The sequence below is a fragment of the Paracoccus sp. MBLB3053 genome (genome assembly GCF_031822435.1).
GTDB lineage: Bacteria > Pseudomonadota > Alphaproteobacteria > Rhodobacterales > Rhodobacteraceae > Paracoccus > Paracoccus aurantius.
In genome coordinates, this window is sequence record NZ_JAVQLW010000002.1 from 114,080 (window position 1) to 169,355 (window position 55,276).

55 protein-coding genes (2 of these 55 cut by a window edge) are annotated in these 55,276 nt (G+C 63.4%); 28 read left to right on the forward strand and 27 right to left on the reverse strand.

The window, feature by feature from the left end; translation table 11 throughout:
- From RGQ15_RS14735 to RGQ15_RS14750, 4 genes are all read left to right on the forward strand, one after another.
- Nucleotides 1-156, forward strand: partial view of an AbrB family transcriptional regulator gene (locus RGQ15_RS14735; protein ID WP_311161242.1) — the end only. Its footprint begins 936 nt before the window's first position; only the last 156 of its 1,092 coding nucleotides appear in the window; its start codon lies beyond the left edge, outside the window; it ends in the stop codon at nucleotides 154-156.
- A gap of 361 nt (nucleotides 157-517) precedes the next feature.
- Nucleotides 518-919, forward strand: a complete 402-nt coding sequence (locus tag RGQ15_RS14740; protein ID WP_311161243.1) for a VOC family protein — start codon at nucleotides 518-520, stop codon at nucleotides 917-919.
- A 1,032-nt stretch (nucleotides 920-1,951) separates the two neighbouring features.
- Nucleotides 1,952-3,211, forward strand: coding sequence for a hypothetical protein (locus RGQ15_RS14745; RefSeq protein WP_311161244.1), 1,260 nt, complete (start codon nucleotides 1,952-1,954; stop codon nucleotides 3,209-3,211).
- On the forward strand, nucleotides 3,212-3,940 hold the full coding sequence (locus RGQ15_RS14750; RefSeq protein ID WP_311161246.1) for a COG3904 family protein: 729 nt from the start codon (nucleotides 3,212-3,214) through the stop codon (nucleotides 3,938-3,940).
- A gap of 10 nt (nucleotides 3,941-3,950) precedes the next feature.
- Here the strand turns inward: RGQ15_RS14750 and RGQ15_RS14755 are convergent, their stop codons facing one another.
- The 10 genes from RGQ15_RS14755 to RGQ15_RS14800 all read right to left on the reverse strand — a co-directional run bounded on the left by RGQ15_RS14755 (nucleotide 3,951) and on the right by RGQ15_RS14800 (nucleotide 13,672).
- Complete coding sequence (locus tag RGQ15_RS14755) at nucleotides 3,951-4,868, reverse strand: hypothetical protein (RefSeq protein ID WP_311161247.1); 918 nt, start codon at nucleotides 4,866-4,868, stop codon at nucleotides 3,951-3,953.
- 175 nt (nucleotides 4,869-5,043) lie between these two features.
- Nucleotides 5,044-5,721, reverse strand: coding sequence for a glutathione S-transferase family protein (locus RGQ15_RS14760; protein ID WP_311161249.1), 678 nt, complete (start codon nucleotides 5,719-5,721; stop codon nucleotides 5,044-5,046).
- Between the two features lie 26 nt (nucleotides 5,722-5,747).
- The gene (gene yghU / locus RGQ15_RS14765; RefSeq protein ID WP_311161250.1) at nucleotides 5,748-6,608 is read right to left on the reverse strand and encodes a glutathione-dependent disulfide-bond oxidoreductase; all 861 of its coding nucleotides are present in this window, start codon (nucleotides 6,606-6,608) and stop codon (nucleotides 5,748-5,750) included.
- Between the two features lie 16 nt (nucleotides 6,609-6,624).
- A complete protein-coding gene (locus RGQ15_RS14770; protein WP_311161251.1) occupies nucleotides 6,625-7,251 on the reverse strand; it encodes a TetR/AcrR family transcriptional regulator in 627 nt (208 codons plus the stop codon).
- Nucleotides 7,252-7,416: 165 nt separating this feature from the next.
- Nucleotides 7,417-8,484 (reverse strand): DUF1513 domain-containing protein, encoded by a 1,068-nt coding sequence (locus tag RGQ15_RS14775; protein ID WP_311161253.1) that lies wholly within the window; start codon nucleotides 8,482-8,484, stop codon nucleotides 7,417-7,419.
- Nucleotides 8,484-9,476: an imelysin family protein gene (locus RGQ15_RS14780; protein ID WP_311161254.1), complete on the reverse strand. Its 993-nt coding sequence runs from the start codon at nucleotides 9,474-9,476 to the stop codon at nucleotides 8,484-8,486. Before RGQ15_RS14780 ends, RGQ15_RS14775 begins: the two co-directional genes overlap by 1 nt.
- Nucleotides 9,458-10,987, reverse strand: a complete 1,530-nt coding sequence (locus RGQ15_RS14785) for a di-heme oxidoreductase family protein (protein WP_409201344.1) — start codon at nucleotides 10,985-10,987, stop codon at nucleotides 9,458-9,460. The genes RGQ15_RS14780 and RGQ15_RS14785 overlap by 19 nt, the downstream gene beginning before the upstream one ends.
- Before the next feature lie 33 nt (nucleotides 10,988-11,020).
- Nucleotides 11,021-12,289 carry an imelysin family protein gene (locus RGQ15_RS14790; protein WP_311161255.1) on the reverse strand — a complete coding sequence of 423 codons (1,269 nt, stop codon included), beginning with the start codon at nucleotides 12,287-12,289 and terminating at the stop codon, nucleotides 11,021-11,023.
- Between the two features lie 638 nt (nucleotides 12,290-12,927).
- A complete protein-coding gene (locus tag RGQ15_RS14795) occupies nucleotides 12,928-13,383 on the reverse strand; it encodes an enterochelin esterase domain-containing protein (protein ID WP_311161257.1) in 456 nt (151 codons plus the stop codon).
- Nucleotides 13,384-13,450: 67 nt separating this feature from the next.
- The gene (locus RGQ15_RS14800; protein WP_311161258.1) at nucleotides 13,451-13,672 is read right to left on the reverse strand and encodes a hypothetical protein; all 222 of its coding nucleotides are present in this window, start codon (nucleotides 13,670-13,672) and stop codon (nucleotides 13,451-13,453) included.
- 167 nt (nucleotides 13,673-13,839) lie between these two features.
- On the opposite strand from RGQ15_RS14800, the gene RGQ15_RS14805 reads away from it, so the two are divergent.
- A complete protein-coding gene (locus RGQ15_RS14805; RefSeq protein ID WP_311161259.1) occupies nucleotides 13,840-13,992 on the forward strand; it encodes a hypothetical protein in 153 nt (50 codons plus the stop codon).
- A gap of 35 nt (nucleotides 13,993-14,027) precedes the next feature.
- Here the strand turns inward: RGQ15_RS14805 and RGQ15_RS14810 are convergent, their stop codons facing one another.
- Genes RGQ15_RS14810 through RGQ15_RS14820 form a run of 3 tightly spaced genes read right to left on the reverse strand, consistent with a single transcriptional unit; the run spans nucleotide 14,028 to nucleotide 16,980 of the window.
- On the reverse strand, nucleotides 14,028-14,819 hold the full coding sequence (locus tag RGQ15_RS14810) for an ABC transporter ATP-binding protein (protein WP_311161260.1): 792 nt from the start codon (nucleotides 14,817-14,819) through the stop codon (nucleotides 14,028-14,030).
- Nucleotides 14,816-15,859 carry a FecCD family ABC transporter permease gene (locus RGQ15_RS14815; protein ID WP_311161261.1) on the reverse strand — a complete coding sequence of 348 codons (1,044 nt, stop codon included), beginning with the start codon at nucleotides 15,857-15,859 and terminating at the stop codon, nucleotides 14,816-14,818. Before RGQ15_RS14815 ends, RGQ15_RS14810 begins: the two co-directional genes overlap by 4 nt.
- Nucleotides 15,856-16,980, reverse strand: a complete 1,125-nt coding sequence (locus RGQ15_RS14820; protein ID WP_311161262.1) for an ABC transporter substrate-binding protein — start codon at nucleotides 16,978-16,980, stop codon at nucleotides 15,856-15,858. Before RGQ15_RS14820 ends, RGQ15_RS14815 begins: the two co-directional genes overlap by 4 nt.
- A 109-nt stretch (nucleotides 16,981-17,089) precedes the next feature.
- Between RGQ15_RS14820 and RGQ15_RS14825 the strand changes: the two genes are divergently transcribed.
- Nucleotides 17,090-17,935: an alpha/beta hydrolase gene (locus tag RGQ15_RS14825; protein ID WP_311161264.1), complete on the forward strand. Its 846-nt coding sequence runs from the start codon at nucleotides 17,090-17,092 to the stop codon at nucleotides 17,933-17,935.
- Here RGQ15_RS14825 and RGQ15_RS14830 read toward each other — a convergent pair.
- Nucleotides 17,932-21,828 carry an amino acid adenylation domain-containing protein gene (locus RGQ15_RS14830; protein WP_311161265.1) on the reverse strand — a complete coding sequence of 1,299 codons (3,897 nt, stop codon included), beginning with the start codon at nucleotides 21,826-21,828 and terminating at the stop codon, nucleotides 17,932-17,934. The genes RGQ15_RS14825 and RGQ15_RS14830 overlap by 4 nt on opposite strands.
- 299 nt (nucleotides 21,829-22,127) lie before the next feature.
- On the opposite strand from RGQ15_RS14830, the gene RGQ15_RS14835 reads away from it, so the two are divergent.
- From RGQ15_RS14835 to RGQ15_RS14855, 5 genes are all read left to right on the forward strand, one after another.
- A complete protein-coding gene (locus RGQ15_RS14835) occupies nucleotides 22,128-23,531 on the forward strand; it encodes a YncE family protein (protein WP_311161267.1) in 1,404 nt (467 codons plus the stop codon).
- A gap of 195 nt (nucleotides 23,532-23,726) precedes the next feature.
- A complete protein-coding gene (locus RGQ15_RS14840; RefSeq protein WP_311161268.1) occupies nucleotides 23,727-25,985 on the forward strand; it encodes a FepA family TonB-dependent siderophore receptor in 2,259 nt (752 codons plus the stop codon).
- A gap of 91 nt (nucleotides 25,986-26,076) precedes the next feature.
- Nucleotides 26,077-26,796, forward strand: coding sequence for a response regulator transcription factor (locus tag RGQ15_RS14845; RefSeq protein WP_311161269.1), 720 nt, complete (start codon nucleotides 26,077-26,079; stop codon nucleotides 26,794-26,796).
- On the forward strand, nucleotides 26,793-28,166 hold the full coding sequence (locus RGQ15_RS14850) for an ATP-binding protein (protein WP_311161270.1): 1,374 nt from the start codon (nucleotides 26,793-26,795) through the stop codon (nucleotides 28,164-28,166). Before RGQ15_RS14845 ends, RGQ15_RS14850 begins: the two co-directional genes overlap by 4 nt.
- Nucleotides 28,167-28,198: 32 nt before the next feature.
- Nucleotides 28,199-28,759, forward strand: coding sequence for a cytochrome b (locus RGQ15_RS14855; RefSeq protein ID WP_311161271.1), 561 nt, complete (start codon nucleotides 28,199-28,201; stop codon nucleotides 28,757-28,759).
- A gap of 252 nt (nucleotides 28,760-29,011) precedes the next feature.
- Here the strand turns inward: RGQ15_RS14855 and RGQ15_RS14860 are convergent, their stop codons facing one another.
- From RGQ15_RS14860 to RGQ15_RS14870, 3 genes are all read right to left on the reverse strand, one after another.
- On the reverse strand, nucleotides 29,012-31,384 hold the full coding sequence (locus RGQ15_RS14860; RefSeq protein ID WP_311161273.1) for a glucose/quinate/shikimate family membrane-bound PQQ-dependent dehydrogenase: 2,373 nt from the start codon (nucleotides 31,382-31,384) through the stop codon (nucleotides 29,012-29,014).
- Nucleotides 31,385-31,792: 408 nt separating this feature from the next.
- Entirely contained in the window at nucleotides 31,793-32,902 is a 1,110-nt protein-coding gene (locus RGQ15_RS14865; protein WP_311161275.1) for an NAD(P)/FAD-dependent oxidoreductase, read from the reverse strand.
- A gap of 195 nt (nucleotides 32,903-33,097) precedes the next feature.
- Nucleotides 33,098-33,565, reverse strand: a complete 468-nt coding sequence (locus RGQ15_RS14870; RefSeq protein ID WP_311161276.1) for a pyridoxamine 5'-phosphate oxidase family protein — start codon at nucleotides 33,563-33,565, stop codon at nucleotides 33,098-33,100.
- A 311-nt stretch (nucleotides 33,566-33,876) separates the two neighbouring features.
- Between RGQ15_RS14870 and RGQ15_RS14875 the strand changes: the two genes are divergently transcribed.
- The 6 genes from RGQ15_RS14875 to ku (RGQ15_RS14900) all read left to right on the forward strand — a co-directional run bounded on the left by RGQ15_RS14875 (nucleotide 33,877) and on the right by ku (RGQ15_RS14900) (nucleotide 37,459).
- Nucleotides 33,877-34,734 carry an SDR family oxidoreductase gene (locus tag RGQ15_RS14875; RefSeq protein ID WP_311161277.1) on the forward strand — a complete coding sequence of 286 codons (858 nt, stop codon included), beginning with the start codon at nucleotides 33,877-33,879 and terminating at the stop codon, nucleotides 34,732-34,734.
- 13 nt (nucleotides 34,735-34,747) lie between these two features.
- Complete coding sequence (locus RGQ15_RS14880; RefSeq protein ID WP_311161278.1) at nucleotides 34,748-34,966, forward strand: hypothetical protein; 219 nt, start codon at nucleotides 34,748-34,750, stop codon at nucleotides 34,964-34,966.
- A 3-nt stretch (nucleotides 34,967-34,969) separates the two neighbouring features.
- The gene (locus RGQ15_RS14885) at nucleotides 34,970-35,965 is read left to right on the forward strand and encodes a DNA topoisomerase IB (RefSeq protein WP_311161280.1); all 996 of its coding nucleotides are present in this window, start codon (nucleotides 34,970-34,972) and stop codon (nucleotides 35,963-35,965) included.
- Between the two features lie 185 nt (nucleotides 35,966-36,150).
- On the forward strand, nucleotides 36,151-36,324 hold the full coding sequence (locus tag RGQ15_RS14890; protein ID WP_311161281.1) for a hypothetical protein: 174 nt from the start codon (nucleotides 36,151-36,153) through the stop codon (nucleotides 36,322-36,324).
- Nucleotides 36,325-36,420: 96 nt separating this feature from the next.
- Nucleotides 36,421-36,654 carry a hypothetical protein gene (locus tag RGQ15_RS14895; RefSeq protein ID WP_311161283.1) on the forward strand — a complete coding sequence of 78 codons (234 nt, stop codon included), beginning with the start codon at nucleotides 36,421-36,423 and terminating at the stop codon, nucleotides 36,652-36,654.
- Between the two features lie 4 nt (nucleotides 36,655-36,658).
- The gene (gene ku / locus RGQ15_RS14900) at nucleotides 36,659-37,459 is read left to right on the forward strand and encodes a non-homologous end joining protein Ku (protein ID WP_311161285.1); all 801 of its coding nucleotides are present in this window, start codon (nucleotides 36,659-36,661) and stop codon (nucleotides 37,457-37,459) included.
- A 452-nt stretch (nucleotides 37,460-37,911) separates the two neighbouring features.
- Here ku (RGQ15_RS14900) and RGQ15_RS14905 read toward each other — a convergent pair whose 3' ends face one another.
- From RGQ15_RS14905 to RGQ15_RS14925, 5 genes are all read right to left on the reverse strand, one after another.
- Nucleotides 37,912-38,385, reverse strand: a complete 474-nt coding sequence (locus RGQ15_RS14905; protein ID WP_311161286.1) for a sigma-70 family RNA polymerase sigma factor — start codon at nucleotides 38,383-38,385, stop codon at nucleotides 37,912-37,914.
- A 99-nt stretch (nucleotides 38,386-38,484) separates the two neighbouring features.
- Nucleotides 38,485-38,649 (reverse strand): hypothetical protein, encoded by a 165-nt coding sequence (locus RGQ15_RS14910; RefSeq protein ID WP_311161288.1) that lies wholly within the window; start codon nucleotides 38,647-38,649, stop codon nucleotides 38,485-38,487.
- A 542-nt stretch (nucleotides 38,650-39,191) separates the two neighbouring features.
- Nucleotides 39,192-39,440 carry a DUF6894 family protein gene (locus RGQ15_RS14915; protein WP_311161289.1) on the reverse strand — a complete coding sequence of 83 codons (249 nt, stop codon included), beginning with the start codon at nucleotides 39,438-39,440 and terminating at the stop codon, nucleotides 39,192-39,194.
- Between the two features lie 12 nt (nucleotides 39,441-39,452).
- The gene (locus RGQ15_RS14920) at nucleotides 39,453-40,172 is read right to left on the reverse strand and encodes a Crp/Fnr family transcriptional regulator (RefSeq protein WP_311161291.1); all 720 of its coding nucleotides are present in this window, start codon (nucleotides 40,170-40,172) and stop codon (nucleotides 39,453-39,455) included.
- Between the two features lie 341 nt (nucleotides 40,173-40,513).
- Nucleotides 40,514-40,993 (reverse strand): RNA polymerase sigma factor, encoded by a 480-nt coding sequence (locus RGQ15_RS14925; RefSeq protein ID WP_311161292.1) that lies wholly within the window; start codon nucleotides 40,991-40,993, stop codon nucleotides 40,514-40,516.
- A gap of 368 nt (nucleotides 40,994-41,361) precedes the next feature.
- On the opposite strand from RGQ15_RS14925, the gene RGQ15_RS14930 reads away from it, so the two are divergent.
- The 3 genes from RGQ15_RS14930 (at nucleotide 41,362) to RGQ15_RS14940 (ending at nucleotide 43,725) form a co-directional block, all read left to right on the forward strand.
- On the forward strand, nucleotides 41,362-41,712 hold the full coding sequence (locus tag RGQ15_RS14930; protein ID WP_311161294.1) for a PRC-barrel domain-containing protein: 351 nt from the start codon (nucleotides 41,362-41,364) through the stop codon (nucleotides 41,710-41,712).
- A 331-nt stretch (nucleotides 41,713-42,043) separates the two neighbouring features.
- A complete protein-coding gene (locus RGQ15_RS14935) occupies nucleotides 42,044-42,550 on the forward strand; it encodes a DUF305 domain-containing protein (protein ID WP_311161295.1) in 507 nt (168 codons plus the stop codon).
- A 479-nt stretch (nucleotides 42,551-43,029) separates the two neighbouring features.
- A complete protein-coding gene (locus tag RGQ15_RS14940) occupies nucleotides 43,030-43,725 on the forward strand; it encodes a photosystem reaction center protein H (protein WP_311161296.1) in 696 nt (231 codons plus the stop codon).
- A gap of 476 nt (nucleotides 43,726-44,201) precedes the next feature.
- Here RGQ15_RS14940 and RGQ15_RS14945 read toward each other — a convergent pair whose 3' ends face one another.
- Entirely contained in the window at nucleotides 44,202-44,702 is a 501-nt protein-coding gene (locus RGQ15_RS14945; protein WP_311161297.1) for a superoxide dismutase family protein, read from the reverse strand.
- Between the two features lie 165 nt (nucleotides 44,703-44,867).
- On the opposite strand from RGQ15_RS14945, the gene RGQ15_RS14950 reads away from it, so the two are divergent.
- A complete protein-coding gene (locus tag RGQ15_RS14950; RefSeq protein ID WP_311161298.1) occupies nucleotides 44,868-45,299 on the forward strand; it encodes a hypothetical protein in 432 nt (143 codons plus the stop codon).
- A 183-nt stretch (nucleotides 45,300-45,482) separates the two neighbouring features.
- Here RGQ15_RS14950 and RGQ15_RS14955 read toward each other — a convergent pair whose 3' ends face one another.
- The gene (locus tag RGQ15_RS14955; RefSeq protein WP_311161299.1) at nucleotides 45,483-46,025 is read right to left on the reverse strand and encodes a PRC-barrel domain-containing protein; all 543 of its coding nucleotides are present in this window, start codon (nucleotides 46,023-46,025) and stop codon (nucleotides 45,483-45,485) included.
- 330 nt (nucleotides 46,026-46,355) lie between these two features.
- On the opposite strand from RGQ15_RS14955, the gene ku (RGQ15_RS14960) reads away from it, so the two are divergent.
- The 3 genes from ku (RGQ15_RS14960) (at nucleotide 46,356) to RGQ15_RS14970 (ending at nucleotide 50,984) form a co-directional block, all read left to right on the forward strand.
- Complete coding sequence (gene ku, locus RGQ15_RS14960; protein WP_311161300.1) at nucleotides 46,356-47,162, forward strand: non-homologous end joining protein Ku; 807 nt, start codon at nucleotides 46,356-46,358, stop codon at nucleotides 47,160-47,162.
- 3 nt (nucleotides 47,163-47,165) lie between these two features.
- On the forward strand, nucleotides 47,166-49,568 hold the full coding sequence (gene ligD, locus RGQ15_RS14965; protein WP_311161302.1) for a DNA ligase D: 2,403 nt from the start codon (nucleotides 47,166-47,168) through the stop codon (nucleotides 49,566-49,568).
- A 282-nt stretch (nucleotides 49,569-49,850) separates the two neighbouring features.
- Nucleotides 49,851-50,984: a carboxylate-amine ligase gene (locus RGQ15_RS14970; RefSeq protein WP_311161303.1), complete on the forward strand. Its 1,134-nt coding sequence runs from the start codon at nucleotides 49,851-49,853 to the stop codon at nucleotides 50,982-50,984.
- Nucleotides 50,985-50,993: 9 nt separating this feature from the next.
- Here the strand turns inward: RGQ15_RS14970 and RGQ15_RS14975 are convergent, their stop codons facing one another.
- The 3 genes from RGQ15_RS14975 to RGQ15_RS14985 all read right to left on the reverse strand — a co-directional run bounded on the left by RGQ15_RS14975 (nucleotide 50,994) and on the right by RGQ15_RS14985 (nucleotide 52,215).
- On the reverse strand, nucleotides 50,994-51,179 hold the full coding sequence (locus tag RGQ15_RS14975) for a DUF3008 family protein (protein WP_311161305.1): 186 nt from the start codon (nucleotides 51,177-51,179) through the stop codon (nucleotides 50,994-50,996).
- 57 nt (nucleotides 51,180-51,236) lie between these two features.
- Nucleotides 51,237-51,533, reverse strand: coding sequence for a PRC-barrel domain-containing protein (locus tag RGQ15_RS14980; protein WP_311161307.1), 297 nt, complete (start codon nucleotides 51,531-51,533; stop codon nucleotides 51,237-51,239).
- Nucleotides 51,534-51,717: 184 nt separating this feature from the next.
- A complete protein-coding gene (locus tag RGQ15_RS14985) occupies nucleotides 51,718-52,215 on the reverse strand; it encodes a YciE/YciF ferroxidase family protein (RefSeq protein WP_311161309.1) in 498 nt (165 codons plus the stop codon).
- Nucleotides 52,216-52,351: 136 nt separating this feature from the next.
- Between RGQ15_RS14985 and RGQ15_RS14990 the strand changes: the two genes are divergently transcribed.
- The 4 genes from RGQ15_RS14990 to RGQ15_RS15005 all read left to right on the forward strand — a co-directional run.
- Entirely contained in the window at nucleotides 52,352-53,026 is a 675-nt protein-coding gene (locus tag RGQ15_RS14990; protein WP_311161311.1) for a hypothetical protein, read from the forward strand.
- Nucleotides 53,027-53,062: 36 nt separating this feature from the next.
- Entirely contained in the window at nucleotides 53,063-53,686 is a 624-nt protein-coding gene (locus tag RGQ15_RS14995) for a flavodoxin family protein (protein ID WP_311161312.1), read from the forward strand.
- A 234-nt stretch (nucleotides 53,687-53,920) separates the two neighbouring features.
- Complete coding sequence (locus RGQ15_RS15000; protein WP_311161313.1) at nucleotides 53,921-54,460, forward strand: 2Fe-2S iron-sulfur cluster-binding protein; 540 nt, start codon at nucleotides 53,921-53,923, stop codon at nucleotides 54,458-54,460.
- On the forward strand, nucleotides 54,457-55,276 hold the 5' portion of the coding sequence (locus RGQ15_RS15005) for an FAD binding domain-containing protein (RefSeq protein ID WP_311161315.1). It continues 167 nt past the right edge of the window; the window shows 820 of its 987 coding nt (coding positions 1-820); the start codon lies at nucleotides 54,457-54,459; the stop codon falls past the right edge of the window. The genes RGQ15_RS15000 and RGQ15_RS15005 overlap by 4 nt, the downstream gene beginning before the upstream one ends.

The window sequence follows — 55,276 nt, forward strand, 5'->3', positions numbered from 1 at the left end:
GGCGGCGTGACAGAGATGGCCTTGACCGCACAATATCTGCGCCAGGACGTGGCGCTGGTCACGGCGGCCCATGTCGTAAGGATCTTCTTGCTCATGCCGCTTGCCCGGCCCCTGATCCGGCTGCTGGATCGCCACGACCGCGCCGATGCGACCTGATCGGCAAGGCGAGCAGGGGCGCTTCGCTGGCCAGGGATGGGAAAGGCTCTGCCTGTCGGCAAATGCTCGTCCATCAGCCGCGAAATGACGAAAGGGGGCGAACCGGCACCCTTGGTTCCAGAACCCGGTGCGCCCCGAGCAAAGGCAATGCTTTGCTGCCCAGGTCGGGACCAGGGCGCTTGGGGTCGGGTGCGCGGGCGCGGCCAAGGGCGATTTCGGTGACTTCATCCTTCGTCTTCTGCCGGGTTTTCTCGGCTGTCAGAACAGCTACTGCCACCACCTACTGCCATTGTCGCAATTGACAGAGCATCTGCAGTGCCGTGAACTTTCAAAGCAGAACTGCAACGGGAGGAGTAACCAAATGGCAGTGATCTCTGGTGACGGTGTGTTCTCGCACGTCTTTCTGGGCGCGGCGGACATGGATGCGTCGGTCAAGTTCTATGACGCGACGCTGGGTGCGCTTGGCGTGAAAAACCTCGGTCCGTTCGGGAACGGCTGGATGCTTTACGGCAGGGACAAGCCTGCCTTCATCATCGCCCGCCCCGGCAGTGGCGATGCGCCGTCGAGCAATGGCGTGACGGTCGGTTTCGCCGCGGCGAGCACCGACGAGGTCGATGCGTTCCACGCCAGTGGCCTCGCGAATGGTGGGACGGATGAAGGTGCTCCCGGTGCGCGCAGCCACCTGCCTGGCGCCTACGCCGCCTATCTGCGCGATCCGGCGGGCAACAAGGTGTGCAGCTATACGTTTACGGACGGCAACTGAGGAAAGTCATTGCGGGACGGCTTTTCGACGGAGGCGTGCTTTTGCAGGCACGTCTCCGGTACCGGGTTGAAAACCATCCCATTCCTGATCTTGCTGACCGCGGCCGGGTTCATCATTTTCGGCATATCGTTGGGCGTGGTCCCAGGTGCAAAACGCATGGCGGTCTGGGTCGGCGGGACAGACGATGTCGGCGTCGCCCTCGACCGTCTATATCGGCCTGAAGCTTGCGCCCATGACGTTCCCCTGACGCGCGCCATGACCTGATAGCGAAGCCGGCATGCGGCCTGAAGCGACTTCGGGAACCGGATGATTGCGACCGGGCGTCCTCAACATGGGACATCGAACGGCGCGGGAATATGCACCATCCCATGCATTGCTTCAGCATGGGTCAAAGCGCTCGACCGTTTTCTCGAATGGATGGCTATCGGATGCCGGTCAGCAGCCGCGGGCCTAGCGTCGGACCCGCCGGTGTTCCGGCAGAGTCGGGTGCGCCGGAAACGTCCCTTGGGGCGATGCCAAGCTGACAGGTCGATCATAGCCGAAATGACAGCCGACAGATTACCTGTGATGGGGCACAAACCCCGCGCGGCAATTCGAACGCACAAGCGCCAAAGCAGTCGCGAACTTGCCGCAGCAGTCATTCGATCTGCGGACCGGCCAGACACCAGGGCTATCGGCTTTGTCTGTTGAAAGTAATGCTCCTTCAATCCCTGTTCGGCAGGGATGGATGAAAGCCCAGGTCAGGCCATCGTCGTCCACGCTCGGCCCCGGCCGGCCAATGCGCGAGGCGGAACGCGAATGCTTCCGAGCCCGGAGATGGAACACGGGAAATGCTGCTGCGTTCGATGTCACGCTCTGCCCGGCCCGTGGACCCGTCCCAGCGACGGGCGCATGCGGCAACGGGGGGCGTCGAACAATCATTCGGGCAGGCTCTGTCGCAAGCGTGACCGGCCAAATGCGGAAATGGCCTGCGAATTGCGCTATCCGTCACCTATCTGCTTACGCGATCACGATCATTGGCATGAGGACCGCATGAACGAGACTTCACGAAACAAGGGAAGCTCGGGCGATCGCTATGCCCGCGAGCTTGAACGACATCTGGACTGGCTCGATACGTTTTCCTCGACCGCGCTGGGGGTGCTGGCGGCGGCATCGGGGATCTATACCTATCTTGGGGTTCGAACTCTGTTGGACAGTCCCGGGATCTGGACGACTTTCGCCGCGCTGTCCTATTCGGTGGCCGTATCGGTCGGAATCTTCGTCTTCTGGTCGTACATGCTGCGGCTTCTGCCGGCGGTGCGCAGCGCGGCCTCACGCGTCGGGCTTCTGCTAGCCATGGGGCTGGGCAGCATCGCCATCGTCGCCATGTCATCTTGGCTGAACGCCGCGGCACTTGCGGGTGGTGCGGCGGTCGAGACCCATATGGCCACGACCGTGCAGCATTACCAGGCCTCGCTTGAGCGCGCCCACTCCAATGCCGTCGGCGGGCAGTCGCTGACCCGCGATGTCGCGCGGGTTCGGCAAAGCTTCACCGATCTTTCCGAACAAGAAGCGGGCGGCACGCTTTCTGGCTTTTCCGGGCGCGGTGCCGTGTTCCGCGTGCTGACCCAGAAGGGCGCCGAACTGCAGGCGCTCGAGGCGCAGCTTGCCTCGGTTGCCGAGCCGATCGAGGAGACCTTTGCCGAGGGCAACCGGATCCTTTCCCGGATGAGGGGCATTTCGGTCGAGCCCGGCGCGCTTGAAGGCCGGACGGTGCGCTTTTCGGAAGACGCGGTGGAACTCGCGGGTCTCATCACCCAGCTTCGGCAACTGAACCCGGCGCCTCTGGTCGCGCGCGCGGCAAAGGATTTGTCCGATGCGGTGGTCCTGCCCGAACTTGACGGCTCGACGCCGGAAATGCGCGCAGGGCAGTCCAGCACGATCAGCTCGGTCCTGACATTGGTCGAACAGCGCGCCAGTACCCTTGCCAGCGCGGCGGCCGAGGTCGAGACGCTGCCGCAACCCGATGAAACCGTCTATGCCCCGATGTCCGCCGCCGATGCGGTGATCGTCTACGCCCGGAATTTCGTGCCGGCCTGGGCGGGCGCGATCTCGATCGACCTGCTTCCTGCGGTTCTGGTCTTCATCATCATGGTGGTGCAGGCCGCGATTCGGACCGGGCGCGGCGATCATGATACCGACGACCGCATGACCGTCGGCGAGCTGCGCGCGGCCCTTGCCGCGGCCGAACAGTTGCGCCAGGCGGAGGTGGTCAGCGAACCACCCCGCGCGCTGCAAAGGCCGGAGGGCTAGATGCGCCTTTTTTCCTCGCCACAGGCCGCGATCCGGGCCGTGCTGGTGTCGCAGGTCGTGCTGGCCGCAGCGATCGTCGGGCTGGACCTGATGCAGTCCCCGGGCAAGGCGGCGCCGGGCCTGTTCACGCCGGCGCCCGGCGGACCCGCAACCCGGCCCTATCGTCCAGATATGCGCCCCGGCACGCCCGGAAGCCCCGCCATGCGGCCAATGGCCGACCGGCTGGAATTCAGCGCAGGTGACGAGGTTCTGCGGGTTTCGGGCCAGATCGCGCCGGGGGATGCCACCCGTTTCCTGGCCTGGCTCGAAGAAACCCGGCCCGAACCAGGTCTCGTGACGCTGGACAGTTCGGGCGGGTCGGTTTCGGACGCGCTGGCGATCGGAGATACCATTCGCTCGGCCGGATATCGCACGAAGGTCGAAGCCGGCGCGGTCTGCCTGTCGGCCTGTCCCTATATCCTGGCTGCCGGGGTCGAACGCAGCGCCGCGCCCGGTGCGGTTGTCGGCGTGCATCAAAGCTATTTCGGCAAGAACACCCTGCTTCCGGCCTTCATGGCGGTCAGCGACATGCAGCACGCGCAGGCCAATGTGATGGACTACCTGACCCGGATGGGCATCGACCTGCGCCTTGTCATGCATGCGCTGCGCACGCCGCCGGACGAGATCAGGGTTCTCGACGCCGAGGAGATGCGCGATCTGAAACTGACCACCGAAAGTTCCGAGAGCTAGGGCGCACCGTTCAGAAGGCGAGGCAGGGTGAAAGCGCCTGACGCAAAGCCTTGGTGGACCCGCTGAGCGACAGCACCCCCTGATCCTTGCCCGCGATGTGCAGGGTGACGCCGGCGGCGGCCCCCGAAAGCGCGGCGGCCAGCCCCTGGCTGCGCGGATCGAGGATATAGGTCTTTTGCGTAGCCGTTCCCGCGATGCCGGGAACCTCGATCTGGGACTCCGCGAATTGAAAGGTGAAACTGGTCGAAGGCGCGCCCGCCGCTTGCGACAACGCGGCCATGATGACCGGCCGGTCACGCAGGCAAAGTGCCGAAAGGGCGATCAGGATGCCGGTGCCCGGCCCTTCGGCGATCACCGGGCCGCTGCCCGCCTGGCGCGTCCGCCACGCCCTTGTGGCTCCGGTTGGGGCGACACGGGGGGCCGCCGCGACGGGCGCGGGCTTGGCGGTTGGTGGTTCGGCCTGATCGAAACGTTTCTCGATCTTGCAGCCATCAGCGCCGATCCGGGGTGGTTTGCAAAGCTGTCCGTGCAGGGACAAGATCACGGTCTTGCCGCGCAGCGTCCAGGCTTGTGCATTCCCGCCCCATGCCACGCGGTAGCGCTCGGGACCCGAAAGCCAGATCGTGACCGGGCATCCCGCCGAGCCGCAGAAGAAACTCCAGGCATTCGCGCATTCGAGCCCTGCAAGATCGGTGACGTAATCCGACCGTCCGTCGCCATCCAGATCGCCTGCCGCGGTCAGGTAGTTGTCGAGCAGTTTCGGGTTGCCACCGGCCCCCTTGCACGAGGCGAGGTTTTCGCGCGTGAAGGCGTCAATCTCTCTGGGCGTCTCGGCGCTCGCGGGGGGCGCCGAGATGACCGCGAGGGCAAGGGCCAACGGCCGCATGGATGGGGCGAGGCAGCGGCTGCGGAAGGATCGTGAGATCACGGGATTCCCTCTGACCTGGCCGGGTCGCGCTGGCGCGCGCTGCCCGTGATTGGCGTTTCCTGTCGAAGTGAGCCGATCCTACCGCAATCTACCTTCTATCCAAAGCGCTCCGTTCTGCCCTGTAGATCCTGACCCCGCGACCGGCGCGGCTGCTTATCGCGGGGGCAGGTCGCTGTCAGGCGGCGGCGAAATTGCTGGGATAAAGCGCGCGCATGGACGCCTCATCCCCAGGTGTCTTGAAGCTCACGCCTTCGGCGATCTTCTCGGCAACCTTGACCGCGGGGCGGCTGTTGATGCTGTCGAACCAGCGCGCGACTTCGGGGAAAGCCGCCAACGCGTCGGGGCCCAGGACACGCGGGGCGCGGGCGACCCAGCCCCAGGCCGAGATGTCGGCGATCGAATAGCTGTCGCCCACGATGAAGTCGCGCCCCTTCAGGTGGTCGTTCAGAACCTGATAGTGGCGCTCGATTTCGCGCATGTAGCGGTTCTTGGCATAAGGAACGTCTTCGGGGGCGGCATGGTGGAAATGGACCGATTGACCCGAAAAGGGCCCAAGCCCCGTCCCGATGAACATCAGCCAGGACAGAAGAGCGCCGCGATCCTGCGGTGCCACGCCGAACTGGCCGGTCTTCTCAGACAGATAGATCAGGATAGCGGTGCTATCGAAGACGGCTGCGCCATCGTCGACGATGGCGGGCAGCTTGCCATTGGGATTGACGGCCCGGAACTCGGGCAGATGCTGTTCGCCCTTGGCAGTATCGACTGGTACGAGTTCGAAGGGGATGCCGGTTTCGGCCAGAAACAGCGCGACCTTCATCGGATTGGGGGTCGGGTGGTAATAGAACTTGAGCATGTGCTGTCCTTTGGAAAACGATTCGATCACGCGGTGGGGGCGAGCTTGTCCTGCGTCTTCAGCTCGAAATCCGATGCGTCATGGCGTTCGTGAAGCTGCTCTTCCAGCGGCCCTGACGTGCGGTTGACGATCCGGCCACGCTGGACCGCAGGCCGGGCCAGGATCTCTTCGGCCCAGCGGCGAAGGTGGCGGTAGCTTTCGACGTCGAGGAATTTGCCGGCGTCATATGCCCGTCCCAGCACGAGATTGCCGTACCAGGGCCAGGTCAGAATGTCGGTGATCGTATATTCGTCGCCGCCCAGATAGCGGTGCCGGGCCAGTTCGCGATCCAGCACGTCCATCTGGCGTTTCACCTCCATGGTGAAGCGGTTGATGGGATATTCGAACTTCTCGGGCGCATAAGCGTAAAAATGACCAAACCCACCGCCGAGATAGGGGGCCGAGCCTTGAAGCCAGAACACCCAGTTCATGACCTCGGTCCGGGCAGAGGGGTTCTCGGGCAGAAAGGCCCCGAACTTCTGGGCGAGGTAAAGAACGATCGCACCGCTTTCAAAGACCCGGCTGCCGGTATCGCGGTCCAGCATGGCGGGGATCTTCGAGTTCGGATTGACTGCGACGAAGCCCGAAGAGAATTGATCGCCTTCGCTGATCCGGATCAGATGGGCGTCATATTCCGCGCCCGTCTTGCCGATCGCCAGCAACTCTTCGAGCATGATGGTGACTTTCTGCCCGTTCGGGGTGCCCAGCGAGTAAAGCTGTATCGGGTGCTTGCCCAGCGGCAGTTCTGCCTGATGGGTGGCGCCGGAAACGGGGCGGTTGATGCTGGCCCATTCGCCGCCATTCTCGGCGTCCCAGGTCCAGACTTCGGGTGGCACATAGGTCGTCATGTCGCATTCTCCTTGGTCATTGGCTGTCCTGTTCGGCTGGGGGGACGGGGGTGGGGCGCAGGGCTTCGATTGCCTGCGCCAGATCCTCGGCCAGCGCCGAGACCTCTGCGGGGTCGGTGCCAAGATGCAGTTCCAAACGCAATGCGGCGACATGCGCCTGCAAGCGCCGCGCCAGCCGGGCGCTGTCCGCATCGGGCGGCAATTCGCCCATTGCCTTCGCCCGCTCGAACCCCTGGGCGAAGGCCGCCCGGAACTGCCCGAGATAATCCTTCGCGCGCGCCGATATCTCGGGCGCAGTCGTCTTCGTGTCGATAAGCGTCTTGGTCACCATGCAGATCTGGCGCGCATCATCATCCTGCCCCAGCCGGGCAAAGCCCCGCAGGTGGTCGGCCAGGCCGACCAACGGGGATGATGCCTTGTCCATATGGCTTTGAAAGCGCGCGAGCGAGCTTTCGAAATATCGCTCGAGTGTCAGCAGGCACAGGTTTTCCTTGCTGACGAAGGCGCCGTAGATGCTGCCCGGTTTCATGTCGAGGGCCGATTCCAGGTCCTTCAGCGATGTCGCGTGATAGCCCTTGCTCCAGAACAGCCGCATGGCCGCAGCAAGGGCCGCTTCACGCTCATATCGGGTTGGCCTGCTCATTGCGCCAGTCGTTTCCCCCAATCCTGCCGCATAGGAGGTTAGGCATTATTGAGCGATTGCTCAAGTACATTGTTGAGCGAACACTCACTATCTTGCTCATTGCCCGGAACCGGCATGTTCCGAGCTTCGGCCCTTGCCTTGCTGACCCTTTGTCCGCGTCGATGGTCAGTTCGCGATCGTCACCAGGTGATTGTCCCAGGACAGCGCATGCCTGCGCCGCAGCCGCAGCCCATCGGGCTCGGCCGCCCATATCGCGCCTCCGCCATCGGTCATGGTAAAGGCGCTGTCGCTTGCCGCGGCCACACCGCAGAGATCCGCGCGCTCCAGCGTGGCGCAATGTCGGCCCTCGGCCGTGAACAGCATTGCAACCCCGCCGCGCGGGGAGGTCATCGCGATCATGTCCTGGTTCGCCGCGATCGAGCCTGCATAGCCCTTCATCCTGAACGCCTCGGATTCGGCAACGGGGTGGCTGGTCAGCGCTGCCTCGTCGCGGGCCAGCCCCAGAAGCGGCACAGGCTCGGCCGGGTCGCCTTGCCACTGCATGGCAAAGGCGATGGTGCCGGGCAGAAGCGCGAGATGGCGGATCGAGTTCTGATGCAATGCAGCGGGCAATTCCCTGCGGGACAAAAGTGCGCCCTCGGCATCCAGCACGGCAAGGTTCGGGCGCATGTCGTCGATGTTCAGCGGCGTGCGGTCCTGAGGATCGGTTCTGATTCCGCCATTCGCGACCACGATATGGCCGTTCGGCAAAAGACGCAGCTCATGCGGGCCGACGCCGTGGCTGTCCCATTCGCCAGCGCGGGCATAGGCCGCCCGGACATCCCAGAGCCCGACGCGACCGGCCGACCCCTCGGCCACAACTTCGGATGTGTAAAGCCAGCGACCATCCCGCGAATAGGCGCCATGGCCGTTGAACTGGCGTCCCTCGGGCGGGGTGAGCCGGTGGATGATCGCGCCGCTTCGGCAATCCAGGACGATGCCGAAAGTGCCGGGACGACGGGCGAAGGCGACGGCCTCGGCGCGATAGGGATGGGCGGCGGCGGCATGGCCTCGCGCCGGCAGCGGGATCGAGAAGGTGATCTCTCCCGAGGCGCCGATCCCGTGCAGGGCATGATCTCCGCCGGGCGACATGGCGGCTGCGACCCATTCGGGCGCGCCTGCCGCGGCCCAACCTCTGACGGGAAGAACTGTCGCGGCGGCGAGGCCCTTCAGCAAGGTGCGGCGGTTCGTCATCAATCGCCGTCCTTTGCATTGAAGCCGACCGAAATGCCCAGTGCCCCGCCGATCTCGGTTTCGACGGCTTCCTGCGTCGTATCGACGGCCTGCTGCAGTATTTCAACCTTGAGCCGGCCAGAAGGCGCTGCGACCCCGGCAAGGACCGGATCATCGAGCCCCTCTGCCAGCTTCAGCGCGCGCGCGAAGGCCGCCTGCGTTTCGGGCGTATCGGGAAGCATCGCCACCGCCAGATCCTGTATCCCCTGCAGCGACAGGGTGACATTGCGCAGGCTGCGCCCTGCCGCAATCGCCTCGGCACGTTCGGGTCGGGGTTTGTCGAAGGTTCCAAGCGGTCGGCCAAGCCGGCTATCCGCCAGATGCTCAAGCCCGGTGACAAGCTGGGTGTAAAGCGCCTGCCGCGCCTCGTCCATTGTCAGGAAGCTGCTGTTGCCCGGGCTGCCGGGCTTTTCAAGAAGCGGTCCATAGCCATCCCATTCGGCGCGAATATCCGCGGCGATACGGGCCAGATCGGTCGCCGTCGCGCGGCGCAGGCGGCAGAGCACCGGTTCCTCGCCGTCGATCTCCGACGGGTAGATCAGCCGCTCGAGACCGGAAAGCCCCCGCAGCGCGACCGAAAGATCGGCGAATGCCACAGGATCATCGATGGCAGGCGCATCCGCATCGATCAGCGCCTGCTGGGCGCGTCGCCCCGAGGATTTCGCATCGGGCCAGAAGCTGATTGCCAGCGCGCGGCCATCCGTTTCGACCGGCCCGAGGCGAAGAAAATCGATCCGCGCCCAGGCATCCCATGCCCGCTGGAATGGCTCGCGCAGATGCGCCGCACTGCAATCCTGCTGCGCGGCGGCCGCCAATGAGCCGGTGGTCCCGGCAAGATCATCATAGGCCGGCAGGATGACGTCCCTGACCGCCTCGGCCACATCGGCATGGGCCGGGGCGGTGCCGATCAGGACCGACAGCGCCAAACCACGGATCAAAGCGATTCCAGCCATGCAAGCAGTGCCTTTCTGTCTTCGGTCGACAAGCCCACGACGGCGTCGCGTGCAGCTTGCGCCTCGCCGCCATGCCACAGGATCGCCTCGATGAGCGAACGCGCCCTGCCGTCATGAAGGTAGTTCTCGACGCCCGTCACCTGCCGGTTCAGGGTAATACCCCAAAGTGGCGCGGTGCGCCATTCCCGTCCCGTGGCGCGGGATTCGGGGCGATTGTCTGCGAGCCCGTCCCCCATGTCATGCAGCAGCATGTCGGTATAGGGCCAGATCAGTTGAAAGCTCTGCTCGACCTGGCCGTTCAACCGATGGGTCACGAATTTCGGGTTGTGGCAGGACGTGCAGCCGATGGAATAGGCGATCTCCTTGCCGCGAAGCACCGCCGGATCGTCAAGGTTGCGCCGCTCCGGCACGGCCAGATTGCGCGCGTAGAAGGTGACCAAGTCCAGCGCCTGTCCGTCGACCTCGAGCCCGTCGCGAATGCCTGGTTCCTGTCCGGCTGTCGCGTTGAGACAATCTGCCTGCACCGGGGTGCATTCGCCCGAAGGGCCGGGGAAAAGCGGGGTGGACAGCCCCATGTCGTCGGCGAAGGCCTTGGCCGATTGCTCGCGGATCGTGGGCTTGCCGGCCTTGAGCCCGAAACGGCCCAGAAGCGGGCGGCCGAATTCGTCCGACCAGACGATATTGGGGCGACCCGAAATGCCGTCACCGTCGCTGTCGCCCGGATCGGCCAGCGCCAGGATGTCGGCGGCCGGGACCGATTCCAGCAGGCCAAGCCCGATCATCTGCGGCGTCACGCGGGGCGACATCATCAGCCCGTCTTGTGGCGCGCCATAGCGATATCCCTCGATGCGGAATAGCGGCTTCCGCAATTCCACGACACTTCCATCGGCCAGGGTCACGGGAAAGGCTGACCATTCGATCTCGATGCTGCCTTCGGCCAGGTAGCCTTCCAACGCGAGGTCCTGCAGCTGTCCGCCATAGACCGGCTCTGGCATGGTCGGGATGTAATCCGGGATCAGCAGCTGGCCCCCGCCTCCGGGAATGGAAAGTCGAAGAAGAGCTGAAACGCGGCTGTCATCCGGATTTTCGGGCAGATGGCCGCGCCCGTCCTTGATGTGGCAATTCTGGCAGGATCGCGCGTTGTAAAGCGGCCCCAGACCGTCGCTGCCCTTCGTCGAAGAGGGCGCGCCGACCCACAGCTTGCGGAAGATGCCATTGCCGACCTTGAACTTCAGTTCGGATTCGAAGGGCATGTTCGCTGAGAATTGGGAAAAGGCATCGGCCGTGTCGAGGTAGCGCGTCGTCGCGGCTCCACCGGTTTTCTGCTCGAACCGCTCAGGCGCGTTGAAATCTGTCGTCGGCGCTGTCACGGCCCCGATCCTTGCCGCTTCCTCGACGGTGCGGGGGATGATGTCCAGATGTGGCTCATCCTGCCAACTGGACATGTCGGTCGGTTCGGCTTGGGCGGCACAGGCCAGAATAGCCAAGGCGGTGCCGCCCAAAAGGCGCATCAAGCGCGCGAAGGGTATCATGTCAGGCAGACGTCACTGGAAGACGGCGTTCGGGTCGTCGAGGCTGTCCGACCCCTCGAAGGCAATCGCGTTCAGTTTCAACGCGGCAACTGCGCGTTCGATCCCCTTCGTCTGGGCCACCAACGCATCGACGGCTGCCATGATGGTGGCTTCGCCTTCGCTATTGCCCGGAGCCAGCATCTGATCATAGGCCATCCCGCCCTCGGCCTTGTCGCGCAGCGCGGTCAGGGCGGCCATGCTGGCATCCAACTCCCTGCGGAGTTCAGTGTCCACGGTGGCATCGGCCGCCGCGACAAGCTGCGAGAGCGAAGGACCGGTCAGCTTGCTGCCATCGGCGCGCGTATAGTGGCCCAGATAGACGTTCTGGATTCCAAGCCCGTCATAGTAGTGGCTCAGGTGGGTCTGGTCCGAGAAGCAATCATGTTCTTCCTCGGGGTCGTTCAGCATCAGGCCAAGCTTCATCCGCTCGCCCGCCTGCTCGCCATAGGACAGGCTTCCCATACCGGTCAGCATCGCGTTGAGCCCGGCTTGCGGATCGGCTGTCACGGCGTCGCGCGCCGCGCCGCCATCTTCCCAATTCGCGACCATTTCCTGCAGATCGGCGATCAGCAGATCCGTCGCGGCGACCAGATATTCCGCGCGCCGGTCGCAGTTGCCGCCGGTGCAGCCTGCGTCCTGCTGGAAATCGGTATGCGGGCGCGCGCCGGCGCCTGCCTCGGTGCCGTTCAGATCCTGACCCCAGAGCAGGAATTCGATGGCATGATAGCCAGAGGCGACATTCGCTTCGATCCCGCCCGCCTCGTGCAACTCGCCCGAGATCAGTTCTGGGGTGATGGTGGCTGCATCCAGCGTCTTTCCCGAAAGTTCCAGCCGGGGATTGGCGATGACGTTGAGCTGGGCAAGTTCGTTATCCTCGGCCGAGGGCGTGCCCTCGGCGACGTAATCGATCAGCCCTTCGTCAAGCGGCCAGGCATTCACCCTGCCTTCCCAATCGTCGACGATCGGGTTGCCGAAGCGAAAGGCCTCGGTCTGCTGATAGGGCGCGCGGGCGGCGGTCCATGCGGCTTTCGCTGCGCTCAGGGTTTGTTCCGACGGCGCGGCCAGCAGCGCATCGACCGCCGCCTTCAGCGCTTCGGCGGTCGTCAGGCTGTCGCCATAGGCCGCCAGCGCGATATCCGCATAATGGGAAACGACAGCTTCCGGCGTGGCGTCTGCGGTCTGAGCATTGGTCGCCGTAGCGCAAAGAAGCGATGCCGCAAGCGGCAATACGAACTGTTTCATCGACGTTTTCCCGTCCCTGTCATCCGGCGTTGTCGGCAGAATGAGCTTGCGAGGCTCAAATTGTCAAACCGTTTCTGTCGGGAAATCCGCGTCAAACTTCCACGTGACAGGACAGGTTCGACCCAGTTGGCATGTTGTATCCCAGGATCCCCCTTCGGCGCGGGCGGTCGCCGCGCCGAAGGGGGATCTAGGGCCGGGGCGTGGCGAAAAGCGCAATCAGCCCGTCTGCGATGGCCCCTCCGCCAGATCAGGACATCATGCCAGCCAGCATGTTCGCGCCAGGCCACGTCATAATCTCGGAGCCGCAAGGTGTCGCGCAGGCTCTGCGAGGTTTCCAGAATGCCGCCCGTACCTCCACGCGCCGCTTCGAACACGCCGGTAGAAAGGAAGAACCGGATCGGCAGCTTCTCGACTTACGCGAATTCGGCGGCGACATAGGGCATCCCGTCGGTCTTGGTGCCGGGTGGCGCCCCCCAGAACGATCCCGACAACGAGATGGCATCTGGGTCCGCGCCCTTTCCCGTCGAAGATCAGCACCATCACCAGATCGGGATCGGCGGGATCGAGATCGCGCGGATGGGCCAGCGTTATCTCGCGGCTGTTCCCAAGCCTCGCGCTTTCGAAGGTGAAGGTTCCTGTCACCGGGTTCGCCACGGGCAAGGATGGCGGTTCAATGGGTCACTCTCTGCGGTCGCAAGGATCGCGACCCGCCGGGCACGGGCGTTGAACGGCAGCTCGGGCACATCGGGCGCCAGGCGGCGATAAGACTGGCGCAGACAGTCGGGAACAAGGAAGCTCTTGAACCAGACATCGCTGTTGCCCAGGCGTTCGAGCCGTTCGTGGTGGTTCGAAGGTCCGCCCAGCAGGCGCACGTTTCGCCTGGCGCCGCGCCACAGGAAGGTGACGATGGCCTGACCGTCGTCCAATGGCTCGACCAGCGGCGTGCCCGCTCGTTCCATCTCGGCCCGGAATGCATCCGTGCCGTCACCCCTGGCAAGCGTGCTTGCAAGCGCCCCGAGCCGCGGGGTCAGATAGTCGGGCCCTGTCGCTACCTGCCTGTCGGGCGGGACAATCTGGTCGATCCTCACGGCCACGAAATCGGCCTGCGTCGCGGCCGAAAGTGCGATCCTTAGGCGAGGCCCTTCGGTGACGTCGTGAACCCTAGATCGAGGCCGGAGTTTCCTCGATCGGCGTGCTGGTCTTGGTTCCTGCAGTGCTGCTGCTTGCGACGTAGCCCTGCGCCGCTTCCGCCGAAAGCGTAACCTCGTCCAGTTCCACCGTCGAGACGTCCTGAGACAGGTCAGTCGTCGGCAGGCCAGGGCTGAGCGCAGTTGTCATCAAAAGGCGTCCGCCGAGGCTGCGCCCCATTCTGCTTCCAGCCATCATCATGTCCATTTTGGCGCGGACGGGCTGGATGATGTCCTGGCGCCGCTGTTCGGGTGCAGCGCCTCTAGCGCTCTTCGGTCGATCTTTGAAGACAGCCCGCGGGGGCAGGCCAGGAATATCCGATCAGCGTTGCAGTTCAGCTAGATGAGCTCCGCTGTGAAGGCATGGCGATCGCCGTTACCCGCTTGGCGCGGCATATCGGCAGCCGGATCAATGGTGCCGCATGCCTTGCCCCGGCCCATGTCCTCGGCGCAGGACCTTCGACTGGCGCAAGGGTGTCGGGCCGCGCCTTGTTGCTTGACTGGCTTGCGACCTGACCTCGCCCCATCCCGAAGGCGCAAATTCGGCGCGCTTATCTTCCCCCGGCCTCGTCATCGACCAGGACCATGAGGTTGCCGTGGGTGCATCTTTCGACCCGGGCCGAGACATCCCAGACATTGGCCAGCAGATCCGGGCGCAGGACTTCGTTGGGCGGGCCCGAGGTCGCAAGCCGGCCATGGGACAGGACCATGAGCTGGTCGGCCCAGCGGGAGGCCTGCGCCAGATCGTGCAGCACGGCGATCACCATCCTGCCCTCGTGCGCGAGATCGCGCGCGATCGACAGGACGCGGTGACTGCGAGCCATGTCGAGCGCCGAAGTCGGCTCGTCCAGAAGGATCAGCGGCGTGTTGCGCACGATGACCTGCGCCAGCGCCACCAGTTGCATCTGGCCACCCGACAGATGCGACAGGGCCCGCAGCGCCAGATCCATGATGCCGACGCGGTCAAGGGCTGCAAGGCCACGTTCCTCGGCGCTCTGGCCACCGACGACTCGCCCGGCAAGGCCGCCCCCGGCATGCAGCGCCACGACCAGGCTTTCGAGGACGCTCAGATCGCTGCGGGTCGCGCTGTGCTGCGGCATGAAGCCAATCAGTTCCGCCCTCTCGGCGGGCGAGGTTCTGTGCAGATCACGACCGATCAGCGACACTTCGCCGCGATAAGGCAAAAGCTGGGCGATGGCGCGCAGGAGGGTGGATTTGCCCGCGGCATTGGGGCCGGCCAGAACGGTTAACTCGCCTGCGCGGATGGGCGGAAGGTCCAGCGCATCGATCACTGGCAACCCGTCGCGGGTGACACAGAGCTTTCGCACGTTGAGGGCGCTCATCTCCGGCCTCCACGGGTGAGGATCAACAGGAAGAAGATCGGCAACCCGACAAGCGAGGTCACGATCCCCAAGGGCAACAGGATACCCGGCACCAGCATCTTGGCCGCGACCGAGGCAATCGAGGTCAGTAAGGCCCCGGCGAAAAGGCTCGCGGGCAGCAGCAGACGATGGTCTTCGCCCACGACCAGGCGCGCCATGTGCGGCCCGGCCAGCCCGACGAAGCCGATGACGCCGACAAGCGAGACGGCCGCGCCGGCCAGCAGGCTCACCCGGATCAGGGCAAAGCGGCGCAGACGTACGACATTCAGCCCGAAGGCCTCGGCGCGATCCGTACCCAGCCGCAGTGCCGTCATCTGCCAGGCCGCCCGGAGCGAAAAGGGCAGGCAGGCGGCCAGCGCGATGGCCAGCATCGCGATCCCGTCCCAGCGTGCCGAGGCAAGGCTGCCCATGGTCCAGAACACCAGCTGCTGCAACGCATCCGGGGAGGCCACGAATTGCACGAGCGCGAGCAGCGCCATCGCGGTGAAGTTGATGGCGATGCCCAGCAGGATGACGGTTTCCGTCCCCCCTCCGCGCAGGCTGGAAATCAGGTGCAATAGCGCCAATGCCCCCAGCGAGAACAGGAAGGCATTGGCCGAGACGGCCCAGTGAACGGGCACTCCGGGGATCGAGAACCCCAGCACCAGAGCGATCCCGGCGCCAAGCGCGGCCGAGGCGGAAACGCCAAGCGTGAATGGCTCGGCCAGGGGGTTTTCAAGGACGGTCTGCATTTCCGTGCCGGCCAGCGAAAGCAGCGCGCCGACCAGCACGGCCAGGACCGCGACGGGCAGGCGGACCTGCCAAACGATGATGCTGTTCGTGGCAGATGTCTCGGGCCCGACCAGAAGGGCTTCGCGGATCTGCCCCAGAGAAAGCCCGGCAGGGCCCGAGCAGAGGTCAAGCAGCATCGCCCCGAACGCGGCGAAGGCCAGGGCGATCACCAGCCAGGCGCGATTGCGTCTTTTCCGGTGATGATGGGCAAGGATCTGTTCTGCTGTCATGGCTGGTCGAGCCACCAGGTTCCCGGGATGCCGACCGGCGAAAAGCGCCGCTCCATTTCGGCCATCGTGGCCTCGGGGTCGAGATCGGCGAACAGCTCGGGATGGAGGCTCTTGGCCAGATATTCAACCAGCACGACATGCAAGGGCGTGTCGTTGAAGAGATGCCAGATGGCATGGGCGCGGCCCTCGCGCACGGCACGAAGCTGGGCAATGCCGGGCGCGGCCAGCAGGTTCTTGAAACTGTCCTGCGCGAGTTCGGGCGCGATGCCGGCCCCAAGGACCAGACCGCCGCGCGCGGCCATGTGTTCGCCTCCGGTCGCGACAAGCACATCGGGATCGGCGACAAGCAGGTTTTCAAGCCCCACATTGCCCATCACACCGGGTACCAGGTCGCGGCCGATATTCTGCCCCCCCGCGGCCGAGATGAATTCGTCGTACACACCTGCTCCCACGGTCAGGCAGCATTTTTCGGGCGTGGCATGAGCCTCGACGAAGACGCGCGGCGCGGCGGGCGCTGCCTTGGCAAGCCGTTCGCGCACGGCATTCAGATGGCTCGCGTAGAACTGCGCCAGCTCCGCGGCTTTCGCCTCGGCCCCGGTGAGCGTACCGAGCAGCTTGAGGCTGGGCGGCGTGTTCTCGATTGGATGGCTGAAGAAATCGATGAAGGCGACCGGGATGCCCGCCGTACGGATCTGGCGGATCTGCTGCTGCGTCTGCGGGTCGGCATGATCCATCAGCGACAGCAGCAGCAGGTCGGGCTGCAGCGCCAGAACCTGCTCGACCGAGATCTGTCGGTTGCCCGCGCCGACCGTGGCGATCTGTGCGATCCGGGGAAAGCGCGCGGCATAGGCGGCGCCTGTCGCCGGGTCGATGCCCTTATCGGTGCGCCAGCCCGCGACAAGGGCCACCGGATCGTCATGCAGCATGCCGAGCACGGTCAGATGCCGCCCTTCGCCCAGAACGATGCGTCGGGCGGGAGCGGGCAGAGTGATCTTCTGCCCGGTCACATCGATCGCGCTGAGCTCTGCCCGTGCGGCCAGCGCCGTGCCGAGCACCAGCAGGGCGCAAAGGACGACTCGCTGGATCGTTGTGATCCAATGCGGGGCGCATTTCCGGTTCATATGGTTTCCTTGCATGAAGATCGCATCACCCGCGGCCCGGGCTTAATGGCTTTACCTGACTGGATTTGTCAATTATCGATGCCGCATTTCTCTTTGCCGGAAAGCTGCCATGACAACGCTTCCTCCGCGCGCGGGAAGGCGGGCCGAGCTTGCGATCCTTGCCCATCCGCCGCGCAGCCACAGGATCGAGATCCGCGACATCGAAGCTGATGCCGCACCCGAGGCGGGCGGGCCCGAAACCTACCGGCTCTTCATCGCGCGCCCCGTGCAGACCAGGGCGGCGGGGCATCCGGTGCTTTACATGCTGGACGGCAACGCGGCCTTCGACTTTCTGTCCGCGCCGCTGCTCGAGGCCCATCCCTGGCTGATGGTGGTGGGGGTTGGATATGCGACCGGGCAGCAATTCGCGCGGGCCTCGCGGATCCGCGATTACAGCCCGCCCGAAGCGCCGGGCGGGGCGTTGCAGCCCGATCCGCATCATCCCGACCGGCTGGCCGGCGGGGCCGGTCAATTCCTTGCGCGGCTGATCGGACCCTTGCGTCTTGCGGCCGAAAGCGGTGTCAGGATCGACCCGCGGCGCCGGACGCTTTGGGGGCATTCCTTCGGGGGGTTGTTCAGCCTGTTTGCCGCAGCGACAGCGCCCGAAAGCTTTGCGCGCTATGCCATGGTCAGCCCATCGATCTGGTGGAACGAGGATCTGGCGCATCGGCTTGTCGCAAGGGCGGGTTTCGCTCAAGCGACGCCGATCTATTTTGCCGTGGGCGACCGGGAAAAGCGCGGCAACGATCCCGGCCCGGAACCGACCGCCCCGCCTGCGGCGACGATCGCGCTGCGAAATGCCCTGGCGCGTCGCCCCGGCGTCGATCTGCGCGCTCAGGTCTTTCCCGGCGCGATCCATATCGCGAGCCTGCCGGCCTCGTTGCCGCGGACGCTGGATCTCGCCGGACAAGACTAGGCCCCGAACCCGCGCATGCGACGGATGAGTACCGGGCCGATCAGGCGTGCGGCGGTGGCATTGACCATCTCGGCATGGCGAAACGGCAGGTCGATGCGTTCAAGCGCCTCCGCGTGCTCGAGCCATAGCGCCGGATCGAAGCGGTTGCCGTTTTGCCCAGCGGCGCAAAAATGCAGCACACTGCCGCCGAAGCGCCGATGGAGATGGGAACGCAGCAAGCGGTTCGTGCCGGCGACGAGCCGGGTCACTGCGTCCAGAACCGTCTCGGGAAGCGTGGCAAGCGACGAGTCACCCCGGCGCAGAAAATTCACCACCTTGGCGCGCGTTTCCAGTTCGGGATGCGCTTCCGGGTCATGCCCGGCAATGGCGAGAAGGGCGCGCAACGAGGCGGCATCGTCAAGTTCGGGCAGCGCGCGCCATGTCTCGGCGGGATAGGCATCCAGAAGCGCGAGCATGCCGACTTCGCGCCCCCTGTCCTGCAATTGCACCGCGATTTCATGGGCCAGCACGCCGCCGACTGACCAGCCGGCCAGGTGGATCATGCCTTCCGGCGCCAGGTCGGTGATCGCGCGAAGATAAATTGCGGCCAGTTCGCCCAGCGACGCTGGCACGGGGCCTCCATCCAGAAGCGGCGACTGGAGCGCGTAGACCGGACGATCGTCCAAGGCCGGCGCAAGGCGGCGATAGCACCAGCCCAGCCCGCCTGCCGGATGCAGCAGGAAAAGGGGAGCGCCGCCGGACGCGTGTCGCAAGGGCAGGATCATTCCCAGACCGGCATCCTCGCGTCCGGTTTCCAGCGCGGTGGCCAGCGCCGAGATCACCGGCGTCTCGAAGATCTGGCCAAGGCCGGGATCATGGCCGAATTCCCTCGAGATGCTGAGGAGAAGCGACAGCGCCGAGAGGGAATCTCCGCCCAGGGCGAAGAAATCCGCCTCGCGCATGGGGGTCTGCGGCAGCGAGAGGATCTCGGCGTAAAGCGCGGCAAGCCTTGTCTCGATCGGGCCCTTGGCGGGTGTGCCCTTGGGGGCGGCGACCTCGGGTGCGGGCAGCGCGGCGCGGTCCAGCTTGCCGTTCGCTGTAACCGGCAGGGCAGAAAGCGGCATGATATGCGCAGGGATCATATGCGCGGGCAGGTGCCGGGCCAGATGCGCTTGCAATCTGGTTGCGTCAAGCCCGGCTTTGGGCACGACATAGGCGACCAGCTGCAGACCGTCGCCAAGCGGGCGGGGCAAGACCACTGCCTCGTCCAGCATGGTGCTGGAATGCAGCGCGGCCTCGATCTCGCCCAGTTCGACCCGCATGCCGCGGATCTTCACCTGTTGGTCGCGGCGGCCGAGATAGGTCACCGCGCCATCGGCGCGCCGCATGGCGAGGTCGCCGGTCGCGTAGATCCGTTCGCCAGGACGGAACGGGTCGGAAAGGAAGCTCTTGGCGGTCAGGTCAGGCTGGCCCAGATAGCCACGCGCAAGCTGCACCCCGCCAAGGAAAAGCTCTCCCGCGACGCCTTCGGGGACCGGGCGCCCCAGCGGGTCAAGGATGTAGAGCCGCGTGTTCCAGACCGGATGGCCGATCGGCAGGGGTCGGCTTGTGTCCTGCGGCCCGGCCTCCCAGTAGCTGACATCGACGGCGGCCTCGGTCGGTCCATAGAGATTGTGCAACTCGGCGCGGATATGGCTGTGGAACTTTTCGCGATGCTCGGCGGTCAGCGCCTCGCCCGAACAGAAGACGCGGTCGAGCGCCACCCCTTGCGAGGCGGGCGATGCGAGAAAGGCCGAGAGCATCGAGGGCACGAAATGTATCGCGGTGATGTTCTCGCGCCGGATCAGCTCGGCGATCGCCGACGGATCGCGATGCGCGCCGGGCGGGGCCAGAACCAGTGTCCCGCCGCAAAGGAAGGGCAGGAACAGTTCCCAGACCGAGACGTCGAAGGTGATGGGCGTCTTCTGCAGGATGCGGTCCGAGCGGGTGAAGCCGTAATGGTCGCGCATCCACAGAAGCCGGTTCACGATCGACCGGTGCTCGATCATCACGCCCTTGGGTTCGCCGGTCGAACCCGAGGTGAAAAGCACATAGGCCAGATCATCTGGCGCCGGTCGGGGCAGTGGTACTTCGGAGCCTTGCTGACCACTAGTCTTGGCCCTTTCATGCGGCCAATCTTGCGGGGCGAAGGGGATGGCCGCGCCGTCGCAGTCAAGCCCCGTTTCGGCCAGCAGGATCGCCGCGTCGGTCCGGGCGATCAGGCGGGCAAGCCGCGCGGGCGGGTTTTCTGGGTCAAGCGGCACATAGGCTGACCCAGCGCGCAGCACGGCCAGCAGTGCCACGGCCAGATGCTCGCATCGGGGCAGGGCGATCGCGACGAGCCTGTCCGGACCCGCGCCAAGCGCGACCAGTACTTCGGTAAGCGCCGCGGATCGGCGGTCAAGCTCGGCGTAGCTGAGCGAAACTTCCCCGAAACGCACCGCCTCGGCATCCGGTCTTGCTTTCATCTGCGCCTCGATCAGCGCGGTCAGGCTGGTTGGTTCAAGCGCACGATCAGTGGCGTTCACATCCCTGGTCAGCTGGGCATGTTCGGCGGGGGTGACGGTCTGGACATCGGCCAGCCGCCCGGCTCCGAAAGCCCCGGCGAGGTATCCTGCCAGGCGCTCGGCATGGCTTGCCGTCTCGGTTGCGGCATAAAGCAGGGGGTTCGCGTCGATTTCCAGCGCAAGGCTTGCCTCGGCATCGCCACGGAAGGTCACGGAAAGGTCGTCAACAGCGCCCGCGCCAAGGATATGCAGGCGAACATCCAGCCCTGCAAAGCGCGGCGGTATATCGAAGGGCTGGAGGTTGACGATGGGGCCGTAGAGACGATCCTCGGGCGCCGTGCGATGAAGATCGCGGCGCAGTTGCTCGGACCGGTAGCGCCCGTGCCTGCGGATGCGCGCCAGCCTGGCCGCGCCATCCTGCAGGGTCTCGGCAAGGGGGCGCTGCTCATCGGCGCTCCAGCGCAAGGGCAGCACATTCATCCACATGCAGGGCACGCGCGCCGCCTTGCTGCCAAAGCGCAGGGCGTGAGGGATGCCGACCACCCGATCACCCTCGCCCGAGACCCGCGAGAGGTAGTCTGTCGCAAGCAGCGTCAGCAGATCGGGCCATGCGCGGCCCAGATCCGATGCCGCGCGCCGCAAATTCGCGCAGAAATCGGGATCGAGCTCGATCCGCCTGCGGTGAAAGCCATGGGCCGAGAGCGCGCGCCCTTGCGCGGGCGAGGCGGCGCGTTCCAGCCCTGCCAGTTCGGTCTGCCAGAAAGCCGCATCGCGCGAGCGATGGGGCGAGACGCGATAGGCGGCATCCTCGGCCAGCGCATCGGCGACGGGGGCAAAGGGTTCGGGCAGGGGCGCGTCTATGGTCAGGGCAGAATAGATCTCGGCCATGCGGTTGGTCAGTAGGACGATGCCATAGCCGTCGATCACCAGATGATGCAGGCGCTGATACCAGAAATGCCGCTGCGGCCCGAGCCGGAAAAGACAGAACCGGGCAAGCTGGTCGCAGGACAGATCCAGGGCCCGCGCGCTGTCCGACGCCATCCGGGCAAGGGCCTCGGCCTCGGGGTCGGCGAAGCCCGAGAGATCCGCGCATTCCAGCACGGGCGGCCGCGCATCGAGCCATTGCACGGGCCGTCCATCGACGAAGCCAAAGCGCGCCCTGAGCGCTTCGCATTGCGCCATCGTCGCGGCATGGGCGGTCCTGAAGCGTTCGACATCCAGCGCGCCGATCAGTTCGACGTACTGCCCGGTATTCAGGATCGGATTGGTCGGGTCGATCGACTGGGCGAACCACATTCCCTCCTGCGCTTCGGTCAGGGGCAGGGCAGGGCGCGATGGCAAATCAACCGAGGAAATATCAAGCGTCATGAGCAGTCGTTCGGGACAGTGGTGCGGGCAGGTCGTGGTTGCGCTAGAATTGTTTACTTATTCAGTCAAGAAGTTGGTCTGGTCAAGCCAAGGGGCAACTCATTGATTTTTCTGAGATCGCTTGGCTTCTCGCGACAAGTTGCGACAAATAAGCCTGTGCGCCGTCTTGCGCGCCGCGACATTGGATGGTTCTAGATCGACGGCGCCAGCCCTTAAGCCAGCCAAGAATTTCTGCCCTTGCCCCCTCGCAAAGCGAGATTGCATGGGGCAAGCATCCTCTGGACGACAAGGAAACTGTCATGGCGACGCCTTTGATTTCCCACATGCGCCTGATGCTTTGCGCATCTGCCCTGGCCCTGACCGCGACTGCGGGCGCGTCTGTGGCCGAGACCCATTTCACCAAATCCCTGACCGAATTCCCTGGTCGGGTTCAGGCCAGCGGGGCCGAGCGCGGCCAGCCGATCTACAAGGGCGGCAAGGCGGTCATCTCGGGCAAAGACCTCATACCGGGCCAGACCGTCACCCTCATGCGCGGCGACAAGACCTTGAACGCCGAGCCGATCACCGTCGATGACAAGGGCGAATTCAGCCTGACCATCGAGGTGGATGCCGATGCGCAGACCGGGCTGCAGCCCGTTGTCGTGATCGCCGAGAATCCCGCGGCCGCCGATGTCGTGCAGATGAAGATCTCGCCCGAAGTGCCGGTTTCCGGCGCCGAGAAGTTCGAGATCGCGAGCGAGGTCGTGACGCCCGGAATGTACCAGGTCAAGGCCAGCGAAGAAGGACCGGTCTTCGTGACCGCCTCGATCGGACGTCCGCCGGTCAAGGAAGCAAAGCTTGTCAAGATCGACCCCGAGACGCTCAAGGTCGCGGCCGAGGCGGTTCCCGCCGCTGCCCCCGCGCGTGAGGATGGCAAGGATGCGGGGCTTTTCGCGGTCTATGGCGTCGATGTGGACAATGCCAATGGCAATGTCTGGGTCACCAATACCCGCCAGAACACCGCGAGCGTCTACAAGCAATCCGACCTGTCGCTGGTCAAGCAGTTCGAGCCAGGCGCCGTGCCCCATGCCCGCGACGTGATCGTGGACGAGGCCAATGGCCGGGCCTATGCCAGCGCGACCGGCACGCCGAATATCGAGGTCTTCGACATCGAGACGCTCGAAAAGCTGGAGCCGATCACGCTGCAATCTACTATCCGGGGCGAGGAATTCTCGACCATGGCGCTGGATATCGACGAGGCGGGCGGCAAGCTGGTCACGGTAAGCATCGCGACGCCGGAAGCGGCCATCGTCGACCTGAAGACGGGCGACGCCAAGGTCATCCGCCTGCCGGGCGTCAAGACCGCCTCGGGCGTGGCCTATGACCCGCAGGAAGGTCTGATCTTCGTCGCCGCGCAGGGCACCGACAACCTGGTGATCGTCAAGGCCGAAACCGGAGAAGTGCTTCATGACGTGCCCGTCGGGGCAGGCGCGCTGAACGTGGCCTTTGAACCGAAAAGCCGCCATGCCTTTGTCGCGAACCGCGGCGCGGGCACGATCACCGTCGTCGATCCCCGGGGCAATATCATTGCCAATCTCGATGCCGGCAGCATGCCGAACCAGCTGCGCGCGGATGGCCGGGGCAATGTCTGGGCGGTTAACAAGGCCCGCGGAGAAGACGACCCCGTCGGAGACCGTATCTGGCGCATCACGCCGAAAGAGTGATCCCGTTTCAGTCTGAGCCGTCTGATCGCGCCCCGCAGCAATACTGCGGGGCGTTTTTTTCCGAATGTGACTGTTTGCGACATTTCGCGACAAAAGACTTTGCCTGCAGCCATTGAAGCACGCGGTCACAAATGGTTGAAGCGGGCAGCCCGCCTCGCCGCCAGCAATCTTCCAGAAACATTCCAGGAAAATCAAATGGCGACGCCCCTCATGCGCCCTGCCACCGGCACGGCAATCTGTCTTCTCATGTCACTTCCCGTCTTTGCCGGGGCCGCGATCGCGCAAGAGGCCGCCGCGCCGGAGCCGAGCGCGGTGGTTCTTGAAACCGTCGTCCTGTCCGCCGAAGACCAGAACAAGCAGGCTTTGGGTGCCTCGGTGATCACCGAGAGTGATCTCGCAAAGGCCCCGGTTGTGAACGACATCTCGGAAATCGTGCGCAAGATGCCGGGGGTCAACCTGACCGGCAACAATACCAGCGGCCAGCGTGGCAACAACCGCCAGATAGACATCCGTGGCATGGGACCGGAAAACACCCTGATCCTGATCGACGGCAAGCCCGTGATGTCGCGCAACGCGGTCAAGATGAGCCGCGGCGGCGAACGCGACACGCGCGGCGATTCGAATTGGGTTCCGGCCGAGATGATCGAACGCATCGAGGTCCTGCGCGGCCCCGCGGCGGCGCGCTATGGCTCTGGCTCGGCGGGCGGGGTGGTCAACATCATCACCAAGCGTCCCGAGACCCTGACCGGGCAGGTCAGCATGCATACGACCCAGCCCGAAAGCAGCAAGGAAGGGGCAACCAACCGAACGAATTTCATGCTGGCCGGACCGGCGGGCGAGGACTTCACCTTCCGTATCTTCGGCAATTACAACCGCTCTGAACCCGATTCAGCCGACATCAATCCCGCCGAATTGGATGACGACGGCGAAGAGGTCGTGATGGCCGGGACCGAGGGCGTCATCAACAAGGACATAAGCACGCTCCTGACCTGGCACGGGATCGAGGGCCACGAGATTGATCTGGAATGGAACTTCTCGCGTCAGGGCAACCTTTACGCGGGTGACACGCGCACCGGGGTAACCGACGAGCAATACAACTCGCTCCTGGGCGAGGAAACCAACCGGATGTATCGCAACACCCTCGCGATCACCCATCGCGGTGAATATGGCTTCGGTGAATCGAACAGCTACCTGCAATGGGAAAATACTCGTAACTCGCGCCTCTGCTCGGGCCTTTCGGGTGGTCCCGAGGACAGTATCGACATGACCTGTGTCGATACGGATGGCGACGGCGAGGATGATGCCCCGGCCTTCCAAACCATTACGCTTGATAACGTCACCGCCAAATCCGAATGGATTCTCCCGATGACGGTGGCCAAACGTGCCAGCCGTGTGACCTTCGGCGCGGAATATCGAGGCGAATTCATGGATGACCCCCATTCCATCGCGAACGAGATCCAGGACGACGGCGTTGCCGAAGAAAGCGGTGTCGATGCCGATCCGGCCAACCGCGACCCGAGCACCCAGCAGAACACCATCGGTCTTTACGCAGAGGCCAATATCGAATGGTCGGACCAGTTGACGCTGACACCCGGCCTGCGCTTCGACTACAACGACAATTTCGGCTCGAACTGGTCACCCAGCCTGAATGCCGAATATGCGTTCAACGATTCATGGACCCTGAAATTGGGCGTGGCGCGGGCCTTCAAGACCCCGAACCTGTTCCAGTTGAACCCGAACTATGTCTATCGCACCCGCGGGAACGGCTGCCCCTATATCGATGGCGAACAGGTCGGCGGCCCCTGCTATGTGCTGGGCAACCCGGACCTCGAAGCCGAGCGCAGCTGGAACAAGGAAATCGGCGTCGCCTATCAGGGCCAGACCGGCATCAACGGCAGCCTGACTTTCTTCCACAACGATTATGACAATCGCATCGGCTCGGGCACCTATCAGTATAATGACGGGGCCGAGACGAACCGGCTCTATCGCTGGGAGAACCAGAAGAATGCGGTGATCTCGGGCATCGAGGGCAATTTCTCGACGCCGCTGGGCGATCGCTTCGCCTTCAACGCGAACTTCACCAAGATGATCAAATCCGAGATGGAGAACGGCCAGCCGCTGAGCCTTGTTCCGGATTATACGATCAACTCGTCGCTCGACTGGTTTGCCACCGATGCGATTACCGTGACCCTTGCCGCCACCCATTACGGCGAGATCGAGGCCACCTCGGTCAACCCGACCACCGGTGCGGATTACGAGGACCCGGATTCGCGCGATCCCTATACACTGGTCAATCTGGGCGGGACGTGGGATATGTCCGAACAGGCACGGCTCTCGGCGGGGATCTCGAACCTCTTTGACAAGACGGTTCTCAGGACGGATTCCGGCGAGGGGGCGAATACCTTCAATGAACCCGGACGTGCGTTCTACATGACGCTGACCTCGACCTTCTGATTCCGAAGGCGCCTTGGCGCCTTTGGCCGAAAGACCTGCGGCGGCACTTCCGGTGCCGCCGCCCTGCGATTTGCTGAACCAGTTGTCTCCAATGACCGAAGTCAAGGAACCCAAGATCCTGATCGTCGATGACGCCCGCGAAATCCGCGAGCCTCTGGGCGTCTACCTGCGCCGCCACGGATTGCGCACGCGCCTGGCCGCCAATGTCGGCGAGGCACGCCGCGCATTGTCCGAAGAGCCGGTGCACCTCGTCCTTCTTGATGTCATGATGCCGGGAGAGGACGGGTTGAGCCTCTGCCGCGAGCTTGCTGCTGACCGTCGCCTGCCGGTGATCCTGCTGACCGCCCGAACGAGACAGGAGGACCGCGTGACGGGGCTCGAGCTTGGGGCCGATGACTACGTGTCGAAGCCCTTCGATCCGCGCGAATTGCTGGCCCGCATTCGCGCCGTTCTGCGCCGCGCCCCGCCCAAGAAGCGCGACCTCATCCTGATGCGCCGCAGCTTCGGCGGGCTGATCCATGACCCCGACCGCCGGTGCGTGATCCTTGCCGATGGAAACAGCATTGACCTGACCAGCGGCGAGAACCGGTTGCTCGGCTTGCTCTTGGACCAGCCGGGTCAGGTTCAATCCCGCGCCCGGCTTCTGGACCTGCTTCATGGCCGAGAGGCACGCGCCTATGATCGGACCGTCGACAACACGATCAGCCGCTTGCGCCACAAGATCGAGCAGGACCCGAAACACCCCGTCCTGATCGTGACCGAATGGGGCGGCGGGTACCGGCTTGCTGCCGAGGTCGAGGCATTGCCGTGAAGGGCTTGCTCGCAAGGTTGAAACCGGACGGGCTGGCGGCCCGGTTCGCGATCCTGCTCGTTCTGGCGCTTCTGGGCGCAAACCTGATCGCGGCGTTTCTCCTCGCGCGGGAGGGCACTTCCTTTGACCGGGCGATGCGACTTCAGGGCGACGCGCATCGGCTCGCCGCGCTGGTCGAGGCGCTGGAACATGCCGACCCTGCCACGGCCCTGTCGCTGCCGCAGCGCAGCTCGACCGGCTTTACCCGCTTTTCGGTCGAACCCGGCCCGCTTGAGATGCCCCATACCCGTCGGCTTCCCGATCATGAGGCGCAGCTGATGCTCAATGTTCCGGATCGCGCGATCGAGATCCACGAGGCCGGCCCGCCCCGCGGCGGGCAGGATCGCGCGGCGTTGCTGCTTGTCTCGGTCCGTCTCCAAAAGGGTTTCCTCGCCGGGCATTGGCTGAATGCGCTGGCCTATCCCTTGCCTTCACGGCAGGCCTGGAAGTGGAAGATGGGCTTTTTTGTGCCGCTCGCGGCGTCCCTTCTGGGCACGCTGATCGTGGGCGGGATTTTCATCCGACGCATGACGCTTCCGCTCAGCGATCTGGCCGAGGCGGCGCGCGCGGCGGGGCGAGGCGAACGTAAAGCTCGTGTTGCCGAGCGGGGGGCAAGCGAAATCCGAAAGGCCGCCGCCGCCTTCAATGACATGCAGCGCCGGATCGCGGGGTTCGAGACCGACAGATTGCGTCTGCTTGCGGCCGTGGGGCATGATTTGCGGACGCCGATAACCGGCCTTCGCATCCGCGCGGAGCTGCTTGACGATGAGGAACAGCGGGAAGGGATGATCCGCGTTCTCGACGAGATGGCCGTCATGGCCGAGGAATTGCTGCATGCCGCAGGCACCGGAAGTCCGGGCGAAGACGCGCAGGATAGCGATCTGGACCGCATGCTTGCGCAGCTTTGCGCGGATCGCGGCATCGACTACTCCCCGACCGCGCCACTGCATCTGGCGGTCCGGCCCGTCGCCATGCGCCGCGCCATCGGCAATATTCTCGACAATGCCCTGCGCTACGCTGGTGCGCCACTGGTGCGTCTTTCGTGTGATCATGCCTCGGCCCTGATCCGCATCGAGGACGGCGGCCCGGGCATCCCCGAAAGGATTCTGGACCAGATCTGCGAGCCTTTCATCCGCGGCGAGGGCAGCCGGTCGACCGAAACCGGCGGCGTAGGGCTGGGTCTGTCGATCGCGCGCGACGTGATCCGCCACCACGGCGGCAGCTTGTCGCTGCGCAACCGCTCGCAGGGCGGTCTCAGCGTCGAGATTCATTTGCCGACAACGCCAAGCCGCCAGGCAGGCTGCGATGGCCATCAGTTCTTACCAGTTTGAAACCACAGCAAAGCCAGATCCAAGGACCAGAAATGACCATACCCAGCACCCCCATCCTTGATACGGTCGACGTTTATGGCCGCGTGACCCGATGGTTGCACTGGAGCATCGCCCTGCTTCTGGCCTGGCAGTTTCTCGGCATGGGGCTGAAACTGATCTTTGGCCGCCAGCCATTTCTAGCCCCCCTGGTCGGATCGCATCAGCCGGTCGGCACGGTGCTGTTCGTCCTGATTGTGCTGCGCGTGATCTGGGCGGTGGTCAATCGCCGCAATCGCCCGCGCCATGGCAACGGATTGCTGGGCATTGCGGCGGTCACTGGTCACGGGCTGCTGTATCTCGCGATGGTCATGGTGCCATGCGTCGCCCTGCTTCGCGCCTATGGCAGTGAACGTGCCTTTGCCCCTTTCGGCTTCGAGATTTTTCCGGCCCGTGCGACCGAAATCGGCTGGATGGTCGATCTGGGCGGGCTGCTGCATGGTGAACTGGGCTGGGTGCTTGGCGCGCTGATCCTTGGCCATGTCGTCATGGTCGGCATCCACGAGACCATGTGGCGCGACGGTACCCTGGCTCGGATGACGCGGGCAGGGTCGTGACGGCAAACTGCCCTCACCGTCTCACCCACCTGGCACAGGGACGAGAAGCGGCGCTGCGGCTAACCCTGGCTGAATCGTATCTGGGCTGTGCGACCCCAAGATCTTGGCCTCCTCTGGATCGCGGGCCTGTTTCGCCCCGTGACCACCCGTCATGGGTCACTCGCAAGCCATACGTACCCGCATCGAAGGCTTTCTGATCTTGGTCAAGAAGGCGTGCTGCTGGCCGAGGTGATGTCGGCCAGCAGTTCAGCATCACTCGTCCATGGCATAGGCGATCACATAGTCACCCGGCTTTGTCCCGATCGATCCGTGACCGCCCGCTACGATGACGACGTATTGCTTGCCATCCACCTCATAGCTCATGGGGGTAGACTGCCCACCGGCGGGCAGGCGCGCTTGCCAGATCTGCCTGCCCGAGGTCAGGTCATAACCCCGCAGATAGTCATCCACCGCCGCCGCAAGGAAGACGACGCCGCCCTTGGTGATGATCGGCCCGCCGATGCCCGGTACGCCCAGCTTGATCGGCAATGGCAGGGCAGTCATGTCGCGAACGGTGCCATTCTTGTGCTTCCACGCGATCTGTCCATTGGTCAGGTCAGCACCGGCAACATAGCCCCATGGCGGGGATTGGCAGGGAATGCCCAGCGGGCCTAGGAACGGCCCCATGACCACGCCATAGGGCGCTCCCTCATTTCGGTTCAGCCCTTGTTCGCTGGCGGTCGCGCCGGCCTCTTTCGGGGGAATGTCGGCGCGCGGCACAAGCCGCGATGTGAAGGCCAGATAGGTCGGCATGCCGAACATCACCTGACGCTCGGGATCCACGGCGACGCTTCCCCAGTTGAAGACGCCGAAATTCCCCGGATAGACGATGGTGCCTTCGAGCGATGGCGGCGTGTAGCGCCCTTCGTACCTTAACCGGCGCATGTCGATGCGGCACATCAGCTGGTCAAAGATCGTGATGCCCCACATATCCCGCTCGCGCAGCGGATCGGGCTTGAAGGTCAAGGCCGAGGTCGGCTGCGTCGGTGCGGTGTAATCCTCGGGGATCGCGCCAGAGGGCGCGGGTTCTTCCGTCACCGGCAGGATCGGCTGACCTGTCTCGCGGTTCAGCACATAGATATCGCCCTGCTTGGTAGGGCCGACCAGGGCGGGCTGGGTCTGGCCATCTATGGTCAGGTCGATCAGCACGGGCTGGGCGGGCACATCCATGTCCCAGAGGTCGTGATGCACGGTCTGGAAGACCCACCTCTCCTGGCCCGTTGCCACATCCAGCGCCACGATGGACGAGGAATGTTTCTCGACGGCCTCGGAGCGACCCATGCCCAACTGGTCGGGAACCTGATTTCCCAAAGGGATGAAGACCAGACCGCGTTCGGCATCGACCGAAAAGACCGACCAACTGTTCGGGCTGTTGGCGGTGTAGGTCTCGCCTGCGGCAAGGTCGATCGGCGTGGTGTCCTCGGGATTGGCGCTGTCCCAGTTCCACAGCAATTCGCCGCTGGCGATGTCATAGGCGCGGATCACGCCGGATTGCGAATAGATCGAGAAATTGTCGTTCACTGCGCCGCCGATGATGAGCTTGCCATCAACCGCAACCGGGGGCGAGGTCGAGTAATAGTAACCCGCCGGATTATAGGGCATCCCTGCTTCAAGATGCAGTGCGCCCCGCTCGGCAAAGCTTTCGCAGGGTTGCCCGGTTTCGGCGTTGAGCGCGATCAGGCGGGCATCGGCGGTGGGCAGATAGACCCGCGTCGGGCATTCCCGCGCGGCCTCGGCCGTCTCGGGCGACGATGCGGGCATGTCGCCCATGTTCCAATAGGTCACGCCACGGCAGGTCTGGTGCTGCCGGTCGGGATTCATGCCCGAATTCGCGTCATAGCGCCAGATCTCCTTGCCGCTTGCCGCATCCAGCGCAATGGCGATGTTATGCGGCGTGCAAATGTAGAGACGCTCGCCGACCTTCAGGGGGGTCACCTGATAGGTCGTTTCGCCGACGTCATCGGGGCGCTTCACGTCACCCGTCTGATAGCGCCAGACCTCGCGCAGATTTCCGATATTGGCTGGGGTGATTTCTTCCAGCGGAGAGTATCGCTGCCCGAAATTCGTGCGGCCATATTGATGCCAGTCACCCGCGGCCATCTCATTGCCAAGGGCGGGGGTATCAGTCGCCTTCGCGGTCGGCAGGTTCCCAGAAATGTCATGGGGGTCCTGCAGCATCGCGTAGCCCGCCGCTCCGATCGAAGCCGCGACGGCGAGGCCGATCCCCAGTCCGCTGGGCGGGACGCGGATATGGCCGTCGATCACCCGGCCGGTCAGATGTTCGCGAAACGCGGGCAGGCAAAGCCAGATTGCCATCAGGACAGGCAAGCCACCCCTGGGCGCAAGTTGCCACCAGTCGAAACCGACTTCCCAAATGGCCCAGAGCAACCACAGAACAAGCGTGACCGCGAAAAGGCCAAGCGCACGTTGATCCCTGCGAAAGATAAGGGCCGCAGTGACCAAAGTGGCGATCCCGAGCAGGGCATAGGCCGGACTGCCGCCAAGCCAGACCAGCCAAGCGCCAAGCCCAAGCAGCGCCAAGCCGATGAGTGAAAAGATAATTCCGGTTAAAGCTATGATCATCATCCTGCCATTTCTTGATGGAAGGTCATTGTTGGATGGCGTGCGGGTTACCGCTGCTGGGAGGTGGTTCGGCCGGATCCGGACCCGATCGCATCGAGAGCATCGCCACGATCAAGAGGATGGCGACAACGACTGCTGCGGTAATGAAAGCCTTCATATCTCCACCGGCTCGTTGACAACTCAAAACAAAACGTCGCGACGTCTCGGCTTGTTCCTCATGTCGAACCGCTCAGATCGGTGTGAAGAAAGATCCAGCTGTCGAGGCACCCCCGCCGCAAGGGCCCGGTAGAGCGCAAGCCGGAGGTGTTGTTGCCGATGGACGTTTGGCACCTTGCGGGTCGTGTGGAATGGGTTCCACCGGCTTTGGCCCCTGTCCCGGTGATCCAGGCTCGACCGTGAACTCCGATCTCATCACCGAAAGGCGAACAGACCCTCGTCCTCATCGCTCTTGCCCGAAAGGCGGGCGGCGACGATTTGCGCCGCAATCATCGAAAAGGTGATGCCATTGCCACCAAACCCCATCACCGCATGGACGCGTTCGCAGCCCGGAACCCGGTCGATGATAGGCAGCCCGTCGACCGTGTCGCCGAAGGGTGCCGCCCAAATATAGGCGGGCGTGCCGATCTCGATGCCGCATAATGCGTGCAACTTCGCGGCGATGCGGGCTGCGCTGGCATGCAGGCGAGCCGGGTCCCCGTGGGCATCGGGCGCATCGCTATCCTCGCCGCCCGCAATGATCCGACCATCGCGCGCAGTGCGGAAATAGAGGTAGGGGTCGGCGGCTTCCCAAACCAGAAATTCGTCCAGCCAGGCCGGTCGCGCCATCCGGGGTTCGCTCGCCATGGCCCAGGTCGAGGTGATCCGATGGGCTCTGCTTTGCATCACCGGCAGGAACTCGTAGCCTGTGCAAAAGACGCCCTGCCCAGCCGTGAGGATCGAGCCCTCGGCCGTTGCAAGCGCGACGCTTCCCGACGCTTCCGCCATGTCGGTGATTTCGCAGGGCGATACGATCTCCGCCCCGCGTTGAACTGCCAGTTGCAGCAGACCGGCCGTCAATTGCGCCGGATTGGCCGAGGCAGACGCGTCCGAAAGTATCGCAGCCGTGCGGTTGATGCCAAAGCGTCGTCCGAGTTCTGCATGGTCAAGAAATTCACATGCGATTTTCGCCCTCTGTCGGGCTTCGAACTCGGTTCGCATTGCACGCTGCCCCATTTCGTCGCCGGTCAGGTACAGGGCCGATTTCGCCTCCAGGTCGCAGGAAATCTGGCATCTCGCCACCAGATCCCGAAGATCCCGCACCGCGCGGACCGAACGCCGCCAGGCCTGCGCCGCCTTAGCCTCGCCCATCCGTTCCGCCAGTCGATGCAGCGGCACGTCGATTTCATGCTGGATCATCGCGGTCGAGGCAAGGCTAGATCCGCGCACCGGCACCCTTCGGTCCAGGATCAGGATACGACGCTTACGGCGCGACAATGCCTCGGCCATAAGGGCACCACTGATCCCGGTTCCGACGATAATCACATCCCACGACTTTGCGGAGGGCCGTCTGATTGCGGGTGCGCTGATCGACCTGGTCGCCGCCCAGAATGGCTTGTCCAGATGCAGTCGACGTTGTTTCGTGCGAGTTTGACTTTTGGACAAATTCACGTTCATGCCGGCACCCAAAATGCACGTGGAAGAATGGCCGTCTTGCATTTCTCAGTTTGCAAGGCAGGGTCAGAAAGTCAGCCGGAAGTGGTCCCCGATATCAGGCTCGTCGCCGGTCAGGTTGGCCTTCGCGATCTGGTAGAGAAAGTTGATACCGCCGGTGGTGGACCAGATCTCGGCATTGGTCAGGTTGAGCCTCAGCAGCCGAAGATCGGGGTCTTCCTTGCCTTCATCGAACCAGGCCGAGGCGACGCTGCTCCAGATCTCATCGAGTTTTTCGCGGTCTGAGGAAAGTTCGAGCCGCCCCTCGATCTGCGCGAAAAGCTTGCCCGAAGCATCTGCGATAATATGGAGTGCTTCCTTGGCCCCGTCCTGCACTTCGCCTACGAGATCGGTGCCTTCCGCCGTGATGAACCACAGGACACGCGCATCGGGGTCCGCATAATGTGACATCGGGACCATTTTCATCCCATCGCGGGTGCCCAGCATCCCCGCATTGATCCCGTCGAGACGTTTCCAAAAGATCTGCTCTTCCATCTCATTCTCCATTTCTTTCTGCCGAACGCGGTCTTGTTTCGGGGTGGCGTGCGCAGGCCAACGGCTGCAGGCCGTGACAAGCGGGCTGGCTGATATTTTCGAAAGCGGCATGTCCTGCCGGGTCTGGGGCTAGCGTTGGCTCGCCCGATGCGGGTCAAAACGTCTGTCTCTGATCAAGGTTCCCGCTGCCGACATCTTGACCGAGGAAGGGAACAAGGAAGCCGAACACGGGTTTCCTTGCGGGTAACGCATCCCCGAACCGCCCGCTGAATGTCTATTGGAGCGGCCGGTCCGTCCAAGGAGGATTTTGCATGAACGACTATCCCAGACCTCCCTTCCCCGAGCAGAGCCAAGAGCTTCCCGGAAGTTTCAAGAAGATGCAGCCCCGCCCGGATCATGGTGAAAAGTCCTGGCTCGGCACGGGTCGGTTGGTCGGCAAGGTCGCGCTGATCACGGGCGGCGACAGCGGGATAGGGCGTGCCGTGGCCATTGCCTATGCCCGCGAAGGAGCGGATCTGGCCATCGCCTATCTGGATGAAAGCGGGGACGCGCAAGACACCGCAGCCATCGTGACCGAGGCCGGCCGCGAATGCCTGTTGCTTCCTGGCGATCTTGGCGATCCGACGCATTGCCGTGATGTGGTCGCACGCACGGTTCAGCGGTTCGGCCGCATCGACATTCTTGTGAACAACGCGGCCCATCAGATGAAATTCGACGAGATTGCCGAAATCTCGGACGAGGAATGGCGGCGGACATTTGCAGTCAACATCGATGCGATGTTTCATCTGACCAAGGCGGCAGTCCCGCATATGTCCCCCGGCGCGGCGATCATCAACACCGCCTCAATCAATTCCGACAAGCCGAACCCGACTTTGCTGGCCTATGCCACGACCAAGGGCGCGATCCAGAATTTCACCGCCGGATTGGCACAGATGCTTGCCGAAAAGGGTATCCGCGTGAACGCGGTCGCGCCCGGCCCGGTCTGGACGCCGCTCATCCCCGCCAGCTTCCCGCCCGAGGATGTGGCAAAATTCGGTGGGAAATATCCGATGCAGCGGCCTGCCCAGCCGGTCGAATTGGCATCGAGCTATGTGATGCTTGCCGAGCCGATGTCGAGCTATGTGTCGGGTGCAACCATAGCCGTGACGGGCGGCATGCCGATGATCTGAGAAAGGATCGATGATGAGACACAAGCTACTACGGCTTGGCTTGGGCATCGCAGTGGGGCTCCTGCTGAAAGCTGCCCTGGATGCGCGCCGCTCGCGCCTTTCGCCGCCGCAGCCCGAGCAAATTCGCGACGCCGGGCCCGACGCCATGGACGAGCCGCCCGAAACATGGGACAGGGTCGACGAGCAGGGCGACGAGTCCTTTCCGGCCAGCGATCCTCCGGCGAATTACTGAAAGATGCCGGAAAGGCTGGTCTTCGTTTCCGATCGTGAGCCTGGCATCTCGCGACGCAGGGCCGGGAAAGGGTTCAGCTATCGCGGCCCCGATGGCAATACCCTCGGCCGCGACGAGATTGCCCGGATCAAGGCGCTTGGTGTGCCTCCCGCCTACCGCGATGTCTGGATCTGTGTGCGGGCGAACGGTCATTTGCAGGCCACCGGGCGGGACGAACGGGGTCGCAAGCAATACCGCTATCACCCGCTCTGGAGCGAGGCCCGAGCACGCACAAAATACGACCAGTTGGCCGAGTTTGGGCGCGCCCTGCCGGCGTTGCGCCGACGCCTTCGGCGCGATCTGCAGGGCGAGGTGGGCGACCGGGATTTCAGCCTTGCGGCGCTCGTGCTGCTCCTCGATCGAACCTGCCTGCGCATCGGCAATCCCGCCTATACTGCCGCGAATCGAAGCTTTGGTGCCTCTACCCTGCTGACGCGGCACCTGAGCCTGAGCGATGAGGGGCTGATTCAACTCAAGTTTCGCGCCAAGGGCGGCAAGATGTGCCGTCATGTCCTGCGTGACAAGCGGCTTAACCGTATCCTTCAAGAGATCGGTGACCTGCCGGGGCGCAACATCTTCACCTACCTGGATGATGACGGCGAGGCCCGCAGCCTGCATTCGCAGGACGTCAACGAATATCTCGCCGAAATCGCGGGCGAAGGCATGACCGCCAAGACCTTTCGCACCTGGGGAGGCACTCTGGCGGCCTTCGAACTGGCTGCCAACCTGCCGCCCGATAGTCGGCTCAGCATCCGCATGCTGGCAGATGCCGCGGCCGAACGGCTTTTCAATACCTCGGCCATATGTCGAAAATCCTACATCCATCCCCGTGTCCTGGAACTGGCCGAGCAGGACGCGCAGGACCGGGCATCACTTTTCGAGCGGCTCGCGCGGCCGGCGACCGATGGCTTGCGCCGCAGCGAAGCGGGACTGCTGGCATATCTTGCTGGTCCCCTATAGTTCGCGTCGGGAATGGGCGCGAACCGGGGTGGGACACTCCACTCCAAGGTTTCCTTGCGCAGCTTCAAGCGACTTAAAAGATGGATAAATCCACCCCTCGCGCGTCAAATCACGAAATCTTGAGCGAACGTTGCCGGTGGCTTTGGGGTTTGTTCCAGAGAGTTTAGAACCGGACAGGAGAAGTGATGCTTCACGACAAGCAACACCTGCCAGATCAGCCCGGGCAGGACGGCGACACCTATCCCTCGGGGATGGAGCGCGAACGGCAGCTGCCCGAAGGTGGGCCCGAAAAACCCAAGCCCTCGCCTGATTATCGGCCCGAGGATGACGCATCGACACCGAAAAGGAGTTCCACATGAAGGGTATTGTTGCATGGCTTCTGGGCGTCCCCGTCATCGTGATCATCCTGCTTTATGTGATCGGAATTTTTTGACGAATGACTGAGGAGAGAGGCGATGTCGCATAACACCGATCCAGAACGCGCGGCGCGCCGGCATCCGGCGTCGATCGTGGGAATCATTCTGGCGCTCGTGGTCGCTGCGATCGCGCTGGTCTGGTGGATCGGAGCCGACGACCCCGCGGAAGAAGACGCCATCAGCAGCGCGGTCACGACCGATGCGCCGGATGCCGCTTCGGTCGCAGATCCGGCCGCCACGGCTTCGCCGGATGCCAGCGCGCCGGAAAATTAGGGCGATGGCACCTCGGGTCTTCTGGAAGGGGTACCTGAAGCTTTCTCTGGTGACCTGCCCGGTAACCATGACGCCGGCGACGACCGATAGTGGAAGACTGAGGTTCCACACCCTGAACGCCCGCACCGGACATCAAGTGCTAAGCCGGTTCGTCGACGAAATCAGCGGCGAGCCTGTCGAAGGCGACGATCAGGCAAAGGGTTATCCGCAAGCCGAAAACCAGCATGTGTTGATCGACGACGACGAGTTCGAGTCGATCGCCCTGGAAAGCACCCGCACCATCGATATCGAGATGTTCGTTCCCGCCGCGAGTATTGCCTGGATCTGGTATGACAAGCCGCATTACCTGAGCCCTTCGGACGCGATCGGCGAAGAGGCGTTTTCGGTCATCCGTGATGCGATGGCAGCGACGGGCAAGGTCGGGATCGCGCGTCTTGTCCTGGCTCGGCGTGAACGCGCGGTCATGCTTGAGCCGCGGTCGAAGGGCATTGTCCTTTGGACTTTGCGATATGGCGACGAGGTCAGGGATGCACGCGACTATTTCCCCGAGATGGACCAAGGCAAGCCCGAACCGGGGCTGATGAAATTGATAGCCAACCTGATCCGCCAGAAGACGGTCGACTGGGATGACGGGCTCGTGCAGGACCCGGTTCAGGACAACCTGCTGGAGCTGATAGCTGCCAAGAAAAAAGCCTCCAAGAAGTCACGCCCCGTCAGGCCTGCGACCGTGGAGGAGTCAGGCAATGTGATCAATATCATGGATGCTCTGAAGAAAAGCATTGCCGCCGAGCGCAACCGCAAATAGGCCCGCTGTGCTCGCGGGCAGCGTTGAGTGTTTTCGCCCCTGACGACCTATCAAAAAGCGCTTCGCAAGAGATTTTGTGACAAACCGACGTCCGCAATGTGGCGCCGCCCATGGAGCCCCCGCGGCCTATTCATCAGTCAGGTTCCATTCCCTTGATGGCAATTTCATTTGCCCCAGACCGGCATCGCGCATTTGGGTCTGTTTCGGCTCGGCGCGGAAGTCCTTCTTGTCCGAGGCGGAGTTCAGAAGAAGGGCTCGCCGCAACTCCCAGGCTGAAGGTCAGCAGATCCTGAAGGCGTAAGTTGGCGTTCTCGTGCTGATCGGTGTATTGTTCAAGGGCAGTTCGGCGTTTGATGCAGGGCTGATCGCCGCGGCGCAGGCGACCGAGCCTTACGATATCGCCCGCTACTGCAAGTTCAAGGAATGGGCGCTCGTAATTTTCCCGGGCTCTGCTAAAGTTCGGGTTCGAGCACACGGCGAAGCATCTGCCTTGCCCGGTTGACGCGGCTCTTGATGGTGCCAACGTCGCAATCAAGTATGCGCGCCGCATCAAGATAGCTTTCGCCGAATGCCCCCACAAGGATGATGGCCTCGCGGTAATGCGTGGGCATGTCGCGCAAAGCGGCGCCGAGCTCGATTGCCTGCATGTGCCATTCCTGCCCCGGCTGGACCTGCGGCAGAGGCGACACGCAATCGACGCCTCCGGTCTGTTCGCGGGCAGATTTCCGGCAATTGGTATAGAAGCGGTTGCGCATGATGGTAAACAGCCAGGCGCGCAGATTGGTGCCCTGCTGATAGCTGTCGGCATATTCTATCCCGCGCAGCAAGGTTTCCTGAACCAAATCCTCGGCATCCGTCACGGATCTGCACAGCGCGCGGGAATAGGCCCGCAGTGCGGGAATCTGCTCAAGGATGTCATCCTTCATGGACCTTCTCCTCGCTTCAACAGGAAGAATGCGGAACAATGTTTGCGTTCGGACCGGGACCGGGACCGGGCCGGTTTCAAGCGCCGTCGGCGCACCTCTTCAGCCTTGCGGCTTTTCAAGGGCCCTTGCCAACTGGCTGGCAAGTTCACGCAGGCGCGGAGAGATCGGCTCCTTGAGTATCCGACCCACAAGCTCGGACAGGGCCTTGTCCAGTTCGGGACCCAGGGTCGGGCCATTGTCCTTTTCATGCATCGAATATCCCATCTGTCTTTTCATACCCCCTGTCATAGCCCGCCATAACGGGCAGCTCGCCGCCCGGTCGTATCGCGACGCCTGCCAGGAAAATGAGAAGCTTCGCCCGACGTAGACCGGCCGTACTTGGGGCCCTTCTTCCATGTCAGTGGCCCGAACCGGGTCGCGTGGCGAATGTTCCCAAGTTTCTTGCGCGCGCCGTCGAAAGGGCGGGGGGAAGGGCAGGTGGCTCACGCGTCGACATATCGAGAAGTCCGGGGATCATCTTGCGATCATCCCCGGACCTCCTCCCCCTGATGGACTTGCCGGGCTTCGATCAGATTGCCGGAAAGCGATCGAAGTCGTCTTCAGGCCGGGGGCTGCAAACAGGCGAAGTTTACCCCCAACCCTGCCGACCGCGCCCCGTCCGAGGGTGCGGTCTTCCGGTGCCGGGCCTTGACGACATTCTGTGTCCAGCGTCGCTTGCCCTATCGTCCCGACCCGACGAGACCCTCCAAACCGGGAACCAGTGAGAATGTTCCCGCGCTTGGCAATTAATTCGCCCGCCGTCATTGCTAGGCGGCAGACCGGTCCAGCCATTCGGCCACGAGTTCGAGCCTTGCCCTGAAGACCGGAGCGTCGCGGGCGTCGCGGACCAGAACCGAGACGCATTGCCGGTCGCCGTTCGGCATCACGTCCCTTGCGATGGGCGGAAGGACGGCGATGGCCATCCGACGTGCCGATTGGCTGTCGGGCAGATCCAGGCCCGTGTCATCTTCGATGAGGCGGGTTCCGTCATCGATGTCGAAGAAATACCGCGGCATGGCGTCCTCGCACTATGACGGAAGATGAAGGTAGTCGGGATCGAACTCGGCGAATTCCATCAACCGCGCGATGTCGGGAATGGTGATCTGCCGTTCCTCGATCCCGATCAGGCCGTCTTGCCTCAGGCCGGCGACTACCCTCTGGGCATGGACAGCGGTGATGCCCAGGGTATCCGAAAGCTGTTCCTGGGTCATCGGCAGCGAGAAATCCCCGTTCCAGCCTATCGAGGCATAGCGCAGGTAAAGCTCGCACAGCAGATGCGCCATCTGCCGGTCCGCCCGCCGCTTTCCCATGTTGACCAGCCATTCGCGCAGCACTGCCTCGTCGACAAGTGTGGCCCACCACATGGCGCGGGCGATGTTGGGGTAATCGGTCAACAACTCCTCGATTTCCGAGCGCGGGATATCGACCACGCGGCAGGGGGTCAGCGTGCCAATGCCGTGATCCATCCTCCCCAGGATTGCCACGTGCATGTCGCAGAAATCTCCCGGGATCAACAGCGCCATGATCGAGCGCCGGCCGTCGGGCAGAATCTTGTAACGGCATGCGATGCCTTCCAGTATGACATGCACGAATTCCGGATCGTCGCCATGGCTGATAATGTCGCTCCGCGGCGGCAGCGCGCGCCAACCTCGAACCAGCTCGGCAAGTCGCTCCCTGTCCCGCTGATCGAGACGGGCACCGTTTTCCAGTTTTCGCGTCACCATGTTCTGCATCGGAAATGCCGTCATCCAGAATCGCGACTGCGATGAACCCGACAGATGCCGGATGGTTCCCGTGTCGTGGGGACGAATCCTGCCTGCATGGCGGGAACTCCGAATAGAATAAAGCAGGATTGCCGAAAGTTGCGCAGGAAAATCCTTCCGATTTGCCGGTTACCCGCAGCGACCCGAGGGCCCTGTCAAGGAACCTGCCAGGACTTTCAACCGCATTGGCGTCATCGTGGTCGACGGACATTGCTGGTGGCCTTCCTGAGAAGAAAGATCGACGAGCACCGGACCCGCCAGCATGGCACAAGCGCAGCCGCGCCTGTCGATCGAAAGGGTCAAGCTGCGCGACAGCGGCCAACCGTTCAGGGTAAGTTCTCCCCTTTGGCGCGGGTTTCTCCTCGATCTCCCACACCGAGCGGAAGGTTGTCGTCAGGCAGCAGCAGCTTCAGCGCGCGCCGCGCGGCGGTGTGCCTGATCCCCAAGTCGATTTCTGTGCAGCCGAGGATTTCGGCCGCAAGTTGCGGCTCAAGTCTCAGCACATCGACCAGCACGATGACCTCGCGCTGCGCCAAGGGTAGCCGATGCAGCGCCCGGACAATCGGATCATCACTTCCGTCGGGCGCATCATTCTTGCAGCCGCGACGGCGGGCAAGATCGCAGACCAGCCGCAAGAGCCAGCCGGGGCGACCCACGCCAGCTACGTTGCCTTCTGCCATGGTGATCGCCTCAACGAGGGTCTGCTCGAGCAATTGCGTTGCATTGTCCCTGTTCGGGCAAACCAGCCGCGCATAGCTGCGCAATGCGTCGAGGTCGTCGTGCAAGTTCGGAAAGTGCGTGTCCAACTGGGCCTGTCTTTCTTTGTTGCGTCAAGCCATGAGAATGGCCCGGCCGGCCAGCGGGATCGCCAACAATTGTGGGGCCCGCGCGCAATTGCTGGGGCCCTTCCATAAAGGCGGGGTGGCTTTCGGCATTCAATCTGCCCGGCCGATCTATCAGCATGGCGCGGCTCGGGCTGACTGCCCGGGTTCCAAGCCGCAAGGCGGGTCCATTCGTGCAGGCCAGCTACTGGCGTGGACGAAAGCGTGATCGACCTGCTGGAAACAAAATCCGAAATCCCGGGTTGGGCAGGCTTGGAACGGGATGCCGCGGATTGCCGCCGCCCGGACACAATGCCCTGCGGGGCGCGCCCACTTTCGGAAAGGACATCACCATGACTGATACGACCGGAACGCTTGTTTCCTCGGCCGATGTGAACGGGACCGCGGTCTATGGCCGCGACGGTTCGAATGTCGGCACCATCGACCACCTGATGATCGACAAGGTGTCGGGCAATGTCGCCTATGCCGTGATGGGGTTCGGAGGTTTCCTCGGCCTGGGCGAAGAGCACATGCCGATTCCCTGGGATGCTCTTACCTATGACGTATCGGCGGGTGGGTTCGTCACCGACATCACCGAGGCGCAATTGACCGGCGCACCGGCGCGCAGCGAGAACTGGGCCGGCGACCGCGAATGGGAGACACGGACCTTCGAATATTACGGGATCGCGCCCTATTGGATCTGAGCGCAATTCCGATCCCGCGCTTCTGATGCGATGACACCGAATGCTTTGGCCGCTGGATGCGGCCGGGGCCCGGGGCGAAGTCGTGAAGGGTGCATCAGGCTCCTGGCGCGCCGTCATGCCTGACGCCGACCCGATCGCACAGGGCTGAAACTCGCGGTCCAGGCTACAGCAGGGGCAGGGCGGTTCGGCCGAGATCGTGCTTTCGATGGCTAGCTAGCGGCACAAGTCTGCCGATGAAAGCCCGCCGAGCGCGCGCCGGGCAACAAAGGATCGGGAAACATCTTCCTGCCACCCCGGTTGGGTTCGTGAGGAACTGCAACGGAGTAGGAAGATGAAACACGATCACGACGACCATCCAGGGCAGGCCTACCTGCGCTTTGCCCTCATGATTTCAGCCTCGACCCTGGTCATGTTTGGGCTGATGTATCTGAATACCTGGGAACTGGCGCATGTCCATTTCAGCCAGACCCGCGCGTGGATGGCGCTCTACATGGGCGGAGCCATGGCGCTGGTCATGCTGGGATTCATGCTGCACATGTATCGCGACAGGCGCCGTAACCTTGTCGTGGTCGCGGTGGCTGCGATTGCCGTTATTCTGGGCGTGTTAATGGTCCGCAGCCAGGCCAGCGTGGACCAGATTGCCTGGATGCGGGCAATGATCCCCCACCATTCCATCGCCATCCTTACCTCGCGCCGCGCTGATATCGATGACCCGCGCGTCCGTGCGCTTGCCGACAGCATCATCGAAGCGCAGACCCGCGAGATCGCCGAGATGGAGGCCCTGATCCGCGACCTGCAAGGTGGCCCCAAGGCCACGCCCGAGATCGACGGCAAGTAATCCGCCTCAATTTCCCGGCGCGAGGCCGGACTCCACGTCTGCCAGCGCACGCGCCGCGAGGATCAAGAATTTGCCTGTCCGGGATTTGCCGTCGCGCGGCGATGCTTTGCGATCACCAAGGCAGCAGCAGCATTGGGACGGCATAGCGGATCCGCTTCCAGAAACATCATACTGCCCCGACATCTCGCGAAGGTAGTCGTTAAAAGTGGCCAATAATGGGCGGCCAGTTGCTGACTTTCCAAAAATCCAATCTTTGATCGCGACGAAGCCTGAATTCAGCCCTGCTGGATGGGCGGCACGAGCTCGATCCGCATCTTTTCAGCCCCGAAGTCGCGCGAAAAACCGAACGCGCGAACCCACCTGAGCCGCGAACAATCCAGCCATCGTGACGACCGGCACCGACGCTGCCGGGGAAAATCAGGAACATTCCTGCAGGTTGCTGGTTCGAAAACCCTGATTCATACTTTGGGGAGGAGAGAATGAAACGGACCCTTACCACCACCGCACTTGTCATGCTGATGATGGGTGCGACTGCAAACGCCCAGTCCGACCAGCCTGCCGAACCCGGTGACACCGAACCGGCCGCCACCATGGTCACCACGACGCATATCCAGATCATCGCGCCGGAAGGATTTGCCGCCGAGGACGTGGTCTTTACTTCGGACAACCTTGACGGCGCCACGGTCTATGACGCGACCGGCGAGGAAATCGGCGAGGTTCACGGCCTGGTCTTTGCCAATGAGGATAGCTCGATGAAAATGTCCTCGGACATGGGCAAGCCCGCTGGCGAGACGGCCGCCGATGCGGGCATGGGCAGTGACATGGATAGCGCAGCCGCACCCGACATGGCCGAGCAGACGCCTGCGACTGGCGCGACCTCGCAGGACGGAACGATGAGCGGCATCGGCTCGAGCAGCAGCACCACCACGCCAACGGACGCCATGACCCCGCCGGTCCAGACCGCCGAGGGCACGCCGACAGACCTTGGCGAAGCCGAAATCACCCAGGCCGTGATTGATGTCGGTGGTTTTCTTGGCATGGGCGAACATCGTGTTGCTGTGCCCGTCGAGGAACTCGTCACGTATCGCAAAGATCAGGAATTGCGCATCTACCTGCCCTGGACACGTGAACAGGTGATGGAGCTGCCCGAATTCGACGCCGAAGAGCCCACTTGACCAAGGCTGACAGACCGCAGGCCGGAGTGGCCATACCGCTTCGGCCTGCTTGGCGGGGCTGCCTGAACCGAACGGAAATCGCAATGTTCTGGGCCATCCCATGCATGGCCAGCGGCCCAAACGCCTGGCTCGGGTCCCGTGCAGACCGAACGAGCCTTGGCATCGGCGGGACAATCGCCATCGGCGGGGCTGGTCGAACACGGTTCGTGCTTGCGCCCTTGGCCGCCTTCCTGGTCGGCCAGCGTGGAGACGGGGGAAATCCCTGGTCAGGACCGTTTTTTAGTGCTCCTGACCAGGATCCCCCGAATCATCTGGCCAAAAACAATGCCGCCGATCATCCTCTCGGTCGGATTTCGTTCCAGCAGGTATAAGACCGTCTCGCGGAATGTCTCGACAGTTGCCAAAGATGCGATCTTGATGGTTCTTCGAAGCATCATTCGCAGAGGCTGTGTCATCAAGACTGCGGACAGCATGCTTCAGCGCGGCTGGAATGCGCCGCAGGCGATGCGGTCGCCGGCTCCTCCGGCTGGCTGGGACTGGTAATCGTCGATGCCGGCATGGATGATGAAAGCCGCGCCATCCGCATCCATCAGGTCGCGTTCTACCTGCAAGAGCGGCAAGAAAACCTCTATCTCGCCAACGCCGTCCTGGTTCACTGTCAGGTTCGGCATGTCACCGGGATGGGGGCCACCCTCGGACAAGACGCCGTGCTGATGCTCGCCAGCGATATGACCCCCGGCCGAGGCGAAATCCGCCGCGCTGCAATCGCCAGTCTCGTGCAGGTGTATGGCATGGATACCGTCGGGCAATCCGCTCAACGTGACTGTCGCCAGCACGGTGCCGGACGCAGTGTCACGCACGGTGACTCCGCCAAGGCTGTTCCCGTCGCGGTCGCTGATCTGGGCGGAAACCTCGGCAGCTTGGATGGCGCCTGCGCCAAGGCCAAATGCAAGCGGGATGGCAAGAAGCATCTTCATCGGTTGGTCCTTTCGCTGTCTTTGTCTCGGGTGAAGGTCGATGGAACGAACCATCGCAGCGCGCGGATGTTCCCGCGACCGCTCTCGACCTCCGATCCGGGAACACCTCGTTCCCATCGGTGTTTACCCGGCAAGCCGACATTCCCAAATCAGGAGCAAGGCAAGATGGATCTCGAACAGGCCCTCCAGATCGCCGCGGAAGCGCATCGCGGGCAGTGCAAGAACAGCGAGCCCTTTATTCTGCATCCGGTCCGCGTCATGCTGGCATGCGCGACCCCGCACGAGCGTATCGTCGCCATCCTGCATGACGTCGTCGAGAAAAGCGCATGGACACTTGATGACCTTCGTGCCGAGGGACTGCCCGATGATCAGGTTGAGGCGGTCGATGCGATGAGCCGGCGCGACGGAGAAGACTATCTCGCATTCGTCACGCGGGCTGGCCGAAATCCAATTGCGCGGCAGGTCAAGATAGCCGACCTGCGCGATAATCTCGAGATGGCGTCTCGGCCGGATGCATCTTCGGAAACGCGTCAGAAATCCGCAAAATATCGCCATGCGCTGGATCTGCTGGCCGAAGCGGGGCCCGGACTTCCCTGACCAAAGCAACGCCCGCAGGAAAATGGTTGCGGTCCTGGATGGGGGCGCTTCCCGCTTGGGCTGTCATACTCAGATTGAACGCGGAAACAGTCCGATGCTGCTTTCCCCATTCGCGAACCGGGTGCCGCGCCGGCGAATAGGAAACGACGCGCTCATCATGAGCGCGTCGTCCCGCTCTTCTGATCAGGAATCGGCAGCCGCAGGGGCGAATTCAAATTCCGGGGCGTTCTCGAGCGCGCCTTGATCTGCGGTGAAGACGATGAAGTAATCGTTTTCCGAATCGCCGTCGCGGATCACGCGCAGCGCATCCATGCCCACCGCGACGGTTTTCTCACCCATTCCCAGGAAGCCTCCGATATCGACCAGCACGGCCTTGACCGAGCCATCCTTGTCGATCACCAGATCGCTGATCTCGCCGATATCGTCCCAATCCTTGTCCACTTCGACCAGGTCCGCGTCGACGTCGACCTCGACATCGGAAACGTAAAGACGCTTGCCGATGAATGTCTCGGCAGACAGATCGCCCGGCATGGCCGAATATCCGAACCCTGCGTCGACGGTCGCAGGCTGGGTGGTCTCGGCCGTCGCCACAGGCTCGCCCGTCGTCGCCATATCCGTCGCAGCAGGAGCCTCGGTGGTTGCGGGCTCGGTCACAGGCGTTGTCTGGGCGATAGCAGGACCGGCAAGAGCGGCAATGAGCGCGGTAGAAGTGATAAGCTTGTTCATCATGCAATCTCCGTTTGTATCTGCGGCGGGTGCCGTTGGAGCAAGAACAGGTCAGACTTGCCGCAGTTCCAGCCAAAATTTCTTTGCGGCTGGGAACCGCCGCTTTTCTCATCGCTTTGCAATTGCGCAGATGGATGCCGAAATTCGATGATTATATTTCATAAAATCAGCACCTTGTTGCCGCATCGTGAATGAGTAAAAATTCGGCAAACGGCCAATCTCACCGCAGCGGCCTGACTTTTTCGTGAGGCCTTCTGCAGTGGGCTCATTGGAACCTCCCCCGGCCAAGTCAGTTTGTCAGAGACGAAAGCACCATCAGGATCGACGGTCATGGCGCCACGAGCAAACTGGAAGGGGATGCTGAAGATCGCAGAGTTGAGCTGCCCGGTGGCGCTTTACACCGCCAGTTCGACCTCGGACCGGATCAGTTTTCACTTGATCAATCGCAAAACCGGGAATCGCCTGCGCCGGGAGTTCGCGGATTCCGAAAGCGGTGAAGTCGTGCCGCGCGAAGATCAGGTCAAGGGCTATGAAACAGGCTCGGGTGACCATGTGATCCTGACGCCCGAAGAACTGTCCGAAGCCATCCCCGATAGCGACAAGACGCTGGCGGTTTCGGGGTTTCTGGACTGCGGGCAGATCGACAAGCTTTATTTCGACAAGCCCTATTACCTTGCTCCGTCCGATCCCACCGGGCATGAGGCTTATGCCCTGATCCGCGAGGGGATGCGCAAGAAGGACGTGGCCGCGCTGGCGCAAACCGTGCTCTTTCGCCGGATGCGGGTGCTGCTGATCCGCGCCGACAATGCAGGATTGATCGCCCATACACTGAATTTCGACTATGAAGTTCGTGCGCCGTCCGAGGTTTTCGACGATATCCCCGCACGCAAGATCAAGGGAGAGATGCTGGACCTGGCCAAGCATATCATCGCGACAAAGACCGGCACCTTCGATCCCGTAGCCTTCGATGACCGGTACGAACTCGCCTTGGCGGATCTCATCAAGGCCAAGGCTGAGGGCAAAAAGATCAAGCGCCCGGCCCGACGCGCCAAGGCGCAGGTGGTGGACCTTATGGCTGCCCTTCGCGAAAGCGCAGAGCAGGCGGGCAAGCCCCGGTCGCGCAAGAAGGCGGGCTAGGACGTGGCATTGGAAACCTATCGCGAGATGCGTGATTTCACCGCCACGCCCGAACCAAAGGGACGCAAGGCGCGCAAGACCGGCCATGCCTTCGTGATCCAGAAACATGCCGCGCGGCGGCTTCATTACGATTTTCGTCTTGAAATGGATGGCGTCTTGAAAAGCTGGGCGGTGACGCGCGGCCCCAGCCTCGATCCCGCCGAAAAGCGCCTGGCCGTCCATGTCGAGGATCACCCGCTGGAATATGGTGACTTCGAAGGCACAATTCCCAAGGGTGAATATGGTGCGGGCGACGTAATCCTGTGGGATCGCGGGACCTGGCAACCCGAAGGCGACGCGGCCAAGGGCTATGCCAAAGGGCATCTGGAATTCACGCTGCAAGGCCAGAAGCTTCAGGGGCGATGGCATCTGGTCCGGATGCAGGGCAAGCCCGGCGAAAAGCGCGAGAACTGGTTGCTGATCAAGGGCGATGACGAATTCGCCCGAACCGGGCCGGATATTCTGAAGGAACGCCCTCGGTCGGTGGCTTCGGGCCGCGATATCGCCGAACTTTCGGGCAAGGTGGAGACGCGCGGGAAAAAGGTCGCGATGCCCGATTTTGTCAAACCAATGCTCGCGACGCTGGGCCGAGCCGCGCCCTCGGGCCCGCGCTGGCTGCACGAAATCAAGTTCGATGGCTACCGGCTTCAGGCGCGGATCGTGGACGGCAAACCCCGGCTGCTCACCCGCAGCGGTCTGGATTGGACCGGAAAATTTGGCAAGCCGATCCTTGCCGCGCTTGAGGACCTGCCGCTCAGGGAGGCCATTCTGGATGCCGAGCTGGTGGTCGAAGGCGACAGCGGCGCCTCGGATTTCCCTGCCTTGCAGGCCGATCTGAGTGCCGGGCGCGAAGATCGCTTTCGTTTGTATGTCTTTGACCTGCTTTACTTGAACGGGCGCGATCTGCGGGGACTGCCGCTGGTCGAGCGCAAAAAGATCCTTGCACCCCTGATCCCCGAGGGCGACGGGTTGATCCGCTTGAGCCAACATTTCGAGGATGACGGCGCGTTGGTGCTGCGCCATGCCTGCCGGCTGAGCCTTGAGGGAATCGTTTCGAAGCTGCGGGATTCGACCTATCGCTCAGGTCGGGGGCGGGGATGGGTTAAGTCGAAATGCTCTGCCCGGCAGGAATTTGTCATCGCGGGCTTCACTCCTTCAAGCGCTGCGCCGAAGGCGATCGGTTCGCTGGTGATGGGCGTTTACGAAGAAGGTAAACTGCGTCATGTCGGCCGGGTCGGGACTGGTTTCAGCCGCAAGATGGCGGGCGAATTGTATCAGCGCCTGCAGGCACTCGGGGCCAGCGAAAGCCCCTTTGCCGACAAGCTGACCGCCGATGCCGCGCGGCAGGTGATCTTTGTCCGCCCCGAATTGGTGGCCGAGGTCGAGTTTCGCGCCTGGACCGCCGACGGCAATCTGCGCCATGCCTCCTTCCGGGGGCTGCGCGAAGACAAAAAGCCGCAGGAGATCATGCGCGAGACCCCCGCAAAACCCGCCCCGGAACAGCGCCGCACCGTCAGACTGACCCATCCCGACCGGATCTACTGGCCCGATGCGGGCGTCACGAAAGCTGGGCTGGCTGATTACTATGCCGAAATCTGGCCCCGCATCGCCCCCTTTGTTACCGGCCGTCCGCTTGCGCTGCTGCGCTGCCCCGAGGGTATCAAGGGACAGACATTCTTTCAAAAACACGTCTGGAAGGGAATTGGGCGGCAGGTCGCTCCGGTGGTCGATCCCAAGCACAAATCCGAAGCGGCGCTGATCAGCGTCAACGATCTGGACGGGCTTATCGCGCTGGTTCAGGCGGCGGCGCTGGAGATTCACCCCTGGGGCGCCACCGTCACAGATTGGGAACGACCCGATGTGATGGTGATGGACCTCGACCCTGGCGAAGGCGTTGACTGGTCTGCGGTAACGCAAGCTGCCGAGGAAGTCCGGCAGCGGCTCGAAGCGGCGGGGCTTGCGGCATTTCTCAAGACCTCGGGCGGAAAGGGCCTGCATGTCGTCTCGCCGCTGTCGCCCAAGGCAGACTGGCGCGAGGCCAAGGCCTTTGCCAAGGCCATGGCCGAGGCGATGGCCAGCGACACGCCTGACCGCTATGTTGCCACCATCGCCAAATCCAAGCGACGCGGTCGCATCCTGATCGACTATCTGCGCAACCAGCGCGGCGCGACCGCCGTCGCGCCCTATTCGACCCGTGCCCGGCCGGGCGCGCCCGTGTCGACCCCTCTGCACTGGGATGAGCTGGGACCGGGGATTGGTCCCGCCCATTTCACGGTGTCGAACCTGCGCGATCGGCTTGAAATGCAGAAGCGCGATCCGTGGGATGGGTTTCGGGGCGCTGCCATTCCCTTGCCTGCTAGACCGTGATCCTATTCACGCGGGACAGAGGCCGAAGGGGAAACCAATGGCCGGGGTGGCGGTCACCAATTGCCCTTGTTGGGAAAGGATACGCTACCCTCGGGGCGCAATCACACCGCAGGCATGAACCAGATCCCGGCGCTGGCCAGCCATCCCCACGTGACCTGCCGCGACAGTCTGATCGACAGTCGACTTCAGGCAATGCCCGAGACGGCAGGATCGCCGCCCGCAATCCGCGGTCCACGATCCCGACGAAACCCTGTTTTCCTTTTCGCTGATGAGGATCCCACAATGACCACCGAGCCCGCGTTTTCGCTTGGTATCGAGGAAGAATACCTGCTGGTCGACCCGGAAACCGGCGCGCTAGCCGATGCTCCGGATGCGCTGATGCAAGCCTGCAAGGACGAGTTGGGCGATCAGGTCAGCCCGGAATTCCTGCGCTGCCAGATCGAGATCGGCACCCCCGTTTCCGCCGATATCACCGAGGCACGGGATCACCTGGCGCGGCTGCGCGCCACCATCGCACGCAACGCGGCCGATTTCGGCCTCGCCCCGATCTCCGTCGCATGCCACCCGCTGGCGGATTGGCGCCATCAGGGCCGGACCGACAAGGATCGCTATGCCCGGTTGTCGCAGGCAATGCGGGCTGTGGCCCGACGCATGCTGATCTGCGGAATGCATGTCCATGTCGGCATCGACGACACCGCGCTGCGCATCGATCTGATGAACCAGTTTCGCTACTTCATGCCACATCTATTGGCGCTGTCGGCCTCGTCGCCCTTCTGGCAAGGCGAAGAGACCGGGCTTGCCTCGTATCGCACCACCGTCTTTTCGGGCTATCCGCGCACCGGCCTGCCGCCCGACCTGGGTGATTGGGCTGCCTATGAGCGCACGACTGGGGTGCTGATGGAGCTGGGTATCATCGAGGACAGCAGCGAAATCTGGTGGGACCTGCGCCCTTCAGCCCGCTTCCCCACGCTTGAAACCCGGGTCTGCGATGCCTGCCCTCGCCTGGCAGATACGATCACCATGGCGGCGCTGATCCAGGCCACGCTGCGGATGCTGTGGCGGCTGGCGCAGCGCAATATGCGCTGGCGGCAATATGACAATTTCCTGATAGGGGAAAATCGCTGGCGTGCGCTGCGGCACGGGCTGGGGCAGGGGCTGATCGATTTCGGCGCGGGTCGTATCAAGCCGCATGCGGAACTGGCCGAGGAATGGTTGGCGCTGATCGCCGAGGATGCGGATCATCTCGGAAGTCAGCCAAGCGTGGCCCGACTGCGCGACATCGTCGCCGGGGGCAATTCCGCCGACCGCCAGCGGGCGGTCCATGCAGCGGCGACCTCGGCAGGAGCCAGCCGGGACGAGGCACATCTTGCTGTCGTCAGGCACCTTGTCGAGGAATTCCGTGAAGGGCTGAGCTAGGAACGGTCTCTACTTCTTGACGTGCTCGGGCTTGCCCTTGCGCTTGGTGCTGGCGAAATCCTCAAGCTGATCCTCGGACATGGACTCGTACATGTCTTTCGAGGCGCCCTTGAGTTCGCTTTTCTTGGTGCCGCCGCGTTTCGCTGAAAGGGCGGCCCCGGCGGCTTTTTGCTGAGCTTTCGATTTGGCTGGCATGGTCGGATCTCCTTTCCGAAAGGCGGCGCCACAGAAGCGCCGCCGCCTGTTCCCGTGTTAGTGGCGATGCTCGGGCAGGGCCTTCATCGCTTCCTTGTCGTGCTGCGTGACGCCGTGGACGGTGCCGGACTCGTCGCGCATGAAGTCGATGTCGCTGACGCGGATCGCGACGGGCTTGGCGCCGATGCCAAGAAATCCACCGACATCAATGATCGCCTGCGCGCCTGCGCCGGTGCCATGCAGATGTGAAACGGTGCCGACATTCTCATCGCCGGGCCCATAAATCGTCGCGCCCGAAAGCACGGCATCGGTCAGTTCGCTTTCGGTCAGGCGCTGGTGGGATGTATGATCCATCTTCGGTTCTCCTGATTTGTTCGCGTATGCAGTCTCAACGATGTGCATGCATTTGCCGTTTCGCCGCTTCAAGCAAAGGTGAGGCATTGGGCGAAGATGCGCCGGGCTCGTAAGCAATGGCAGGAGCCCGCCACATCGGCCGTCATGCGCCCCGGCGCCGGGTTCTCGCGCGCACCGTGCCGTCTCAGACTGCCTCGGCGGCCATGTTGTTCGCCTCACTCTCGGCGATGGAGGTGAGGGTTTCGTCGGTCTGCGACTCCTCTTGCAGGGTCTGGTCGAGCAGCTTTGCGGCCTCGTCCATTCCCAGGGTCTTGGCCCATTGACGCAGCGCGCCGTAACGCGCGATCTCGTAATGCTCGACCGCCTGTGCTGCGGCGATCAGGCCGGCATCCAGCGCGGGCGTGTCCTTGTATTCGGACATGATCTCCTCGCCTTCCTCGATGATGCCGTCGATGGCGGGACAGGTCTTGCCGCGCGGAGCCTTGCCGATCAGTTCAAAGACCTGCTGCAGCCTTTCGACATGGCCTTCGGTCTGTTCCTTGTGTTTCTGGAAAGCTTCGCGCAACGCGTCGGATTGCGCGCCGCGCGCCATCTTCGGCAGCGCCTTCAAAATCTGGCGCTCGGCGTAATAGATGTCCTTGAGGGTGTCGTGGAAAAGATCGTCGAGTGCCTTGCCTTTCATGGGATGCCTCCTTGTCACTGATCCGGCGGATGCCGAATTTCAAGACGCTTCTAACCGGCGAAATCGGCATTGGTTCCCGTCGGGAACAAAGCCTGCGGCACGCGGTTCAGAGTCGTGAACCAGGGGAGAATTGCCCATGCCACAAGACGATCCCGCACTTGACGATCGTATTTCGCGGCCTGCCCCCCCGAGGTCGGGAACCGGTACAATCCTGCGCTCGGGGCTGGTCGCGGCGGTCTTTTCCTTATTGGCTCTCGGCGTCCTGGCGATCTTGGCAGGCCAACCCTTCTGGATGCCGCTCAACGTCACGACGCAAGCGCTATGGGGTCCCGAGGTCGCGCTGATCCAGGACATTGACCTGAGCCATACGCTGCTCGGGCTGGCGATTCATGTCGCGTCTTGCCTCTTTTGGGCGCTGATCGCATGGCTTGCATACCAGTTGCTCGGCTCGGCCGCGCTGGCGGGATCAGGCACCGCCCTGCTGGCGTTGGTGATCGACTATGGCATTCTGCCCGAAAGGATGAGCCCCGGCTGGCATCTGGCCTTGCCCTTTGGGGCGGTGGTCTGCGGCTTCGCGGCGATGGGGCTGGGCCTGTGGATCGGCGTTCGAGGCAATCGCGGAAATGTCGTCAGGCGGCAGAGCAGGGTCGAGCGCACGCCGCCGCCTGATCCCGCCTTGTCGACCGATCCGACACCAGCGATCGGACCTGAAGCGCTGCGCCATCCCACCCCCAATGTGGTCGACCAGCGCCAGCAGCGGATTGATCCGGTGAATGCTGTCACCGAAGACCCCAACAAAAATGCCCGCTAGATCGGGGCCGGTTTGCCCCGAATGAAGGAGGAGGCGATGGCCGACCTGACCGCATTTGCCGTGAATTGTTCTTTGCGCGGCTCGGATTCCAAAGATCCCAGCTCGTCCGAGAGACTGATCCGCGACCTGTTCAAGGCGCTCAGCTCGCACGGCGTGATCGGCGATAGTCTGCGCGCCGCCGATCACCATATCGCGCCGGGCGTGCGTTCCGAAAAGCAGGACGATCGCGACGAATGGCCCGAGATCCGCCAGCGCATCCTGAATGCTGACATCTTCGTTCTCGCCACGCCCATCTGGCTCGGCCAGCCCTCAAGCATCGCCAAGCGGGTGATGGAACGGATGGACGCCTTTCTGTCAGAAACCGATGAACGCAACCGCATGCCGCCGATGGGCAAGGTCGCCGTGGTTCTGGTCGTCGGCAACGAAGACGGCGCGCATCATTGCCATGCGGCCTGTTTTCAGGCGCTGAACGACGTCGGCTTCACCATTCCGGCGGGCGCGGGCGGCTATTGGGTGGGCGAGGCAATGGGTGCCAAGAACTATGTCGATCTGCCCGAAATTCCCGACAAGGTCCGCCAGACGCTGAAGATGCTGGCATCCAATGCGAGTCATCTGGCCCGGCTCATGGCCGCCCAGAACTATCCCGGCACTCAGGGCTAAGTGGCCGTCAAGCGCAGGAGCATTCAAAATAACACCTGCCGCGCTCGCGGTTTGAATCCGCAGGCGGATACCGGCCAGCTTGCGATCCGGGGCTGCCCGCGGCACGGCTTGGCTTGGCGGTGAGACACGGCAACCTCACTGCCCCGCGCGCGTTCACTTGGCCGGGCCATGGAACAACCCGGCCGCCTGGCCGTTCCACCCTGTGTTCCAGCCCAGCGGCCCCGAGGAGATGTCATGTCCCAAAACCCGCCAGCCAGTGTTCCGGCCAGCTTTACCGTCAACGGCCAGCCCTGCCGCCATATCGGTGATCCACGGCGCAGCCTTCTCGACTTTCTTCGCCACGATCTGGGGCTTTTCGGCACCAAGAAGGGCTGCGATCACGGCCAATGCGGGGCCTGCACGGTCATCGTCGACGGCCGCCGGATCAATTCCTGCCTGACCCTCGCCGTGATGCAGGATGGTTGCCAGATCACCACGGTCGAAGGGCTGGGTTCGCCCGATGCGCTATCCGCGGTGCAGGGCGCGTTTCTGGCGCATGACGGGTTCCAGTGCGGCTATTGCACGCCGGGGCAGATCTGTTCAGCCACCGCGATGATCGAGGAACTCGCAAAGGGCTGGCCCAGCCATGTCAGTGCGGACCTGACCGACGCATCGGGTGCGGACATGTCCTCGGATGAGGAATTGCGCGAAAGGATGAGCGGCAATCTGTGCCGCTGCGGTGCCTATCCCAATATGATCGCGGCCATCCGCGAGGCGATGCAGGTGGCACGATGAAAGCCTTTGACTATGCGCGCGCGACCCAGCTTTCGCAGGCGCTGGACCGGAAAGCCAAACCTGTCGCGGGGGGCACCAACCTGCTTGACCTGATGAAGCTCGAGGTCGAGACGCCCGAGCGGCTGGTCGATATCAACCGTATCGGGCTTGACGGGATTTCGGCCGATGAAACGGGGCTGCGCATCGGCGCTCTGGTGCGCAATGCCGATTGCGCCGCGGATATGCGGGTGCGGCGAGACTATCCCCTGTTGGCCCGCGCGATCCTGGCCGGAGCCAGCCCGCAGTTGCGTAACCGCGCGACGACCGGCGGAAATCTGTGTCAGAGGACGCGCTGCGCCTATTTCATGCGGCTTGGTACGCGCTGCAACAAGCGCGAACCGGGCAGCGGCTGCGACGCCTTGGGCGGCATCAACCGTGAACACGCGATATTTGGTGCCTCGGATGCCTGTATCGCGACCTATCCCGGCGACATGGCGGTGGCGCTTTCGGCGCTGGACGCGCAGGTCGGGATAGAGGGGCGCGACGGTGCCCGGCAAGTGCCCGTTCGCGATTTTCACCGCTTGCCCGGCGAAGATCCGCAGCAGGACAATGTCCTGAGACCCGGCGAGATCATCACCGGCGTCACCTTGCCCGAGCCGGTCGGCGGCACCCAGCTTTATCGCAAGGTCCGCGATCGCGCCTCATACGCCTTCGCGCTGGTGTCGATCGCTGCAGTCATCGATCTGGACGAGGGGCGGATCAGCCGCGCCGATCTGGCCTTTGGGAGCGTCGCGCACAAGCCCTGGCACGACCCCGAGGTCGGTCAGGTGTTGCTGG

Excerpts from the sequence above, each read along its gene's own strand:
- RGQ15_RS15000 (WP_311161313.1), top strand. The coding sequence starts at position 53,921 with ATGTCCCAAAACCCGCCAGCCAGTGTTCCGGCCAGCTTTACCGTCAAC.
- RGQ15_RS14955 (WP_311161299.1), bottom strand. The coding sequence starts at position 46,025 with ATGAACAAGCTTATCACTTCTACCGCGCTCATTGCCGCTCTTGCCGGT.
- RGQ15_RS14825 (WP_311161264.1), top strand. The coding sequence starts at position 17,090 with ATGACAACGCTTCCTCCGCGCGCGGGAAGGCGGGCCGAGCTTGCGATC.
- RGQ15_RS14985 (WP_311161309.1), bottom strand. The coding sequence starts at position 52,215 with ATGAAAGGCAAGGCACTCGACGATCTTTTCCACGACACCCTCAAGGAC.
- RGQ15_RS14945 (WP_311161297.1), bottom strand. The coding sequence starts at position 44,702 with ATGAAGATGCTTCTTGCCATCCCGCTTGCATTTGGCCTTGGCGCAGGC.
- RGQ15_RS14880 (WP_311161278.1), top strand. The coding sequence starts at position 34,748 with ATGAGACACAAGCTACTACGGCTTGGCTTGGGCATCGCAGTGGGGCTC.
- RGQ15_RS14860 (WP_311161273.1), bottom strand. The coding sequence starts at position 31,384 with ATGATGATCATAGCTTTAACCGGAATTATCTTTTCACTCATCGGCTTG.
- RGQ15_RS14870 (WP_311161276.1), bottom strand. The coding sequence starts at position 33,565 with ATGGAAGAGCAGATCTTTTGGAAACGTCTCGACGGGATCAATGCGGGG.
- RGQ15_RS14820 (WP_311161262.1), bottom strand. The coding sequence starts at position 16,980 with ATGAACCGGAAATGCGCCCCGCATTGGATCACAACGATCCAGCGAGTC.
- RGQ15_RS14815 (WP_311161261.1), bottom strand. The coding sequence starts at position 15,859 with ATGACAGCAGAACAGATCCTTGCCCATCATCACCGGAAAAGACGCAAT.
- ku (WP_311161285.1), top strand. The coding sequence starts at position 36,659 with ATGGCACCTCGGGTCTTCTGGAAGGGGTACCTGAAGCTTTCTCTGGTG.
- RGQ15_RS14805 (WP_311161259.1), top strand. The coding sequence starts at position 13,840 with ATGGCGATCGCCGTTACCCGCTTGGCGCGGCATATCGGCAGCCGGATC.
- RGQ15_RS14855 (WP_311161271.1), top strand. The coding sequence starts at position 28,199 with ATGACCATACCCAGCACCCCCATCCTTGATACGGTCGACGTTTATGGC.
- RGQ15_RS14745 (WP_311161244.1), top strand. The coding sequence starts at position 1,952 with ATGAACGAGACTTCACGAAACAAGGGAAGCTCGGGCGATCGCTATGCC.
- RGQ15_RS14915 (WP_311161289.1), bottom strand. The coding sequence starts at position 39,440 with ATGCCGCGGTATTTCTTCGACATCGATGACGGAACCCGCCTCATCGAA.
- RGQ15_RS14785 (WP_409201344.1), bottom strand. The coding sequence starts at position 10,987 with ATGCGCCTTTTGGGCGGCACCGCCTTGGCTATTCTGGCCTGTGCCGCC.
- RGQ15_RS14980 (WP_311161307.1), bottom strand. The coding sequence starts at position 51,533 with ATGGATCATACATCCCACCAGCGCCTGACCGAAAGCGAACTGACCGAT.
- RGQ15_RS14975 (WP_311161305.1), bottom strand. The coding sequence starts at position 51,179 with ATGCCAGCCAAATCGAAAGCTCAGCAAAAAGCCGCCGGGGCCGCCCTT.
- RGQ15_RS14920 (WP_311161291.1), bottom strand. The coding sequence starts at position 40,172 with ATGACGGCATTTCCGATGCAGAACATGGTGACGCGAAAACTGGAAAAC.
- RGQ15_RS14845 (WP_311161269.1), top strand. The coding sequence starts at position 26,077 with ATGACCGAAGTCAAGGAACCCAAGATCCTGATCGTCGATGACGCCCGC.
- RGQ15_RS14775 (WP_311161253.1), bottom strand. The coding sequence starts at position 8,484 with ATGACGAACCGCCGCACCTTGCTGAAGGGCCTCGCCGCCGCGACAGTT.
- RGQ15_RS14790 (WP_311161255.1), bottom strand. The coding sequence starts at position 12,289 with ATGAAACAGTTCGTATTGCCGCTTGCGGCATCGCTTCTTTGCGCTACG.
- RGQ15_RS14760 (WP_311161249.1), bottom strand. The coding sequence starts at position 5,721 with ATGCTCAAGTTCTATTACCACCCGACCCCCAATCCGATGAAGGTCGCG.
- RGQ15_RS14875 (WP_311161277.1), top strand. The coding sequence starts at position 33,877 with ATGAACGACTATCCCAGACCTCCCTTCCCCGAGCAGAGCCAAGAGCTT.
- RGQ15_RS14810 (WP_311161260.1), bottom strand. The coding sequence starts at position 14,819 with ATGAGCGCCCTCAACGTGCGAAAGCTCTGTGTCACCCGCGACGGGTTG.
- RGQ15_RS14770 (WP_311161251.1), bottom strand. The coding sequence starts at position 7,251 with ATGAGCAGGCCAACCCGATATGAGCGTGAAGCGGCCCTTGCTGCGGCC.
- RGQ15_RS14890 (WP_311161281.1), top strand. The coding sequence starts at position 36,151 with ATGCTTCACGACAAGCAACACCTGCCAGATCAGCCCGGGCAGGACGGC.
- RGQ15_RS14740 (WP_311161243.1), top strand. The coding sequence starts at position 518 with ATGGCAGTGATCTCTGGTGACGGTGTGTTCTCGCACGTCTTTCTGGGC.
- RGQ15_RS14830 (WP_311161265.1), bottom strand. The coding sequence starts at position 21,828 with ATGACGCTTGATATTTCCTCGGTTGATTTGCCATCGCGCCCTGCCCTG.
- RGQ15_RS14780 (WP_311161254.1), bottom strand. The coding sequence starts at position 9,476 with ATGGCTGGAATCGCTTTGATCCGTGGTTTGGCGCTGTCGGTCCTGATC.
- RGQ15_RS14950 (WP_311161298.1), top strand. The coding sequence starts at position 44,868 with ATGGATCTCGAACAGGCCCTCCAGATCGCCGCGGAAGCGCATCGCGGG.
- RGQ15_RS14995 (WP_311161312.1), top strand. The coding sequence starts at position 53,063 with ATGGCCGACCTGACCGCATTTGCCGTGAATTGTTCTTTGCGCGGCTCG.
- yghU (WP_311161250.1), bottom strand. The coding sequence starts at position 6,608 with ATGACGACCTATGTGCCACCCGAAGTCTGGACCTGGGACGCCGAGAAT.
- RGQ15_RS14905 (WP_311161286.1), bottom strand. The coding sequence starts at position 38,385 with ATGAAGGATGACATCCTTGAGCAGATTCCCGCACTGCGGGCCTATTCC.
- RGQ15_RS14930 (WP_311161294.1), top strand. The coding sequence starts at position 41,362 with ATGACTGATACGACCGGAACGCTTGTTTCCTCGGCCGATGTGAACGGG.
- RGQ15_RS14835 (WP_311161267.1), top strand. The coding sequence starts at position 22,128 with ATGGCGACGCCTTTGATTTCCCACATGCGCCTGATGCTTTGCGCATCT.
- RGQ15_RS14750 (WP_311161246.1), top strand. The coding sequence starts at position 3,212 with ATGCGCCTTTTTTCCTCGCCACAGGCCGCGATCCGGGCCGTGCTGGTG.
- RGQ15_RS14940 (WP_311161296.1), top strand. The coding sequence starts at position 43,030 with ATGAAACGGACCCTTACCACCACCGCACTTGTCATGCTGATGATGGGT.
- RGQ15_RS14935 (WP_311161295.1), top strand. The coding sequence starts at position 42,044 with ATGAAACACGATCACGACGACCATCCAGGGCAGGCCTACCTGCGCTTT.
- RGQ15_RS14970 (WP_311161303.1), top strand. The coding sequence starts at position 49,851 with ATGACCACCGAGCCCGCGTTTTCGCTTGGTATCGAGGAAGAATACCTG.
- RGQ15_RS14910 (WP_311161288.1), bottom strand. The coding sequence starts at position 38,649 with ATGGGATATTCGATGCATGAAAAGGACAATGGCCCGACCCTGGGTCCC.
- RGQ15_RS14885 (WP_311161280.1), top strand. The coding sequence starts at position 34,970 with ATGCCGGAAAGGCTGGTCTTCGTTTCCGATCGTGAGCCTGGCATCTCG.
- RGQ15_RS14990 (WP_311161311.1), top strand. The coding sequence starts at position 52,352 with ATGCCACAAGACGATCCCGCACTTGACGATCGTATTTCGCGGCCTGCC.
- RGQ15_RS14895 (WP_311161283.1), top strand. The coding sequence starts at position 36,421 with ATGTCGCATAACACCGATCCAGAACGCGCGGCGCGCCGGCATCCGGCG.
- ku (WP_311161300.1), top strand. The coding sequence starts at position 46,356 with ATGGCGCCACGAGCAAACTGGAAGGGGATGCTGAAGATCGCAGAGTTG.
- RGQ15_RS14800 (WP_311161258.1), bottom strand. The coding sequence starts at position 13,672 with ATGGCTGGAAGCAGAATGGGGCGCAGCCTCGGCGGACGCCTTTTGATG.
- RGQ15_RS14840 (WP_311161268.1), top strand. The coding sequence starts at position 23,727 with ATGGCGACGCCCCTCATGCGCCCTGCCACCGGCACGGCAATCTGTCTT.